Source organism: Streptomyces sp. GS7, from assembly GCF_009834125.1.
In the GTDB taxonomy this organism is placed as follows: Bacteria; Actinomycetota; Actinomycetes; order Streptomycetales; family Streptomycetaceae; genus Streptomyces.
The window spans coordinates 7,851,178-7,907,056 of the sequence record NZ_CP047146.1 but is presented as its reverse complement, the minus strand read 5'-3'; the positions used below and the strand labels follow the sequence as shown (position 1 = coordinate 7,907,056).

The following is a 55,879-nucleotide window of genomic DNA, read 5'->3' as shown; positions in this document are numbered from 1 at the left end:
CGCGGTCGTCGCCGAGCAGACCGCGGCCGGGATCCGGCCCCGGGAGAAGCCGGTCTCCCTGGCCGCCGTCCTCGCCGTCATCGGTACGCCGCTGGTGCTGATCCTCCTGGCGACCTTCTCGTCCATCGTGCTGGCACCGTCCGAGGGCCGCTCGGTCATCGAGTTCTTCGGCCACCCCTTCGTCGCCCTGACGCTCGCGCTGGTGCTCGCGTACTACCTGCTCGGCATCCGCCGCGGCTGGTCCCGCACGTCGCTGGAGGCGATCTCCACCGCCTCCCTCAAGCCGGTCGGCAACATCCTGCTGGTGGTCGGCGCGGGCGGGGTCTTCGGCGCCGTGCTCAAGGGCAGCGGGGTGGCCACCGCCCTGTCCGACACCTTCCACGGCGTCGGACTGCCGGTCATCGTGCTGGCGTACCTGCTCTCGCTCGTGCTGCGGGTGGCCCAGGGTTCGGCGACGGTCGCGATCGTGACCACGGCCGGGATCGTGCTGCCGCTGGTGGCGGGGCAGGGGCTGTCCCAGGCCCATCTGGCGCTGGTCATCACGGCGATCTCGGCGGGCTCGATCTTCGCCTCGCACGTCAACGACGGCGGGTTCTGGATGGTGTCGAAGTACTTCGGGATCTCCGAGCGCGACACCCTGAAGTCGTGGACCGTACTGGAATCGGTGCTGTCCGTCGCCGGATTCGTGGTGGCCGCGGCCGTCAGCCTGGTCGTCTAGGGGCAACCGCCCCAACTGACGTACGAGTTCGTCGGTCGACCGCGGCCGGCCGAGGTGGCGGAGGGGCGGGCGCGGGGTAGGGAAGACCTGATGCACGGCGTGCGAGGCGTACGCGGCGCCGGGCCGTCCGTCAACTTGCCATCGATTACGGGAAATTTGTTGCGACCGGGCCCTGAGCGGCCAACAATGCGCACGACAAAACCGAAGTGGCGGCACGGAACTGACGCCAAAAGACTTCGGAACATAAGCTGAGAGGACCCCCCCACATGTATCGACCTCTCGTCGGCACCCTGGCCACCGCCGTGCTGGGAGCCGCAGCCCTGGTGAGCGGCGCCGCACCCGCGGGTGCCGCACCGGCGGGCACCGCCCCGCACCACGCGCCGGCGCACCACAGGCCGGCGCCCCGGACGAAGGCGGTCGACTTCGCCGGCACCGTCGCGCTGGACGACTGCTCCGGCTCGATCGTCAAGATGCCCACCTCGAAGGACAGCGACCCGGCACTGGTGATGACCAACGGCCACTGTCTGGAGAGCGGTATGCCCTCCCCGGGCCAGGTCATAGTCGACCAGCAGTCCAGCCGCGCCTTCACCGTCCTGGACAAGTCGGCGGGTGAGCTGGGCCAGATCCAGGCCACCAAGGTCACGTACGCCACGATGACCGACACCGACGTGACGCTGTATCAGACCGGCTCGACGTACGCGGAGATCGCGCAGAAGTACGGGATCAAGCCGCTGGAGCTGTCCACCGACCACCCGGCCAAGGGCGCCGGGATCACCGTGGTGTCCGGCTACTGGAAGAAGACCTACACCTGCAGCATCGACGGGTTCGTGCCCACCCTCAAGGAGGGCGACTGGAGCTGGAAGGACTCGGTCCGCTACACCCCGGAGTGCAAGACGATCGGCGGCACCTCCGGCTCGCCGGTGGTCGACAACGCCACCGGCAAGGTCACCGCGATCAACAACACGGGCAACGAGAACGGCGAGAAGTGCACCGTCAACAACCCCTGTGAGGTGGACGACCAGGGCAATGTGACGGTCCACAAGGGCACCAACTACGCCGAGGAGACCTACGGGATCCCCAAGTGCTTCGGCGACGGCAACAAGCTGAACCTGGACGCCGCGGGCTGCACGCTGCCCAAGCCGTCGGGCGTCCGCCGCTGACCCGAAGGCCCGGCCGGGGGTAGCCCCGCGGCGGCCCGGAGCCAGGTCCCGCGCACCCGGTGCGCGGGACCTGGCCATTTTTCGGGGGGTGGCGTCCTTGGGGGAGCCGGGCTACGGCAGTCCGTGGACGTGCCCGCCCACCTGGCTCGCGAACTCATTGCCGTTCGCGGCGTCCCAGTTCGTGGACCAGGCCATCGCGCCGCGCAGCCCCGGATAGGTCCGCGGCGGCTTGAAGGAACCGCAGTTGGTGCCCGCGGTGAGGCAGTCCAGGGCGGCGTTGACCACCGACGGTGCGACATGGCCGCTGCCCGCCGCGCCGGCCGAGGCCGGTACGCCGATGCCGACCTGGGACGGGTCGAGCCCGCCCTCCAACGGGATACAGGCCAGCGCGGTCAGGAAGTCCACCGAGCCCTGGGCGTAGACCTTGCCGTCGCAGCCGTTCATCGAACCGCTGTTGTAGTACTGCGTGTTGACGACGGTCAGGAAGTCCTTGATGCCGAGGGCCGTCTTGAAGTACTCGGTCTGCGCCGACTGCATGTCGAGGGTCTGCGGGGCCATCGTCACCACGACATCGCCGTGCTGGGCGTGGACGGCCTTCAGCGCCTGCGTCATGTACGTGGAGTTGAGGCCGTTCTCCAGGTCGATGTCGACGCCGTCGAAGCCGTACTGGTCCATCAGGCCGTTGATCGAGTCGGCGAAGTTCCTGGCGGAGGCGTCGTCGTTGACGGATATCGAGCCCTTCTCGCCGCCGACCGAGACGACCACCGACTTGCCGGCGGCCTGCTTGGCCTTGATGTCGGCCTTGAAGTCGGCGGCGGAGGCGTAGCCGACGGCCGGGTCCAGGTTGAAGGTGACCGCGCCGGGCGCTCCCGTCGCGTCGGCGAAGGCGACCGCGATGATGTCGTAGGCGTCGTCGACGTCCTTCAGTTTCTGCACCGCGGCGCCGTTGTTGAAGTTCTGCCAGTAGCCGGTGACGGCGTGCCGGGGGGCGGCGGCGGGTGCGGCCGGGTGCGCGGCCGGGCGCGCCTCGGACGCGCTCGCGGTGCCCGCCGCGGCGGTGCCGGCCACCGTCAGCAGCGCGGCGGCCAGCCCGGCCGGCAGCCTTCGGGAGCCTCGTGCCGTCCCTGTTCCATTTCGTGCGCGGACCACGACTGCCTCCGTGTGGGGGGTGGGGGGTGGTGCGGATGCGCGCTCAGGGGCCCCTGGGCTTGCCGTACAAGGTGGTCCAGACCATTGCCCCTGTCAAGAGTCCGCACGGAAGCGGGTGTTCCGATGGATGCCGCTTCGGCGGTAGGCGGTGTTTCCCTATCGGGCGGCGGCTGGGGCGGCGGCCGAGATGAGTAGCCCAGAACGTGTTCTCCGGGACGTATCTCTGTGGATAAAGTGCTGAGCGTATGGCGCCGATGGCGCAGAGCTGTGCCGATCCGCGGTCCCGGGGCCCCCGGAGACCGGAGGAAGTGGGGGAGCGACGTGCCGACCGCGATTGCAGTCACCAGCCCGGATCTCGCGCTGCCCGCGACCGACCGGCAGACCCCCGCCGCCGTCGTGCTGCGGGCCCCGCATCTCCAGCCGCTGGACGAGGCGTTGACGGAGGTCGGCGCCGTACTGGAGCACCACGGGCATCTCGTGGCGCTCTACTCCTCGGCCTGCCCGCCGGAGCACGTCAGACGGCTGCACACCCTGCGCGCCGTGCTGGAGAGCGACCGGATCGCCGTTCTCCCCACCGCCCTGCCGCCGCTCGGCGTGGCCGTCCTCGCCCGCCAGCTGCGGCAGTTGTCGCTTTTCGGCCTCAGCCCCGGCGTGCTGGCCTGCGCCGCCCGGCTGCTGGCGCACTACGTCCACGCGGGCGCCCTGCTCGGCAGCGTCAGCGGGCTGGACCGGGTCGAGGTGGACCTCCGCTCCCACATGAAGTCCTGGCTGCCCGGCGCCCACTTCGCCGTGCTGGCCAACCCCCGCCCCCAGCTGCTGCACCTGGACCGGCACGGCACCCAGGGCGGACTCCGGCCGCCCGGCTTCGCCACCCGGCTCGCCGTCGCCCGCGGCCAGCTCACCGCCGACTGGGTCACCTCCGCACTGGCGCCCTCCTGGCAGGTGCAGGGCGTGTACGAGGCGCAGCTGCCCGCCGAGTCCGCCCGCTGGTGGGGCACCCAGAAGCTGATCGAGTTCGCCGCCGCCATTCCGGACCCCTCCCTCCTCCACCAACTCGTGGCGTCCGTACGGCGCGAGGACTGCGGCTGGTGCGGCCGGGAACTGATCGGCGACCGCTGCGCGTTCTGCGCGGCGCCGCTGGCCCGGGACCGGGCGGGCGGCGGCCCGGGGCGCGAACCGGCCGCCATAGCCGGGGCGCCGGCCGCCGCCGCGGCACCGGCGCCCGCCCAGCCGCCCGCCGCCCCGCCCGACTGCCCCGCCTCGCCGCTGCGGCAGCGCGGACTCGCGCCGGTGGCGCCGTACGGGGTCCCGGGCAGCCGGGGGCCCGGCGATCCGCGCGGCGGAGCCGGCCGGCCGGACGTCCGCGGACCGAACATCATGAGCGGCACCGCGGACCCGGCGCCCGGCGGACCGCACCCGCCCGGTGGCTGGGACCTGCCCGGCCACCCCGACAGCCCCGACGTCCCACGCCGCCCGGACACCCCCGGCACCGCGCGGGCGGTGGCCCGCGTGCGCTGAACCGCCCGGCAGCCGCCGGCACATGACCCACGACCGACCGCCCGACCGCCCGCCGCACCGTCCCGATCGAGGTCCCCCACCCATGAACTCACGCCAGCGCCGCGGAGTGATCCTGCTGCTCCTGTCCGTCCTCTGTGCGGTCGGCGCGTTCGTCGGCGTGCTGTCGGTGATCCGGAACGTCGAGTCCAAGATCGGCCCGGAGAAGACCGCGTACCGGCTCAAGACGGACGTCGCTGCCTATAAAACGCTGGATCCCGGGCAGTTCGAAGAGGTGAAGATGCCCCAGCGGTGGCTGCCGCCCACCGCCGTGACCGACCTGGACAAGGTCAGCGGCAAGATCGCGGTGACCCCGCTGAAGAAGGGGTCGCTGCTCCAGGACGACATGATCGTCGACCGGCCGGCGCTGAAGGCCGGGCAGCAGGAGATCGCCATCATGATCGACGCGTCCACAGGAGTGGCCGGCAAGATCAACCCCGGTGCCCGGGTGAACATCTACGCCACCTTCGACGGCCGGCGCCCCGAGGACAAGCCGGTCTCCAAGGTCATCGTGGCCGGCGCCCAGGTCATCGACGTCGGCAAGCTGACGCCCCTGGAGGCCAAGGACCCCGGCAACACCACCGCCGGCGGCCGCCAGGCCGGCCAGGCCGTCCCGATCACCTTCGCGCTGGACACCGAGGACGCCCAACGGGTCGCGTACGCCGAGTCGTTCGCGTCCCACGTGCGGCTCGCCCTGCTCGCCCCCGGCACCGAGGCCACCGTCCCGCCGGCCGAGCGCACCTACACCCTCGACGGCGACAAGTGACCCGGAGGCACAGGTGACCATCCGCATCCTCCCGGCAGTCGGCGACCCGGACGCCGCGCGGGCCGTCTCCGCGCTCCTCGGCCAGCTGCCGGACGCCGAACCGGCGCCCGCGGTCGCCGACTCCACCGCGCTCCTCAACGCGCTGGCCGGTTCCGCCGGTTCCGCCCCCGGCGCGCCGCCCGCCGGCCAGGGGCCGCCCCCCGCCGGTGTGCCGTCCGGCGTCGAGGCGCTGCCCGAGGTCGTCCTCGTCCACGAGCGGATCGGCCCGGTGCCGGCTCTGGAGCTGATCCGCGAGGTGGCGCTCCGCTTCCCCGCCGTCGGCGTCGTGCTGATCACCACGGACGCCGGGCCCGCGCTGTTCTCCGCGGCGATGGACGCGGGCGCCCGCGGCATCGTCGGACTTCCGCTCGGCTACGACGAGTTGGCCGCCCGGGTGCAGGCCGCGGCCCAGTGGGCGGCCGGGGTCCGCGTCCACCTGGGCGGCGGCCCGGACGCCGTTCCGGGGCCGGCCGGCACGCTGGTGACCGTGACCGGCGCCAAGGGCGGGGTCGGCACCACCGTCGCCGCCGTCCAGCTGGCGCTCGCCGCACGGGCCGCGGGCCGCAGCGTCGCGCTGGTCGACCTGGACCTCCAGTCCGGCGACGTCGGCTCCTATCTGGACGTCCAGTTCCGCCGCTCGGTCGTCGACCTGGCCGGGATCCAGGACATCTCCGTACGGGTGCTCCAGGACGCGGTCCACGACCACCACACCGGGCTCGGGCTGCTGCTCGCCCCCGAGGAGGGCGAGCGCGGCGAGGAGGTCGACGACCGGGCGGCCCGCCAGATCGTCACCGCGCTGCGCTCCCGCTACGAAGTGGTGATCGTCGACTGCGGCTCCCAGATGCAGTCCGCCAACGCCGCGGCCGTCGAACTCGCCGACCTGGCCCTGCTGGTGACGACCCCGGACGTGGTCTGCGTACGGGCCGCCAAGCGGCAGGTGCGGCTGTGGGACCGGCTCCAGATCCGCAAGGCCGAGGACACCGTCACGGTCCTCAACCGCCTCACCCGCAACACCGAGATCCAGCCGCCGCTGGTCGCCAAGGCCACCGGCACCCAGGTCGCCAGGACCACGGTCCCGGCCGCCTTCAAGGAACTCCAGCCCTGTGTCGACGCCGGCCGGATGCAGGACCTCGACGGCCGCTCGACGGTCAAGCAGGCGCTGTGGACGCTCGCCGGCGAACTGGGCCTGGTCGACGCGCCGGCCGCCCGCCAGGGGTGGGGCGGCCACCGCACGCGCCCGACGCTGACCGGGCGCAGGCGCAAGGCCATAACGGCGGGTGCGGCGCAGGGCTCCGGCCCCGGCACGGGCCCGGACCCGGCAGCGGCGGGCACCGGGCGGTTCGGCGTCCGGCGGGGCGCCCCGTCCCCGTCCGGCGGCGCGGGCCCGTTCGATCCGGCCGGCCCGTACGAGGAGGGCTGACCGGTGCGGCGTCCGGTGGGCGGCGGCGACCGCGGCCAGGTCTCGGTGGAGTTCCTCGGCGTCCTCCCGCTGATCCTCCTGGTGCTGGTGCTGCTCTGGCAGTTCGCGCTGGTCGGCTACACCTACTCGCTCGCCGCCGACTCCGCCGACCGCGGCGCGCGGGCCGCCACCGCCACCGAGGGCGGCGGCGCCGGCGCCTGCCGCACCGCCGCCGAGCACGAGCTGCCGCGCGCCTGGCACGACGGCGCCGAGACGGACTGCCGGACCGAGGCGGGCCTGTGGAAGGCGACGGTCCGCATCAGGGTCCCGGCGCTCTTCCCGGGCGCCGGTCAGTTCCCGTGGACGGTCACCGGTACGGCCGGCGCGGCCAAGGAGGCGCGAGGGTGATGGCCCGGAACTCCCGTATCCCCGCCCGGCTGTCGGGCCCCCCGGCCCGCCGCCGCGCCCGCTCCCGGGGGCGCGACCGGGGCTCCGCCTCCATCGAGTTCCTCGGCGTGCTGCCCATCCTGCTCGTGCTGGCCCTCGCCGTCATCCAACTGGGCCTCGCCGCCTTCGCCGTCCAGCAGGCCGGCACCGCGGCCCGCGCCGCCGCCCGCACCGCCTCGATGGACCGGGCCGACCGGGAGGCCGATCCGCAGGACGCCGGCCGGGCCGCGCTGACCGGCTGGGTCGCCGACCGCGCCTCGATCACCGTCGGCGGCTCGGGCGACACGGTCCAGGCGACCGCCACCGTGCAGATCCCCTCGATCGTCCCCGGCACCGACTTCGGCTCCGCCAGCCGCACCGCCACCATGCCCCGCCCCGAAGGAGCGGCCGGAGCGTCGGCACAACCACCACGCACAACGACAGGAGCGCCCCCGCGATGAGCCTGAAAGCCCGGATCGTCGCACCCGAACCGGCCGGCGAGGCGCGCCAGGACGGCCATCTGGTCGCCGTCTACCGCGCCAAGCTGCTGGAGGAGATCGACCTTGCCGAGATGTCCTCGCTGGCCGCGGTGGAGCGCCGCTCGCGGCTGGAGCGCGTCCTGGGGCACATCATCAGCCGCGAGGGCCCGGTCCTGTCCACCGCCGAGCGCGCCCAGCTCATCCGCCGGGTCGTCGACGAGGCGCTGGGCCTCGGCGTGCTCGAACCGCTCCTCGAAGACGCCTCGGTCACCGAGATCATGGTCAACGGCCCGGACCAGGTGTACGTGGAGCGGTCCGGCCGGGTCGAGCTGGTCCCGGTCCGCTTCGCCTCGCACGAGCAGCTGATGCAGACCATCGAGCGGATCGTGTCCACCGTCAACCGCCGGGTGGACGAGTCCCATCCGATGGTCGACGCCCGGCTGCCGTCCGGCGAGCGCGTCAACGTCATCATCCCGCCGCTGGCCCTCAACGGCGCCACCCTCACCATCCGCCGCTTCCCGCGCGCCTACACCCTCGCCGAGCTCATCGGCATCGGCACGCTCGACGAGCAGATGCTGATGCTGCTGGCGGGGCTGGTGCGCGCCAAGTTCAACGTGGTGGTCTCCGGGGCCACCGGCGCCGGCAAGACCACCCTCCTCAACGCCCTCTCGGGGCTGATCCCGGACGGCGAGCGGATCATCACCGTCGAGGACGCCGCCGAACTCCAGCTCCAGCAGAGCCACGTCATCCGGCTCGAATCCCGCCCGCCCAACGTCGAGGGCAAGGGCCGGATCACCATCCGCGACCTGGTCCGCAACTCCCTGCGCATGCGCCCCGACCGCATCATCGTCGGCGAGGTCCGTGGCGGGGAGACCCTCGACATGCTCCAGGCGATGTCCACCGGCCACGACGGCTCGCTCGCCACCGTCCACGCCAACAGCGCCGAGGACGCCCTGATGCGGCTCCAGACGCTCGCCTCCATGTCGGACGTCAGCATCCCCTTCGAGGCGCTGCGCGACCAGATCAACAGCGCCGTCGACTGCATCGTCCAGCTCACCCGGCACGCCGACGGCTCCCGCCGGATCAGCGAGATCGCCCTCCTCGACTCGCGCGGCCACGAGGACTACCGGATCGTCACGGTCGGCCGCTTCGAGGCCGCGCCGATGGGCGCCGACCGCGTGGTGCACGGCGCCTTCCGCTACTTCCCGCTGCCCCGCCGGGTCGCCGAACGCCTCTTCATGGCCGGTGAGCCCACCCCGCCGGCCTTCGGCGTGGCGGCCACCGACGACCAGCTCGCCACCCGGAAGGCCACCACATGACCGGCGGGAACCCCCTCGCCCTGCTCGCCATCGGGGCCACCGTGCTGTGCGGTGCGCTCGCCATCGCCGGCGTGCGGACGTACGCGTCCGGGCGCGCCCAGCGGCAGGCCATCGTCGACCGGCTCGCGGACGAGCACCGGCTGCCGGTGACCGGCCGGCGCCGCCGCTTCCCGTCCGTCGACCGCACCCTGCGCACCACCCGCTTCGGCCGCCGTCTCGAACTGCGGCTGACCGCCACCGGACTGGACCTCACCCCCGGCGAGTTCTTCGTCTACATGGTCACCGCGGTACTCGTCCTGTGGGTGGTCGCGCAGGCCGTCCTCGCCCCCTTCTTCGGTCCGATCGCCGCGCTGGTCGCGGTCTGGGCCGCGTTCGCCTTCCTCAACTGGCAGCGGCAGAAGCGGATCGAGAAGTTCATCAACCAGCTCCCCGAGCTGTCCAGGATCCTCGCCAACGCCACCCAGGCCGGCCTGGCGCTGCGCACCGCCCTGGGGATGGCCGCCGAGGAACTGGAGGCCCCGGCCGGCGAGGAGCTGGCGAAGGTCGCCGACAAGCTCGCCGTCGGCCACTCCGTCGACGAGGCCCTGGGCGAGCTGGCCGAACGGCTGCCCTCCCGCGAACTGGTCGTCCTGGTCACCACGTTGGTGCTGGCCAACCGCGCCGGCGGCACCGTCGTCGGATCGCTGCGCAACCTCACCAAGACCCTGGAGGAGCGCAAGGAGACCCGCCGCGAGGTCCGCACCCAGCTCTCCCAGGTCGTGGTCACCGCGTACGTCGTCCCGCTGCTCGGCATCGGCACCCTGCTGCTGATGAACCGCATCGCCCCGGGCGCCATCGACCGGATGACCTCGTCCTTCCTCGGCCAGCTCGCGGTCGTGGCGGCCTTCGTCCTCTACGGGCTCGGCTTCTTCTTCATCCGCCGCCTCTCCAAGATCGACGTGTAGCGCCCTCCCGAAGCCCCGTCCCCCGACGCCCAGGTACAGAAGCCGGTATCGCCATGACACTCGGAACACTGCTGGCCCTCGCCCTCGCCCTCTCGGTCGCCGGTATCTGCTGCGGTGTCGCGCTCTACCGCCGCGAGGCCCGGCTCCCGCCCGACCTCGCACTGTCCCTGGAGGTCGGCTCGACCCGCACGACGGCCGTCGGCTCGGCCGTGGACCGCACCGGGATGCGCTACGCGCCGCTCGTCCTGCGGCTGATGGGCGACAAGCGGGTCGCCAGGGTCCGCCGGCGGATCGACCTCGCGGGCAACCCCGGCGGGCTGACCGTCGACCGCTACGCCGCCCGCCGGGCCGTCTACGGGGCGCTGGGCTTCTTCGGGGCGCTGGTGATGTTCCTGCGCGGCCAGCCGCTGCTGGGCGTGCTGATGGTCCTGTTCGGCCTGTTCTGGACCGAGGTCGGCATCTGGGCGGCGATCCGGCAGCGCAAGGACACCATCGAACGCACGCTTCCGGACTTTCTGGATGTGCTGGCCGTCGTGGTGAGCGCGGGGCTGGGGTTCCGGCAGGCACTCGACCGGGTCGCCGAGAAGTACGAGGGCCCCTGGGCCGACGAACTCCGCATCACCCTGCGGCAGATGGACATGGGCGTCAGCCGCCGCGCCGCTTTCGAGGAACTGCGCAAACGCAACGACTCCGAACAGGTCGCGCAGTTCGTCACCGCCCTCCAGCAGGGCGAGGAGCTGGGCTCGCCGATCGTCGAGACGCTGATCCAGATCGCCGACGACATGCGCCGTACGGACGCCCAGAACGCCCGCCGGCGGGCCGCCCGCGCGGTCCCCAAGGCGACCATGGTCGTCACCACGTTCATGGTCCCGGCCACGATGATCCTGCTCATCGCCGGCTTCTTCCTCGGTTCCGGCACCAACTTCGGCTCCCTGATGGGACGCTGAGCCGTGCACTCCACCGCGTCCCCCACCGCATCCTCCGCCACGTCCCCCTCCGCCGCCTGGCGCCGCTGGACCGGCTTCGGCGTGCCCGGCCTGGTCCTGCTCGGTGTCGCCTGCGTCGTCCTCCAGGCCGCCGTCTTCGACCACGACACGTTCCACGACTGCCACTACTTCGGCCCGTCCTTGCGGATGCACATCGCCGCCTGGGCCGGTCTGGCCTGCGGCCTCGCGGCGCCGGCGGGCTATGTCGCACTGTCCCGCGGCGCGGTCCGCAGAGGCTGGCGGCCCCAGGGGACCCGGGCCTCCGCGCTCGCGCTGGCCTTTGTGATCCTGGGCGTACTGCCGCTGTTCCTGGAGGCGTTCGGGGTGTGGGCGCTCTACGCCCCCGACCCGTCCGGGGGCGACGACTGCGGGGGACTGGCGTACACGCTCGCCGGCGCGGCCCCGTACGCGGCCGGATGAGGACGGTCACGGAGCCCGCTTCTCGCCAACGCCTTCGCAAGCGCAACGAGTTGTGCCACAGTGGAGGCGCCGGGCGGGACCGCTCGTACAGGGGTGCGGAGGGGCCGGCCGGACCGCATGGGCAGGGACGCCGGGGCACTGAGAGACGTGTCAGGTGGTTCCGGAGGGGGAACGGGGGTGGCTGAGGTGCCGTGCAGTGGCCGAAACGCGCCGGTGTACCCACCGCTCGTGGTTTCGAGCGAGGATGAGGTTCGGAATCCCTGTTCCGGGAACGCTGTTCCGGCGTACTTTTCTCGTGTCGCGCGCGCGGACGACCGCGCCGGGGCCACGGGGGCAGACCAGCCGGACCAGATCGGGACGGCGGCCCATGGAGGGGAAGACGATGGCGAAGCGGATCGTGGGGAACGACGACCGGGGACAGACCTCGATCGAGTACCTCGGCATCATCGCGGTGGTCGTGGCGATCGTCCTGGTCCTGTCGACCACGGACTTCGGCAGCCAGATCGCGAACGCCATCGCCAACAAGATCTCCGACGTCGTCGGAATCTAGGCGCGGCCGCCGCCACTCCCGTGCCGGGCACCCTCACGCGCCGCCGCCGGCGCGACGCGGGGCAGACCCTGCCGATCTACATCGTCGCGATCGGGGGCCTGCTCTTCCTCGCGCTCGCCTTCTTCGCCGTCGGCCAGGCGGCGGCCACCCGCAACGGCGCCCAGACCGCCGCCGACGCCGCCGCGCTCGCCGCCGGCCAGAAATACCGCGAGGAGCTCGGCACGAGCTTCCTCGACGCGCTGCGCAACAGCACCGGCGACCCCACCGCCTGGCAGGACCTCCTCAACGGCCGCGGCGCCCCCTCCGCGGCGGCCTGCCGCAGCGCGGACTGGTACGCCGGACGCAACGACGCCGCGGTCTCGTCGTGCACCCCGGACTCCTGGCCCACCTCCTTCGCGGTCACCGTCAAGACCCTCAACGCAGTGGGGCGTTCGGTCATTCCGGGCACCGAGGACGAACACGCCGCGGCCCGCGCGAAGGCGATCGTCGAGCCCCGCTGCACCCTCGGCGCGCCCACGCCCCCGCCCGGCACGCTGCCGGCTCCCACGCCCACCCCCACACCCACCGGCGACGGCAAGGGCACCGGGTCCGCCCCGATCGCCCTGACCTGCGACGGCAAGGGCTGGACGCTCGACCCCGCACACCCCCGCGATCTCCCCGCTGCCGCCGACCTGTTCTCCGTACGTCTGGCGCAGTGAGCCGCCCGAGCGCCCCACGGACACCCCCGACCTCACGATCAAAGGAACCCATCCATGAGCATTCGGCTCACGAGCAAGGCCGCCAGGGGAGCGGTCGCCCTGGCGAGCGCGGTCGGCCTGGCTCTCGTCGCGGCCGGCTGCGGTGGTGGCGACGACGGTGGTGGGCAGGCGCCGGACGGCAGGAAGCCGGCGGCCCACGCCTCCGCCTCGAAGGACGACGGCGCCGGCAGCCCCGCGGCCGACTCCGCCAAGGTCATCGGCGAGATGAAGGGCGCGGACGGCATAGTGGTCACCCTGCACTCCGCCATCCGCGACTCCGGCGGCTTCGTCACCGTCAACGGGACCGTCACCAACCACGGCACCCGCCCCTTCAACGCCATCGGCTGGCGCTCCAACGAGACCGAGCTGAAGTCCCGTTCGTCCATCTCCGGTGCCACCCTCGTCGACAAGGCCGGCAAGAAGCGCTATCTGGTCCTGCGCGACACCACCGGCGAATGCCTCTGCACGACCGGCCTCAGCGGCCTCATGCCGGGCGCCAGCCGGCCTGTCTTCGCGCAGTTCCCGGCGCCGCCCGCCAAGGTCACCGAGGTCGACTTCCAGCTGCCGACGATGCCCCCGGCCACCGTCCAGATCACGGATTGAGCCGCCGCCGATGACCGCCTCCCGTACGGCCCTCACGGCCACCGCCGCGCTCCTGCTGACCGTTGCGCTCACCGCCCCGGCCGCGCACGCCGACCCGCCCGGCATCACCGAGGGCACCGACGCACCCGTACGCATCGACCCCACCAACCCCAACCTGCGGATGGTCCAGGGCGCCAAGCTCGCCCCGCCCAAGGTCCTCAACATCAAGTCCGTCGTCGAGACCGACGACGGCTCCGAGCGCCGCCAGGACACCAACGACAACGTGACCTTCGCGCTCCAGGCCGAGGTCCTCTTCAGCAAGGACAGCGCCGAGCTGTCGCCGGACGCGCTGTCCCGGATCGGCGCCATCGCCGACGAGGCCAAGAAGCAGCACGCCACCAACCTGCGGGTGTTCGGCTTCACCGACAACCTCGGCTCCGCCGCCCACGGCCTGGTCCTCTCCAAGCAGCGGGCCAACGCCGTCCAGCGCGAACTGGCCGACGACCTGGGCTCGTCGGTCACCTTCCAGATCCGCGGCTACGGCGAGCAGTACCCGATCGCCGACAACAGCACCGAGGAAGGCCGCAGGAAGAACCGCCGCGTCGAGGTCAGCTTCCCGCGCGGCACCGGCTCGTGACGATGCCCGCCGCCTGCGCCGCCTGTACGCAGGTGAAGCCCTTCCCCTCCGGGAAGGGCTCAGCAGGCGGGCGCCCCAGGGGAGTTCATCCGCCCTCCGCGGCCAGCCGCAACCGCACGCCCCGGCGCACCCCCCACCGCGCCATCGCCCCCGCCTCCGCCTCCAGCACGTGCCGCGCCCGCAACCGCGGGCGCCCCAACCGCCCCGGCCGCATGGTCCGTACACCCAGCACCGTGAAATCCCGCCCCAGATACGCGACATCGATCGCGAACCGCATCCCGAAGGTGTGCACCCCGCTCGCCGGCGTCAGCAGCAGCGCCCCGGCGACCCCGTCCCGGCCCAACAGCCCCCGCGTACGGGCCCGGTACGAGGCCGCGACCTCCACCGGAACCGCAACGTCCGCCCCGTACAGGACACCCCGGCCGTCCTCCCCGCGCACCATGCCCGCCGTTCTATCAACCCGCGCGCTCTAGGGTCGACCGGTGTCCCTCACGCTGATGATTCTCGCCGCCGCCTACGGGGCCGCCGCCGGGCTGCTCCTGCCGCGGCCCGCGCACCGGATGTCCGTGGAACCGGAGGACGACTGGCGCGCGGGCTGCCCCGCGGGCCATCCGATCACCGGAGCGCTGCGGGGCTGGCTGGGCACCGGCCGCTGCCCGGCCTGCCGGGCGCCGTACGGGCCCGGCGCGCTGCCGACGGCGGCGGCCGGTGCGCTGGTCTGCGCGGCCCTGGCGGCGGTCGCGGGCGCCCGCCCGGAACTCGCCGCGTGGCTGCTGACGGCACCGGTGGCCGTACTGCTGGCGATCGTCGACTGGCGGGTGCGCCGCCTCCCGGACGTACTGACCCTCCCCCTGGCCGCACTCCTCGCACTGGCCCTCGGCCTCGCCGCCTGGTACGCCGGCGCGCCCGGCCCCTGGCTCCGCGCGCTGCTCGCCGGCGCCGCGCTCGCCGCCGGCTACCTCGTCCTCCATCTCGCCAACCCGTCCGGTATCGGCCTGGGCGACGTCAAGCTCGCGATCGGGCTGGGGGTCGCCCTTGGGTGGTACGGCTGGCGCACGCTGATCACCGGGGGCGCGGCGGGGATCCTGCTGGGCGCCCTCTACGGCGCGGGACTGCTGCTCACCCGCCGCTCCGGCCGGAACACGACCATGCCCTTCGGCCCCTTCATGATCATCGGCGCCTTCTGCGGCCTTCTTCTGGGCGCCGCGGCGGCCCGCTGAGCGCCGCGGCCCCCTCCCGCCGCCGTCCCGAGCCACGCCGCGAGCCCCCGCGATGCACGAAGCACCCCTCTCGTGGGGTTATGGTGGAAACCCCCCCTCGGGCCGGTCCGTATCCCCCCCACGGACCGGCCCGCTTTTTTTGCCCGCCCCGGGGCCGCCTCCGGAACCTGGCCGAAACTGGCTGAAAACCTGCGCCCACCGGCCCGGCGGGCGTCCGCTCGGCTCCGGGGCCTCAGCTCCGGCGGGCCCAGATGTTGACGCCCTCGGTGGTGCGCGCGAACGCGTCGATCTCGGCGAGCTCGTCATCCGTGATCTTGGGTCCGTCGAGGGCCGCCACGTTGGCCTCCAGCTGGGCGACGCTGCTGGCGCCGATCAGCGCCGAGGTCATCCGCTCGTCGCGCAGCACCCAGTTCAGCGCGAGCTGCGCCAGGGACTGCCCGCGGCGCCGGGCGATCTCGTCGAGGCCGCGCAGCCGGCGGACCACCTCGTCGGAGAGCAGGTTCGGGTCCAGGGACTTGCCCTGGGAGGCGCGTGAACCCTCGGGGATGCCGTTCAGGTACTTGTCGGTGAGCATCCCCTGTGCCAGCGGGGCGAAGGAGATGCAGCCCATGCCCTCGTCGGCCAGCGTGTCCAGCAGCCCGTCGTCCTCGATCCAGCGGTTGATCATCGAGTACGAGGGCTGGTGGATCAGCGGGCGCACGCCCATGCCGCGCAGCAGCCGGGCCGCCTCGCGGGTCTGCTCGGCGTTGTACGACGAGACGCCGACGTAGAGCGCCTTGCCCTGCTGGACGGCGGACGCCAGCGCGCCCATCGTCTCCTCCAGCGGGGTGTCCGGATCGAAGCGGTGCGAGTAGAAGATATCGACGTAATCGACACCCATCCGCTTCAGCGAGGCATCCAGTGAAGAGAGGAGATATTTCCGCGAGCCCCATTCGCCGTAAGGGCCGGGGTGCATCAGATATCCGGCCTTTGTCGAGAGAATGATCTCGTCGCGGTAGCCGCGGAAGTCCTGGGCGAAGATCTTGCCGAAGTTCAGCTCGGCGGACCCGGGCGGCGGCCCGTAGTTGTTGGCCAGATCGAAGTGGGTGACGCCCAGGTCGAAGGCCCGGCGCAGGATCGCCCGCTGGGAGCTGAGGGTGCGGTCGTCCCCGAAGTTGTGCCAGAGTCCGAGGGAGATAGCGGGAAGTCTGAGGCCGCTGCGGCCGGTACGCCGGTACTCCATGGAGGCATAGCGTGAACCCGCGGCGCGGTAGTCGGTGCCAGTGGTCATGCTCATCTCCCTATCACGGACTTGTGACCTACCTGATTGGGCTGTTGAGACAGCCGAGAAGTAAAGTTGGCCCCTTAGGCGACGGGGGCGATCGGCACGGAGGGGCTGGACCACACATGCTGCGATCTTCCGGGATGCGCATCCCGTATCCGCCTGCACTGCGCGATCTCGTCTACCGGCTGTACGCCCGCCGGGTGGAGGGACGCCTCGACCACAGCCAGGTGCCCAAGCACATCGGCGTCATCCTGGACGGCAACCGGCGCTGGGCGCGCGCCGACGGGCGGACCACCGAGCAGGGCCACCAGGCCGGCGCGGCCAAGATCGAGGAGCTGCTCGGCTGGTGCGCCGAGACCGGCGTCGAGGTCGTCACGCTCTGGCTGCTGTCCACCGACAACCTCGACCGGCCCGAGGCCGAGCTGACCCCGCTGCTGGGGATCATCGAGAACACGGTGCGCGACCTGGCGGCCGACGGCCGCTGGCGGGTGCACCACGTCGGCAACCGCGATCTGCTGCCGGACGCCACCCAGCGGGTGCTCAAGGAGTCCGAGCAGACCACGCTCGGCAACAAGGGCGTCCTGGTGAACGTCGCGGTCGGCTACGGCGGCCGGCAGGAGATCGCGGACGCGGTGCGGTCGCTGCTGCTGGAGCACGCCGAGCGCGGGACGTCCTTCGAGGAGCTGGCCGAGATCGTCGACATCGACCTGATCTCCGAGCACCTCTACACCCGCGGCCAGCCGGACCCGGACCTGGTGATCCGGACCAGCGGCGAGCAGCGGCTGTCGGGCTTCATGCTCTGGCAGAGCGCCCACTCGGAGTACTACTTCTGCGAGGTCTTCTGGCCGGCGTTCCGGAAGGTCGACTTCCTGCGCGCGCTGCGCGACTACGCCGCCCGACACCGGCGCTACGGCAACTAGGGTCCGTCCGGCCCCGACCCGCCGGACGGCCCTCGGCAAGGACTTCCGGACGCGTTCTGACGCGCACTCGGGCGGCTGCTCCCGCGGGTGGCGCGGGCCCGCGACCGGGCCGCTCGGGGCGGCTTCGGCCGCGTTCCCGCCGGTCAGCCGTCACCTGTAACCAAAGGTTCATCGAGCGTGCGTCATATGCCGTGGCATGGGCGCGGGGGTTCGAGGGAATATCCCTTGCAGGTCGGCGTCCGGAAACAAGCCATCGGGCGCCGCATCTCAGTGGACGGCATGGGGCCGTCCGCCCGGGAGGCCCTTTGCGCATCACGGAGGATCGTGCGTACCGCACGGACGACGCGAGGGGCCGGCGTTCGGCCCGCGCAGCGCGGCCAGAACCCGGTCCTGTCCCCGGCGACGTCGTCGCACCCCAACCTCATCCGAGGGGGTTCGTCCACCCGTGGTGAACAGCAAGAAGCGCCGTGAGAACGACCGGCGCACCTATGTCCTCGACACCAGCGTCCTGTTGGCGGATCCGGCCGCCATGTCCCGCTTCGACGAACACGAGGTGGTGCTGCCGGTCGTCGTGGTCACCGAGCTGGAGGCCAAACGGCACCACCCCGAGCTCGGCTACTTCGCGCGGCAGGCGCTGCGCCGGCTGGACGAGTACCGGGTGGAGTACGGGCGGCTCGACGCCCCCATCCCCATCGGGGAACTCGGCGGGACGCTCCGGGTCGAACTGAACCACTCCGACCCGGGACTGCTGCCCGCGGCCTTCCTGAACGGCCACAGCCGGCTGGGTGACAACGACTCGCGGATCCTCGCGGTCGCCCGCAACCTCCAGGCCGAGGGGTTCGACGTCACGGTCGTCTCCAAGGACCTGCCGATGCGCATCAAGGCGTCCTCGGTGGGGCTGCTGGCCGAGGAGTACCGCGCCGAGCTGGCGATCACCGACTCCGGCTGGACGGGCATGGCGGAACTGGCCGTCTCCGCCGAGCAGGTGGACGACCTCTTCGCCGCCGAGACCGCGCACGTACCGGGCGCATCCGAACTTCCGGTGCATACGGGACTGGTGCTCCAGTCCGAGCGCGGCAAGGCGCTCGGCCGGGTCACGCCGGAGGGCGCGGTCCGGCTGGTGCGCGGCGACCGGGAGGCGTTCGGGATCCACGGCCGCAGCGCCGAGCAGCGGATCGCGCTGGATCTGCTGCTGGACCCGGAGGTCGGCATCGTGTCGATGGGCGGGCGGGCCGGCACCGGCAAGTCCGCGCTGGCGCTGTGCGCGGGGCTGGAGGCGGTGCTGGAGCGCCGGCAGCACAGCAAGGTGATGGTGTTCCGTCCGCTGTACGCGGTCGGCGGGCAGGAGCTGGGATACCTGCCCGGCAGCGAGGCGGAGAAGATGAGCCCCTGGGCTCAGGCCGTCTTCGACACGCTGTCCGCGGTGACCACCAAGGACGTCATCGAAGAGGTCGTCGGGCGCGGCATGTTGGAGGTGCTGCCGCTGACCCATATCCGCGGGCGGTCGCTGCACGACGCGTTCGTCATCGTGGACGAGGCCCAGTCGCTGGAACGGAACGTCCTTTTGACGGTTCTGTCCCGTATCGGCGCCAACTCCCGTGTCGTACTGACCCATGACGTCGCCCAGCGCGACAACCTCCGGGTCGGGCGGTACGACGGGGTGGTCGCCGTCGTCGAGAAGCTGAAGGGCCATCCGCTGTTCGCCCACGTCACGCTCAACCGCTCCGAGCGGTCGCCGATCGCGGCACTGGTGACCGAAATGCTGGAGGACGGCAGGATCTGACCGGTTGTGAACACGGCGCCGCCCGGCGAAGCGAAGGAGCTTAGCCGGGCGGCGTTCGTCTGCGCTTGGATATCCGGAAATCCCGGGCGGTAAACGAGGTGTGAGCTTTCACACCCGGCAGAGAATTGATTCCCGGTAGCCCGTTCGGGCAGAGTCTGGGTCCTGTCAGGCCCCGCATACGGCCCAACAGCACCCTCCGGGGTGTAGTGGACGACCCGAACTTCATAGCGAGTTGCCGTATGCCGCCCGAGCACCACGCGGCCCCTCAGGGGGACGTACCGGGCCAGCGCCTCCCGTGGCCAGCCGGCTCCCCCCGCTCAACAGGGGCCGGAACAAGGGGAGGCCAGCGCCAGGGGCACGATTGCGTCCGCGAGGTCACCTAAGCGGGCGATGCTGGAAGGAAAACGTGTGAGCCGGATCTCGGTCCGGGGATTCGCCGTGGCCTCCGCCACCGCGGTCACCACCGTCGGCGCCGTCGTCGGCGTCGCATCGGGCAGCCAGGCATCGGTCGCCAACACCGAGGCCACCGCCGCCGACGCGACGATCGCCGACATCCCCGCAGGCCAGCAGGCCCAGGTGCAGACGGCTTCGCTGACGCAGCAGGCGGACACCGCCTCCACCCAGGCGGACGCGGCTGCGCTGAAGTCCGCGCAGGAGTCGGCCCGTAAGGCAGCCGCGGAAACCGCGCAGAGCAAGAAGGACGCCGCGGACCAGGCGAAGGCCAAGAAGGACGCCGAGCAGCGCGCGAAGGAGCAGGCCGCGTCCCGCTCCGCGGTGCGCGACGCCAGCGACTTCCTGACCAAGGCGTCCTACAGCATCGCCGAGACGCAGGCGATGGCGCGCCAGATGATGGCCTCCGACCAGTTCCAGTGCTTCAGCCACATCGTGGACCACGAGTCCGGCTGGAACTACCGCGCCACCAACGCCGGCTCCGGTGCCTACGGCCTCGTGCAGGCGCTGCCGGGCTCGAAGATGTCCTCCGCGGGCTCCGACTGGCAGACCAACCCGGCCACCCAGATCAAGTGGGGCCTCAGCTACATGAACGACCGCTACGGCAGCCCCTGCGGCGCCTGGTCGTTCTGGCAGGCGAACAGCTGGTACTAGGCAGCCTGGCAGCTTCACAGCGCTCCGAAACCCCCGAACGCGACGCGTTCGGGGGTTTCGTGCATCCGGCACAGGTAACGTCGTGACGTCAGTTGTGCCGCAAGGGCGGGGAAGAGGAAGCGACATGTCCAGATTGCCTCAGTGGGTCGGCGGCCTAGGCGCCGGTCTGACGCGGCTCTCGCAGCGGTTGGAGGAGCAGCGCCGCCGCGCCGAGGCCGCGGGGGCCGACGTGCCGGAAGACCTGCGGCCCACCGGGCCGGCGGGCGGCCTGGACGGGTACCGCGTGCGCGCGGCGGTGGAGGGCGAACCGGCGGACGGCCGGCGGGCCGGCACGCTCACCGCGACCCGGACGCGGCTGCCGGACGGATCCGACGGCGTACCGCGGCCCGGGACGGCGGAGTCCGTGGAGGCGGCGGCGACGGCGGATCCGGTGGAGAGCGCCGCGCCCCGGCAGCCGGAGTCGGTCCCCGCGCCGCCCTCGTACGCCCCGGCCGTGGCCGCGCCCCCGGACCCGGTGGCGGCGGTGCCGTGGGGAGTCCGGGTCGCCGCCGAGGCCGGCTGGCGGCTGCTGGTGCTGGCCGGGACGCTGTGGGTGCTGGCGAAGGTGATCACCACCATCCAGCTGGTGGTGCTGGCGTTCGTCGCGGCGCTGCTGATCACCGCGCTGCTCCAGCCGACCGTCGCCTGGCTGCGCCGGCGCAACGTGCCGCGCGGGCTGGCGACCGCGCTGACCTTCATCAGCGGCTTCGTCGTCATGGGGCTGGTCGGCTGGTTCGTGGTCTGGCAGGTCCAGGACAACATCGACTCGGTCTCCAGCCGCATCCAGGAGGGCATCACCGAGCTCAAGGGCTGGCTGCTGAGCGGCCCGTTCCATGTGACCGAGAGTCAGATCAACCACATCGCCAAGAACCTCCAGGACGCGGTCGGCGCCAACACCGAGGCCATAACGTCGGCCGGGCTGGAGGGCGTCACCGTCGTCCTCGAAGTGTTCACCGGCATCCTGCTGGCGATGTTCACCACGCTCTTCCTGCTCTACGACGGCCCGCGCATCTGGAACTGGCTGCTCAAGCTGGTCCCGGGCGCGGCCCGCGAGGGCGTGGCGGGCGCCGGCCCGCGCGCCTGGCGGACGCTCACCGCCTACATCCGCGGCACGGTCCTGGTGGCGCTGATCGACGCGTTCTTCATCGGCGTCGGCCTCTACTTCCTCGACGTGCCGCTCGCCGTGCCGCTCGCCGTCTTCATCTTCCTCTTCGCCTTCATCCCGCTGATCGGCGCGGTGGTCTCGGGCGCGCTGGCGTGCGTGGTCGCCCTGGTCACCCAGGGCGGCGGCGTCGCCCTGCTGGTGCTGGCGGTGGTGCTGGCCGTGAACCAGATCGAGAGCCATGTCCTCCAGCCGTTCATCCTCGGCCGGGCGGTGCGGGTCCATCCGCTGGCGGTGATCCTGTCCGTCGCCGCGGGCAGCCTGACCGCCGGTGTCGGCGGTGCGGTCGTGGCGGTGCCGCTGGTGGCCGTCACCAACACCGTGGTCGGCTATCTGCGTTCGTACTCCAGGGAGCAGGCGCTGCGGATGACGGTGCCGCCGCGGGGCGCGACGGCGATCGCGGTGGCGCCGACGCCCGCTCCGGTACGTACCGAAGGGCGCCGGGAGGAGTAGCGCACGGCCGCCGGAACGCACGGAACCCCGCGGACGCGATGTCCGCGGGGTTCCGCGCGTTGCGAGGAGTCCGCCGCTTACTCGGCGAGCGCGGCCTCGGCGTCGAGGGTGGCGCCGACGGCCTGCAGGACGGCCGCGATCTTGACGGCCTCCTGGATCGTCTCGCGGTCGACACCGGCCTTGCGGAGCACCTGCTCGTGCGAGTCGAGGCACATCCCGCAGCCGTTGATGGCCGAGACGGCCAGCGACCACAGCTCGAAGTCGACCTTGTCCACGCCCGGGTTGCCGATGACGTTCATCCGCAGACCGGCGCGCAGGGTGCCGTACTCCGGGTCGGAGAGGAGGTGGCGCGTCCGGTAGAAGACGTTGTTCATCGCCATGATGGCGGCGGCCGACTTGGCGGCCGTGTACGCCTCGGCGGAGAGGTTCGCCTTCGCCTCGGGCTCCAGCTCGCGCAGCACCTTGGGGGAGCGCGAGGCGATGGCGCAGGCCAGCACCGTGCCCCACAGCTGCTGCTGCGGCAGAGCGGAGTTGCCGATCACCGAACCGAGGTTCAGCTTCAGGTCCTTGGCGTAGTCCGGAACGGCGGACTTGAGGTCATCGAGAGCCATGGGTGTCACTCACCGGCCAGCAGCGCGACCGCGTCCAGCGTGTCCTCGCCCTTGCTCCAGTTGCAGGGGCACAGCTCGTCGGTCTGGAGCGCGTCGAGGACCCGGAGGACCTCCTTGGGGTTACGGCCGACGGAGCCGGCGGTCACCATGGTGAACTGGATCTCGTTGTTCTGGTCGACGATGAAGACGGCGCGCTGCGCGAAGCCGTCCTCGCCCTCGATGCCCAGTTCGCGCATCAGCTCGTGCTTGGAGTCGGCGAGCATCGGGAAGGGCAGGTCGGTCAGGTCCGGGTGGTCCTTGCGCCAGGCGTGGTGCACGAACTCGGAGTCGCCGGAGAAGCCCAGGATCTGCGCGTCACGGTCGGCGAACTCGTCGTTCAGCTTGCCGAACGCGGCGATCTCGGTCGGGCACACGAAGGTGAAGTCCTTGGGCCACGCGAAGACGATCTTCCACTTGCCCTCGTAGGTCTTGTGGTTGATCTGCTCGAATTCCTTGCCCTTCTCCAGCGAGACACAGGCAGTCAGGTCGAACTCGGGGAACTTGTCACCGACAGTGAGCACGCGCTCTCCTTGTTGCGAGAAAGTCCCTTGTGGGGTCTTTCTGTCTTTCTTTGAGGCTTGGACGGGTTCCACGGTGCCACAGCAGGCATTGATCAGGGAAATAGCTAGACTGGTAGATGTTGATCGGAGGTGGTTATCAGTGGCTTCCCCCACGAGCCCCGGCGGGCGGCCCCGCCAGCCCAGCCTCGCCCAGCTGCGGGCCTTCGCCGCGGTCGCCGAGCATCTGCACTTCCGGGAGGCGGCGGCCGACATCGGCATGAGCCAGCCCGCGCTGTCCGGCGCCGTCTCCGCACTGGAGGAGGCGCTCGGGGTGCAGCTTCTGGAGCGTACGACGCGCAAGGTGCTGCTCTCGCCGGCGGGGGAGCGGGTGGCGGCCCGCGCCCGTACGGTCCTGGACGCGGTCGGCGCCCTGATGGAGGAGGCGGAGGCGGCCCGCGCGCCCTTCACCGGCGTCCTGCGCCTCGGCGTCATCCCGACCGTCGCGCCGTATCTGCTGCCGACCGTGCTCCGCCTCGTCCACGACACCTACCCCGCCCTGGACCTCCAGGTCCACGAGGAGCAGACCGCCTCGCTTCTCGACGGCCTGGCGCACGGGCGGCTCGACCTGCTGCTGCTCGCGGTCCCGCTGGGCGTCCCGCAGGTCACCGAACTCCCGCTCTTCGACGAGGACTTCGTCCTGGTCGCCCCCAAGGAGCACTGGCTCGGCGGGCGCGGCGACATCCCCCGCGAAGCGCTGAAGGAACTCGATCTGCTGCTGCTGGACGAAGGCCACTGCCTGCGCGACCAGGCGCTGGACATCTGCCGCGAGGCGGGCCGGGACGAGAACACCCCCGTGACGACCAGCGCGGCGGGACTGTCCACACTCGTCCAACTGGTGGCCGGCGGGCTGGGCGTGACCCTGCTGCCGCGCACCGCGCTCCGGGTCGAGACCGCCCGCAACGACCAGTTGACCACCGGCTACTTCGCGGACCCGGCTCCGGCCCGCCGGATCGCCCTGGCGATGCGCAGCGGCTCGGCCCGCCAGCGCGAATTCGAGGAGTTCGCGGGGGCGTTGCGGGGGGCGCTGCGGGGGTTGCCGGTGCGGATGGTGAAGGGGTGAGGGTCAGGGGCGGGCTGCTTCGAGGATGGCCGTTACGTCGAGCTCGACACGTCCGCCGATGGACTCCGGAAGCTGCACCAGCTCGCCGGGGGCGTGCGCACGGTGCTTGTCGTACTCGTTGGCGATGGGCTCTGTGAGGACGTGGATGCGCTCATGCCTGCGGTCAACGATCACGTAGACCGGGACCTTGGCGATCGCGTACGCGGCGACCTTCTTCTTGAGGTCGTTTCCGTAGTTGGACGACGTGACTTCGACAACCAAGCGAAAGACCGCTGGGTCATAGGAGTTGTGCGCGATGAGATGCTCTCGGTAGTCGGCGTCCACCACGGCGAGGTCGGGAACGGCGTAGTCATCGGGGCCGTCAGGGAGCCAGATGCCGATCTCGGGGATCGTTCGCGTCTCTCCCCGACGTACGGCGGCAAACGCGAAGATCAGCTCGCCGAGCGCCTCTCCATGGGGCCCGTCCGGTGGTGGAGTCACGGTGAGCTCTCCCCCGATGATCTCGATGCGGTAGCCGGGAAGCTTCTCGGCGAGCCGCTCCGCTTCTGCAAACAGCGCGGACTTGTCGTCACAGGGGGGCTCGACCGCTGCGGCAGACATGGCGCCTCCTAGTGGCTGGTGTCGAGGCCATCATCGTAGGCGCGTGTGTCCGTGTACGTCTCGTACGAGAACGTTCACCCGTTCGTGGTGCGCTGTCGGGCCTCAGCGAGGATCGCCGCGACATCGAGCTCGACCTCCGCGTCGATGGAGGCCGGGAGGGTGATCCGCTCGCCGGGGGCGTGGATGCGGTGCTCGCGATAGGTGCCGTCGATCGGGCTGGTGAGGACGTGGATGCGCTCGTCGCGGCGGTTGATGATCACGTAGGTGGGGATTTCGGCTTCGGCATATGCGGTGACCTTGGAGCGCAGCTCGTTGCCGTAGTTGTTCGAGGTGACCTCTAGGAGGAGGCGGAAGACCGACGGGTCGACGCAGTTGTACTCGACCTCGTGGTGGACCGCGTCGTGGGAGATCGAGAGATCGGGGATGGCGAAGTCGTAGGGACCGCTGGGCAGCCAGACGGCGAGCCTTTGGAGGACTTCCGTCGGTCCGTCGTCCAGGCTCGCGTCCTTGAACAGGCGCCGGAGGGTGTTCAGTACAGACGCGTGCCCGACGTCCGCCAACGGCGTCACGCAGATCTCCCCGCCCAGCACCTCGAAGCGGGCGCCCGGCACTCGTTCCATGAGCCAGTCGACTTCGTCGAGCAGGGGTGTGGTGGAGCCGGGGGCGGCCATGCGAGGTCTCCTGACGGTGGTGGGGTGTCAGGGCATCCTCGCGAGGTGGCGTCCCCGGCCGCATCGCACAGCGCCCGGGTTCACCCGTACGGGATCAGGTCGTGAACTACCGCTATTCCGTGCGCAGTCCATCGGGCCGCATCATCCGCCACAGCGGCGGCAGGCTCAGGGCCGTGACGAAGAGGATGACCGCGGCGCCGATACCGGCCATGCCGGCGACCACCGGCCAGTCGACGGTGACGGCGCTGCCGATGATGACGAGCAGCAGCGTGCCCAGGGTCAGGCCGCAGGCCAGGGCGAGGGCCAGGCCGAGGAGCACCGGGAGCGTGGTCTGCCACAGGACGGACCAGCCGAGGGTGGCGCGACGGGTGCCGTGGGCGTCGAGGGCGGAGAGCAGCCGGCGGCGTTCGTAGAGCTGCTCGACGGTGGAGATGATCAGGCCCGCGCCGATCAGCAGCAGGGTGATCACGGCGCCGAGGAAGAGCGCGGTGCGGACGCCGTCGTACTGCTTGTCGTGCGGGTTGTCGACGGAGGAGGACTCGAACATCGACGGGTTGATGCGGGCCGCGGTGTTGCGGATGTGCTCGACGGCGTCGGGGGTGGCCCGGTCGAATGCGACCCGCAGTTCCATGTCCGGGCTGCCGAGCCGGCCGGCGTCGAGGGCCGACGGGGTGACCAGCAGGTCGTAGTGGAAGGGGTGGGCGTCGGACAGGTCGCGGGGCAGGACCGGGCGGGCGGTCGGGGGGATCGTCCAGGGATGCGGCGGGGTGGGCTCGCCGTAGCCGCGCGGGGGGTTGAGATCGACGGTGGCGCCTGGCGCGAGGCCGATGTCCCGGCTCGCCTCCCGGGCGGGTGCGGCGACGAAGACCTCGCCGTCGCGGCAGGAGGGGAGGTGGGCGAGCCGGCCGAGTTCGGCGCAGCTGCCGAGGGCGACGGTCGCCGGGATGTCGCCGTTGGCGGCGGGCAGCCGGCCGACGCTGCCGATGACGGTGCCGCGGGCCTGGCTCACCCCGGGGGTGGCGCGCAGCGCGGTCAGCGCCTGCTGGGTCTGCTGCCAGCCGGCGGCGTTGCCCCAGAAGCCGATCTGCGGGATCCGCCCTGACTTGGCGTAGGCGTCCTGGTAGCCGGCCTGCATGCCGGTCATCAGCATGTGGATCGCGATCGCGCCGGCCACCGCGACGGTGATGCCGCTGACCGCGCGGGTGGCCGAGCCACTGCTCAACTGGAGGCGGCGGATGGCCAGTTGCCAGGGGACCGGGCCGCCGCGCAGCCGGCCGGCGACCGCGTCGACCAACCAGGGCAGCAGCGCAGTGACACCGAAGAGGAGGAGTGTGGAACCGGCGGCGAGGCGGACGGTGTTGAGCGGGGTGTCGTGCCAGGGGTGTTCCCGGGTGAGCGGGAGCAGCAGCAGGACGCCGGCGACGGGGAGCAGCAGCCGCCACCACAGGCGGCGGCGGACGGGCGGGCGGTTGCGGACGATGCCGAGCGGTTCGACGGTGATGCCGCGCTGGGCGAGGAGGGTGACCAGGACCGCCGCCGTCGGGACGAGCAGCACGATCAGCGCGGCCGGCAGGGGGGCGGGGGTGACGTCCGCGGGGAAGACGTTGATGTCCCAGAGGGTGATCGCCGACGCCAGCTGCCGGGCCGCGAGGAACAGCGCGCCGCCGCCCAGCAGCCCCAGCAGGGAGCCGAACAGCGCCTCGCCGGAGGCGATCCGGCGGGTGGTGGGGACGTCGGCGCCGACCAGCCGGAGGGCGGCCAGCCGGCGTTCCCGGCGCTCGTTGCCGAAGCGCACGGAGGTGCCGATGAAGACCATCACCGGTGTCATCAGCGCCACACACGTCATGATCACCAGGACCACGGCGGGCGCCCGCAGCGGCTGCGGGTCCCAGTTCTTGCCGAAGTGGTCGACGCGGTAGCCGTCGGGTTCGCGCAGGGTGCCGCTCTGCGCGACGTAGGTCAGTTCCCGGGGGCCCTGGAGGCCCTCGTCGCCGATCACGCCGGCGGTGGTGTAGTTCAGGCGCTCGCGCAGCAGGGCGCCCTCGGGGGAGGCCAGCAGCTCGTGCAGTGCCGGGGAGACCAGCATCCGGCCGGGGCCGGGGAGTTGGCGGATGCCGGGCGGTACGGGCGGGTGCGCGCCGTCCGGGCGGATCAGCCGGCCGCGGATCTGCTCGCCGTGGAACGTGGTGTTCGCCGAGGCGTAGAGCACGGTGCGGTCGCCGGCCTTCGGCGGGTGCTCCTGGCCGAGGTTCTCGCGGGCCTTCTCCCGGCCGTGCCAGGCGTCCATCAGCGTCGGCACGGACGCGCCGATCAGCAGGACGGCCACGCCCAGGGCGACGCCGGCGGCCGTCAGGGCCGTACGGATCCAGCCCTCGCGGCCGCCGCCGGCCGCGAACCGCATCCCCATCGCGAGGTCGCGGGCCCAGGTGAGGGGTCCGGAACGCCGGGTGGCGGGCGGGAGGGAAGGCGCGGCGGGCGGGAGGGAAGGCGCGGCGGGCGATGGGGGAGCGGTGCGTGTCGAGGTGCCCCGCCCGCCGGCGGTGCCGGCTCCCGGGCGGAGCGGGCTCATATCCGGCCCGCCATGTCCTTCACCCGGCCGTCGCGGACGACGATCTCGCGGTCCGAGTACGCGGCGACCCGGGCCTCGTGGGTGACCAGCACGACGGCCGCGCTGGTGTCCCGGGCGGCGTTGGTCAGCAGGGTCAGCACGCGCTCGCCGTTGAGCGAGTCCAGTGCGCCGGTCGGCTCGTCGGCGAAGATCACCCGGGGGCGGGTGGCCAGCGCGCGGGCGACCGCGACGCGCTGGCCCTGGCCGCCGGAGATCTCGCCGGGCCGCTGCCCGGCTGCCCCCTCGACCTCCAACCGCTCCAGCCAGTCGCGGGCCTGCGCTTCGGCGTCCCGGCGCTTGGTGCCGTTCAGCCGCAGCGGCAGCGCGACGTTCTCCAGGCAGGTCAACTCCGGTACCAGCTGCCCGAATTGGAAGACGAACCCGAAGTCGGTACGGCGCAGCGCGCTGCGCTGGGCGTCGGTGAGTTCGGTCAGGGTGTGCGGGCCGTAGCGGACGGTGCCGCGATCCGGCGCGATGATGCCGGCGAGGCAGTGCAGCAGCGTGGACTTGCCGGAGCCGGACGGGCCCATGACGGCTACGACCTCGCCGGGGTGCACGGAGAAGTCCGCGCCGTCCAGGGCGGGCGTCGGCCCGTACGCCTTGGACAGTCCCTCCGCCGCGAGCAGGGAGCCCTCGGGCGTCATGTACGGACCGCCTCCGCGAGCTTGTCCAGCCGGGCGGCGGTCAGCTCCAGCCAGCGCAGATCGGCTTCGAGGTGGAACAGCGCATGGTCGCAGATCAGCTGGTCGGCGAGGTCGCCGGAGCGCTTGCGCTCGGTCAGCGCGCGCATCAGCCGCAGATGCTCGGTGCGCTGGGTGTCGAGGAGTTCGGCGGCGTCCCGCCCGGTCAGCAGGGCCAGCACGATCTTGGTGTAGAGCGTCGACTGGAGGTAGGGCTCGGGCTTCTCCGGGCGGGCCAGCCACTGGGCGACGTCGGTGACCCCGGCGTCCGTGATGGCGTACCGCTTGCGCTCCGGGCCCGCCCCGGCCTCGACGCCGTCCACCTCGACCAGGCCGTTCTTCAGCAGCCGGGACATCGTGGAGTAGACCTGCCCGTAATGCAGCGGGCGGTCCTGTCCGAAGTGCTCGTCGAAGGCCCGCTTGAGGTCGTAGCCATGGCGGGGGCCGGACTCCAGGAGGCCCAGAAGCGTATGACCGATTGACATGCGGACCACCTTACCCGGGGGTGTATCGCCGGTGTATACGCGCTGTGTATATGCAGGTGGGGGCGCCCCGCACGCCCCCACCCGCCCGTCACTCCGTCCGCAGCCCGTCCGGCCGCATCATCCGCCACAGCGGCGGCAGGCTGAGCAGCGTCACCACCAGGACCAGCGCGCCTCCGGCGGCGGTCAGCGGCCAGACCACCGACCAGTCGAAGGTGGTCTTCCCGGCGATGTGGAGCAGCGCCAGGCCCAGCCCGGCCCCGCCGGCCAGGGCCAGCGCCAGCCCCAGGGCGACCGGGACGGCGGTCTGCCACAGGACCGACCAGCCCAGCGTGGCGCGCCGGGTGCCGAAGGCGACGAGGACGGACAGCAGCCGGCGGCGTTCGCGCAGCTGCTCCAGCATCGTCACCAGCATGCTGGCGGCGATCAGCGCCAGGGTCGCGACGGCCGCGGTCTGCAGGCCCTTTTGGATGCTGGCGAACTGCTTGTCGCGTTCCATGTTCTGCACCGGGGAGACCCGCATGCCCGGGTCGATCCGGGCGGCGGTGTTCCGGACGTACTCGACGGCGTCCGGCACCTCCGCGTCGATCTGGATCACGGCGCGGGCCGTCGGGTGGTCCAGCAGCTTCAGGTCCAGCGCACCGGGGGTGGCGAAGATGCCGAAGGCCATCCGTCCCGTGGCGTCGGGACGGGAGGCGACCGTGCGGGCGGAGGCCGGGATGGTCCACAGCCGAGGGCCGGTCCGCCGGTCGCCGGCCTCGTCGTCCCGGGCGAAGTCCACCGTGCCGCCGGGCCGCGCGGTCTTGGCGATGTAGTCGCCGTCGACCGCACCGGTGCTGTCCTTGACGATGAAGGCGTCGCCGTCCCTGCAGGAGCCGGTGTGCGCCAGTTCGGCCAGGGTGGCGCAGTCGCCGACGGTGAGCTGCGTGGTCGGGCGGAAGTCCTCGCCCGGGCGGATCGGGCCGGGCCGCGTGGCGGAGGCGTCGATGGTCGCCATGACGCGCCGGACGCCCTCGGTCGAACGGAACTCGCTGATCATCTTCCGGATCGTGGCGACATCGCGGGACGGCAGCGACGTATGGATCTGCGCCCGGCCGGAGTCCATGCCGGTGATCTTCATGAAGTCGCCCTGGATCGCGGAGAAGAACAGCTGGAGCGCGATCGCCCCGGCGACCGCGACGGTGATCCCGCTGACCGCGCGGGCCGCGGTGTCGCCGCTGAGCTGGAGCCGCCGCACGGCCAGCTGCCAGGGCACCGGCCCGCCCCGCACGCGCGCCACCGCGGCGTCCACCGCCCACGGCAGCAGCAGCGCCACCCCGAGCAGGAACAGTGCCGCGCCGCCCGCGACCAGATACGGATCGACCCCGCCGTGGCCGGCCTTGCCGTTGAGGAGCAGCAGCGCCAGCCCCGCCACCGGGAGCGGCAGCCGCCACCACAGCCGGCGACGGCGCCCCGCGCCGCTGCGGGCCACGCCCAGCGGCTCGATGTTCACCCGGCGCAGCGCGAAGAGCGTGACGGCGACCGCGGACAGCGGCACGGCGAGCAGCACCAGTGCCGCCAGCCCGGGGACCGGGGTCACGTCGGACGGGAAGACGTTGATGTCCCAGACGGTGGCGCCGCCGACGAACTGCCGGGCCGACAGGAAGATCCCGGCCCCCGCCAGCAGTCCGCACAGCGCCCCGAACAGTGCCTCGCCGGCCGCCGTCCGCCGGGTCATCCGGACGTCGGCGCCGATCAGCCGGAGCGCGGCCAGCCGCCGGTCGCGACGCTCGCCGCCGAACCGGACCGCCGTGGCGATGAAGACGGCCACCGGCATCAGCAGCACCACACAGCCGACGATCAACAGCGTCAGCACCAGCGGGTCCAGCGGGTCGGCCACGTTGCGGGCGCCGAACCCGGCGGTCCGGTGACCTCCGTTCCCCGTGGTCAGCGTGGCACTGCCCGCGTAGTAGGCCAGCTCGCCCGGGCCGACCAGACCGGGCTCGCCGATGGTGCCGACGTCCTTGTAGGGCAGCCGCTCCCGCAGCAGTCGGCCCTCCGGCGAGCCGATGAGGTCGCGCAGTGCGGGGGAGACCACCATCTCGCCCGGCCCCGGCAGCGCGCCCACCCCCGGCGGGACGGGCGCCTTCGCACCGTCCGGCCGCAGCAGCCGACCGCGTACCGGATCGCCCCGGAAGCTGGTGTCCACGTCGGCGGAGACCAGGGTCGCCGCCGACCGGTGCGCCGTGTCCGGCGGGTCGATCGGGAGCCGGGCGTCGCTGCGCTGCGCCCGGGTCTCCAGCATGGTCGGGATCGATGCCGCACCGAGCAGCAGCGTCACGCCCAGCCCCACCCCGAGCGCGGTCAGCAGGGTGCGGATCCAGCCCTCGCGTCCGCCGCCGACGGCGAAGCGTATGCCCATCCCGAGGTCCCGGGCCCAGCCGCGCGGCCCGCCCCCGGCGGTCGTCGCCGTGTCCGCGCTCATGCCGTGCCCGCCATCTCCCGGGCGATCCCGTCCCGTACCACGACCTCCCGGTCGGCGTACGCGGCGACCCGGGACTCGTGGGTGACCAGTACGACGGCCGCGTCGGTGGCGCGCGCCGCGTCGGTGAGCAGGCCCATCACCCGCTCGCCGTTGAGCGAGTCCAGTGCGCCGGTCGGCTCGTCGGCGAAGACCACCCGCGGGTGGGGGGCCAGCGCGCGGGCGACCGCGACGCGCTGGCCCTGGCCGCCGGAGATCTCGCCGGGCCGCTGCGTCGCGGCGCCGTCCACCTCCAGCCGCGCCAGCCAGTCGCGGGCCTGCCGTTCGGCGTCCCGGCGCTTGGTGCCGTTCAGCCGCAGCGGCAGCGCGACGTTCTCCAGGCAGGTCAACTCAGGTACCAGCTGGCCGAATTGGAAGACGAAGCCGAAGTCGGAGCGGCGCAGTGCGCTGCACCGGGCGTCGCCCAGCCCGGTGAGGACGTGGGTGCCGTAGCGCACCGTGCCGGAGTCCGGGCGGATGATCCCGGCGAGGCAGTGCAGCAGCGTGGACTTGCCGGAGCCGGACGGGCCCATGACGGCGACCACCTCGCCGGGGCGGATCGTGAAGTCCGCCCCGGCGAGCGCGGGCGTGGGCCCGTACGCCTTGTGCAGCGCGCGGGCTTTGAGCAGGGAACCGTCCGGGGTCATGCGCGGGCCTCCGGGAGTGCGGGCAGGGGGTGGCGTCGTAGCGACATGCCGAGCACTCTACATGAGGTGTATACGCGCGATGTATAGTCGGAGTTTCCGGGGCGCCGGCGCTCCGGGGCCGCGGGTGCGGTCCGGTGCCGGCGCGGTCACTCCCCGGTGGATCCGCCCTCCGTGCGCGGCGCCTTGGGCGGTCGCCCCCGCCGCGCCGGTGCCCCGGCCCCCCGCGGCAGCCGCCCCGCGTCGGCCAGGGCCTTGCGGAGCAGGAACTCGATCTGCGCGTTGGTGCTGCGGAGTTCGTCGTTGGCCCAGCGGGTGAGCGCGTCGTGGATCACCGGGTCCAGCCGCAGCAGCACCTGCTTGCGCTGCTGCGGCCGGCTGCCGGCGGACCGTTCGGGGTCGGCGCCGGACGCCCCTGCGGAGCCTGTGCTCACTGGTAGAGGGAGCCCGTGTTGAGGACCGGCTGGGCGGCCCGGTCGCCGCACAGCACCACCATCAGATTGCTGACCATGGCGGCCTTGCGCTCCTCGTCGAGTTCGACGATGCCCTGCTCGTTGATCCGCTCCAGGGCCGACTCGACCATGCCCACGGCGCCCTCGACGATCTGCTGGCGGGCCGCGACGATCGCGCCGGCCTGCTGCCGTTGGAGCATCGCGGAGGCGATCTCGGGGGCGTAGGCGAGGTGGCTGAAGCGGGTCTCGATGATCTGCACGCCGGCGGCCTGGACCCGCGCGGTCAGCTCCAGCGCCAGCTGATCGGTGATCTCCTCGGCGCTGCCGCGCAGCGAGAGCCCGCCCTCGTCGTGGGCGTCGTAGGGGTACTCGATCGCGATGTGCCGGACGGCCGCCTCGGTCTGGGTGGACACGAACTCCAGGAAGTCGTCGACCTCGAAGAGCGCCTGCGCGGTGTCCTCGACCTTCCAGACGACGATCGAGGCCAGCTCGATGGGGTTGCCGTAGGCGTCGTTGACCTTGAGGACCGCGGTCTCGTGGTTGCGCACCCGGGTGGAGATCCGGCGGGCGCTGGTGAGCGGGTTCACCCAGCGCAGGCCGTCGGTGCGGATGGTGCCGACGTACCGGCCGAAGAGCTGGATCACCCGGGCCTCGCCGGGCGCGACCATCTTCACGCCGGTCATGCAGAAGAGCGAGCCGACCAGCAGCACGACGCCGGCGATGACGGTCGGGACGGCGACCGCGTTGTTGCCGCCGTTGCCGATGACACCGCCGACGGCGATCACCGCGACGCCCAGGGCGACGCCGAGGACGGTCAGCAGCAGGGCCAGGCCGCCGGGGATGCTGTTCGCGCTCCGCTCGCGGACCTGCGGGGCCGGCATCTCGGGGGCGTCGACGGTGTCCGCGGCCGCCCGGTCGGCCGGTGCGGAGCCGTGGGAGGTCGGTGTCGGATCGGGCATGAGGGTCCCCGTTTCTCAAGGAAGGCGCACCGCGCGGCGCGTGATGTGCGCCGCAGAGCGTGCTTTCGCTGGTCTAGCAAAGTGATATCACTTTAACCCTTTGGCCTGGCCCGGTCCAGGCCCGTACCGCGCGACCCCCGGACGGTTGCGTCCCCGGCCCGTGCTGTATGTCACGTCGGGAAAAGCCTTGATCGATGAGGATTTGTTGACAGATGCGGTGTTAGCTTCGACAGCTGAGTTATCCGGGGGCGGAACGACTGGAGTTGCTGGAGCGATGGGCCGAGCGGACGTGAGACGGGCGCGGCAGGGGAGCGCCCGCCGGGGCAAACCGGCGCAGAAGAGGTCCGGCATACGCCGGTTCTTCACCTGGAAGAAGATCCTCGGGACGTTCCTCGGCGTCTGCCTGCTGGGCATCCTCGGCTTCATCGGCCTCTACCTGTACGTGGACATACCGGCCGGCAACAAGCAGGCCCAGTTCCAGAGCAACGTCTTCAAGTACGCGGACGGCTCGGTCATGGCGCGGGCCGGCGCGGTCAACCGCGAGACCGTCCCGCTCAGCCGGATACCGAAGGACGTCCAGCACACCTTCGTCGCCGCCGAGAACAAGACCTTCTACCAGGACTCCGGCGTCGACCTGAAGGGCACCCTCCGCGGCGTCCTGAACACCCTCCGGGGCCAGGGCAAGCAGGGCGGCTCGACGATCACCCAGCAGTACGTCAAGAACTACTACCTGAGCCAGGAGCAGACGGTCTCCCGCAAGCTCCAGGAGATCGTCATCTCCCTCAAGGTGGACCAGAAGTACTCCAAGGACCAGATCCTCGCCGGCTACATCAACACCAGTTACTACGGCCGCGGCGCCTACGGCATCCAGGCGGCCGCGCAGGCGTACTACGGCGTGGACGTCGACAAGCTCACCGTCTCCCAGGGCGCCTACCTCGCCTCGCTGCTCCAGGCGCCGAGCCAGTACGACTGGGCCACCGCGAGCGACGCCGGCAAGCAGCGGGTCAAGGACCGCTGGGCGTACACGCTCAACAACATGGTCGAGATGAAGTGGCTGTCGCCCGATGACCGCGCCAAGCAGAAGTTCGAGATACCCAAGCCGCCCAAGCCGCTGCCCGGCCTGACCGGCCAGACCAGCTACCTCGTCGCCGAGGCCAAGAAGGAGCTCTTCGCCCAGGGCGTCGACGAGACCGAGTTCGAGGCCGGCGGCTGGACCGTCACCCTCGGCATCGAGAAGGACAAGCAGCAGGCGCTGGAGCAGGCGGTCAAGCGCAAGCTGGCCGACGACCTCGATCCCAAGACGCGCGCGGTCGACGCGGACGCCCAGCTCGGCGCCACGTCGGTGGACCCGAAGACCGGCTACGTCGTCGCGATGTACGGCGGCGCCGGCTACCCGAAGCACTACACCGACAACGCGACCCGCGAGGACTACCAGGTGGCCTCCACCTTCAAGCCGCTGATCCTGGCGTCCGCGATGGAGAACCACGCACAGACCCAGGGCGGCGTCCCGATCACCCCGAACACGATCTACGACGGCCACAACCGCCGTCCGGTCGTCGGCGGCACCATCCCCTTCGCGCCGCCCAACGAGGACGAGCACGAGTACGGGAAGATCACCGTCCAGACGGCCACCAACAACTCCGTCAACGCGGTCTTCGCGCAGATGGGCGCCGACGTCGGCCTGGACAAGGTCAAGCAGACCGCGGTCAGCCTGGGCATGAACGGCTCCAGGATGGACGTCAAGCCCGCCATGACCCTGGGCACCATGGGCGCCAGCCCGCTCCAGATGGCCGGCGCGTACGCGACCCTCGACAACCACGGCATGAAGGTCACCCCGACCCTGGTCGTGAAGGCGGTGCACAGCACGAACGGCACCGACAAGAGCGTCTCGCTGAAGAACCCGATCGGCGACCAGGTCCTGTCCCGCAGGACGGCCGACACCGTCACCTCCGTGCTGACCGGCGTGGTCAACGACGGCACCGCGTCGGACGCCGTGAAGAACGCCTCGTACAAGGCGGCGGGCAAGACCGGTACCTCCGACGACAACAAGTCGGCCTGGTTCGTGGGCTACACGCCCAAGCTGGTCACCGCGGTCGGCATGTTCGGCGAGGCCCCGACCGGCGGCGCCCAGGTCTCCCTGAAGGGCACCGGAGGCGGCGGCCGGGTCAACGGCGGCGGCTACCCGGCGCGGGTGTGGGCCGACTACACCCAGAGCGCGCTGGGCGACAGCGGCGCCGGCGAGTTCGACCTGGAGACGGACCTCGGCGCCGGGGTGCCCCCGACGCCCACGCCGACGCCCAGCCACATCCCCTCGGCGACGCCGAGCCCGACGCCCAGCCACACGCCGTCCGGCACCCCGACGCCGTCCGGCTCCCCGTCGAGCAGCGAGTCCGGCCGCCCGACGGGCCGCCCGACGCCGACCGGCGGCACCTCCGGCCCGCCGAACGGCGGCACCAACGGCATCGGCGGAGCCAACGGGACCGGCGGCACCAACGGCACCGGCGGGAACGGCGGCACCCCCGGCGGCGCCAACGGGAACAACGGCGGCAACCCCGTGCCGAACAACTTCGGCGGCTGACGCCCGCCCCGTCGCGGCAGACCGCGGCCCCCACCCGTCCGGGTGGGGGCCGCGGTGCCGTGTTGCGGCGCTGTGCGGGAGGGCGGTCAGCCGCCGTTGACCTTGGCGGCGATCCGGTCGCCCACGTTCTTGTCGATGTTGCGCCAGTACTGGAGCGCCCGGTCCAGCACCGGCCGGCTCACCCCGTTCCGCAGATGTCCGGCGACGTTGCCGACCAGCCGCTCCCGGGCCGCGTCGTCCAGGACGTTGCGGACCATGGTCCCCGGCTGCCCGAAGTCGTCGTCGTCGCTCCGCAGGGTGTACGCGTGCCGCACCATCTCGCCGCTGCTCTCCCAGCCCGCCGGCTCCCCGAAGTTCGCGGTGTCGGCCGCCGGGCCGCCGTAGGAGTTCGGGGCGTACGGCCGGGCCGCGCGCGACGGGTCGAAGCGCATCGGGCCGTCCTTGGCGTACGAGTGGACGGGCACATGGGCCCGGTTGGGCGGCAGCTGCGCGTAGTTCGGGCCGATCCGGTACCGGTGGGTGTCCGGGTACGAGAAGAGCCGGCCGAGCAGCATCTTGTCCGGGGACGGGCCGATGCCCGGCACCATGTTGGACGGCTCGAACGCGGCCTGCTCGATGTGGATGAAGTAGTCCTCCGGGTTCCTGTCGAGCGTCATCCGCCCGACCTCGATCAGCGGGTAGTCGCCGTGCGGCCACACCTTGGTCAGGTCGAACGGGTTGAAGCGGTAGTCCACGGCGTCCGCGAACGGCATGACCTGCACGTACAGCGTCCACGACGGCGCGTTGCCGCCGTCGATCGCCTCGTAGAGATCGCGACGGTGGAAGTCCGCGTCCTCGCCGGCGATGCGGTCCGCGTCCTCCTGGGTGAGGAAGTCGATGCCCTGGTCGGTCTTGAAGTGGTACTTGATCCAGAACTTCTCGCCGCCGGCGTTGACCCACATGTAGGTGTGCGAGCCGTACCCGTTCATGTGGCGGTAGGTCTTCGGGATGCCGCGGTCGCCCATCAGCCAGGTGACCATGTGGGCCGACTCCGGCGACAGCGTCCAGAAGTCCCACTGCATGTCGTTGTCGCGCAGCCCGTTCTCCGGGCGGCGCTTCTGGGAGCGGATGAAGTCCTGGAACTTGATCGTGTCCCGTACGAAGAAGATCGGCGTGTTGTTGCCCACCAGGTCGTAATTGCCGTGCTCGGTATAGAACTTGAGGGCGAAGCCGCGCGGGTCGCGCCAGGTGTCCGGGGAGCCCTGCTCGCCCGCGACGGTCGAGAACCGGGCCAGCATCTCCGTGGTCCTGCCCGGCTGGAAGAGATCCGCCTTGGTGAACTGGCTGACGTCGTTGGTGACCTTGAAGGATCCGTAGGCGCCGCTGCCCTTGGCGTGCACCACCCGCTCGGGGACCCGTTCGCGGTTGAACTGGGCCATCTTCTCGATGAGGTAGTGGTCATGGAGCAGGATGGGGCCGTCCGGACTCACGGTGAGCGAGTGCTCGTCGCTCTCCACCGGGATACCGGTGTTGCTCGTCGTGCGGGGGACGTTCTGGGCGGTGCTGGTCATTGGAGGAGTGCCTCCCGTTCGATGACTGGCCGTGGGGGCGGGGAGCAGGGGTGAATAGCCCCTTCAGTCCCTTTTGTCCCCACCCAAGCAGTCAACGCCGTCCGCGGCATGTCGGCAAGGGCGAAAGTGGCCGCAGCTCCGCAAAGCCAGGAACCCCGCCCGGTCCGGACGGGGTCCCTGCGTACGGGGCGGCGGCACGGGTCAGCCGCGCGGCGCCCCCGGCGGCATCGACAGCTCGAACCAGACGACCTTGCCCATGCTCAGCCGGGTCGCACCCCAGCGCCGCGCCATCCGGTTGACCAGGTAGAGCCCGCGCCCGCCCTCGTCGGACGGCCGGGCCTGGCGCAGCCGCGGCAGCTGCGGCACGTCGTCGCCGACCTCGCAGCGCAGCACGTCCGTGCGCAGCAGCCGCAGGGTCACCGGCCGCTCCGCGTACCGCACCGCGTTCGTGACCACCTCGCTCACCAGCAGCTCCAGCTGATCGGTCAGCTCGTCCAGACCCCAGCGCGCCAGCGCCCGGCGGGCCAGCCGGCGCGCCTGCCCGGCCGTCTGCGCCTTCGGGTCCAGATACCAGTACGCGACATCGCTCGGCGCGATCCCGTCGAACCGGGCCGCCAGCAGCGCGATGTCGTCATCGCGGTCGCCGGGCCCCAGCATGTCCAGCACCTCGTCGCACATCGGCTCCAGCGGCGGCGGATTGGGACCGGTCAGCCGGGCCGTCTCGGCCAGCCGCTCCCGCAGCTGCTCGATACCGGTCCACACGTCCCGGATCCGCGACTCGACCAGGCCGTCCGTGTACAGCACGAGGGTGGCGCCCGCCGGGGCGTCCAGCTCCACCGCCTCGAAGTCCACCCCGCCGACCCCGATCGGCGCCCCGGACGGCACCCGCAGCACCTCCGCGCGCCCGCCGCGGTGCAGCATCACCGGCGGCGGATGCCCGGCGTTGGCGATGGTGATCCGGTGCGCCACCGGGTCGTACACCGCGTACAGGCACGTCGCCATCCGGTCCGTGCCCAGCCGCTGGGCCTGCTCGTCGAGGTGGTGCAGCACCTCCTGCGGCGGCAGGTCCAGCCCCGCCAGCGTCTGCGCCGTCGTCCGCAGCTGGCCCATGATCGCCGCCGAGGTCATCGAGTGCCCCATGACGTCGCCGACGACCAGCGCCACCCGGCTGCCCGGCAGCGGGATCGCGTCGTACCAGTCGCCGCCCACCCGGGCCGTCTCCGCGGCCGGCAGATAGCGGCTGGCGAGCCGGACGCCGGTCGGCTGCGGCAGCGAGTCCGGCAGCATGGTGCGCTGCAGCGCGTCGGCGATGTACGCCTCCCGGCCGTAGAGCACCGCCTTGTCCACGCCCAGCGCGGTGTGCGTCGCCAGCTGCGCCGCCACCAGCAGATCGTCCGGCTCGAACGCCGGCCGGTCCGGGCGGCGCAGGAACACCGCGGCCCCGATCACCCGCCGGCGCCCGCGCAGCGGCGCCAGGATCACCCGGTGGCCGCCCGGCAGCCGGGTGTCCGGCCCCAGCAGCTCGGGCAGCGCGGTCCGCGCCGCCTGCGCCTCACCGAACAGCGGGCGCACCCCGCGCAGCACCTCGGCCAGCGGCCCGCCCGGACGCACCTCCGACAGCTCCGCCGCCGTACCGCCCATCGCGGGCCCCAGATCCGGCTGCGCGGGCAGTACCGGCAGCCGCAGCCCGTTGGTGTCCGGCTCCTCCGGGATCCGGTCGGTACGCCGCAGCCGCAGCACCACCGGGCCGGTGGGCCGCTCGTCGCCCACCGGCAGCGGATCGCGCAGATACACCAGGATCGCGTCGGCGAACGTCGGCACCGTCGCCCGGCACAGCCCCAGCACGATCTCGTCCAGATCGATACCGCGGGCGATCCGCCGGGTCGCCGCCCCGATGAACCGCAGCCGGTCACCGCTCGCCTGCCGGGCCGCGGCCGTCTCCCGGTTCTCCCCGCTCTCGCCCGGATGCGCCGAACGCGCCGGCGGCACCGTCGGAGGCCCCTGCGCCCCTGCGGCCTGCGCCCCCTCGCCGTCCGGCCGCGGGCGCTGCTGCCCGTGCCCCGGCTCGTCGCCCGGCACGCCTGCCGGCCGCCCGTCAGCGGGCATGGCCACCTCCCCGTACGGGTCGTACGACCCGCCGTACGGTGCGCCGTACGACGCACCGTAAGAACTGTCGCGGGCATCGCCGTACGCCCGCGAGGCGTCACCGGCCGGACCGTGGTCCGCGGCCGGCTCGGCGGCCCCCCGCGTGGCTCCCTGGCCGTCCGGCGGACCCGCGGAGGCGGTGACGGAACGGTCACCGCCGATGCCGATGTCGTCCCCGCCGCGCACCGCGAAGCCCGTCCCCGGCACCGGGACGAACCCGGTGGCGGCGGGCTGCTGCAGGGCGCTGCGCGGATCCGGTACGCCGCCGGGCGGCGCCGTCCCGGCCGTCCCCGCGGAAGGGGACGCCGAGGGCGCGGCGGTCGGGGCCGACCGCCGCGATTCGTGGGAGGTGGGATGCTCCGTCACGCGTGGGATTCCATCCGTCCGGGGCTGGCGCCTACGCGCCGCGTTCCCGGCGCGCCGCTCGGGCGGGCGCGCCTGACGCGGTGCGGGTCAAGCGCGTCGCAGGTGCATAAAGAGCTGGATTTCCGGTGGTACGTCCGTACTCGCCGGGGCATACGCATACGAGTCCTCCCCGACGACATCGAATCCCGCGTCGTGCACGACCCGGCGCAGGTCGTCCCGCAGGTATCCCGATACCCGGATCGACTTGCCCAGGAACGGAATGGTGAAGTCGTCGACATCCGCCTCGACCATTGCCAGGGCCATCAGCCCCTCAGGACGCAGCAGATCATGCAGCATGCCCAGCGCGTAAGGGATTTCCGCACGAGGCATCATCAAGAGCGAGAAATAGGCGGCGATTCCGTCGAAGGAACCGGCACCGCCGAGCCGGCCACCGCGCAGATCGGCGATGTCCAACCGGTGGAATTCGGCGCCCGGGACGTTGTCCCGGGCCAGTTTGACCATGGTGGGGGAGAGGTCGATTCCCACGACCCGGTGGCCGGCGCCGGACAGTTGACGGGCGGTCGGCAGGCCCGTACCGCAGCCCGCGTCCAGGATCCGCGCCCCGGCGGGCAGCGCACCGGCCAGCCAGTCGCCGGAGGCGATCTGCCCGTCCTTGTGCGGAAAGGCCGCTTCGTATGCGTCGCCGATCGCGTCGAACGCCTCGGCCTGCCCGGCTCTGTCCAGCGCTAACCGGTTCAGCCCCTCGTACGCGTCGTAGCTTGTCGCGCTCACGATCTCGCCCCTCCTGCGACCGCGGTCAAGTTCGTTTCCCCGTTCTGGAGTTGCGCCTGTGCAGTCTTGCGGAGGACGATCCTACGTTTGAAGACCCAGGGCACAGCAAGGGGGCTGGGTACCGCTTCTCGCGGGGCGGGAAACAGCATTGCCCATAGGCGCACCTTTCCACCGTTCGCCCCCTTCACTCGCTTCAATCTCTTCTTTTCCCGTTTGCTGCCTCACGAGAGCAAACGACCGGGTGGCCGGTCCCAGTTCTCCGGCAGCTCCGGAACAGCCCAGGCCGGATCGGGCCGCCAGTTCTCCCAGCCGTCGGAGAACGGCCCGGCCCACGCCGTGATCTGTGCGACCGCGGCGCGCCCGGCGGACCTGACGGCGTCCGCCTGTGCGTCCGTCACCAGCCCGTCCCGCCGCGCCTGGGCGAACTCGTCCTCGTCCCGCCACTCCCAATGCCGGTCCGGATAGACGCAGATGTCCAGGAAGTGGTCGAGTGAGTCGATTCCGCCGGCCCAACGGCGGCGCGGCTCCTCCAGATTGACGTACCAGTTCTTGAAGTGCCAGCCGCGCTCCCAGAACAGCCACACCGACCAGGGGTCGCCCGGCCGGGCCAGCTTCAGCACACCGCTGCCGAACCACTGGTCGCGGACGGTGCGTCGCGGTGTGGTGTAGCGGGTGGCCAGCGGCTCGCGGTGCACCGGCGTCCCGTCGGCGAGCGCCGGCTTGATGCAGTGCGTGCCCGGCGCCATCCACACCGCGAGCAACTCCTCGGTGTCCTGCACGACGGTCACCGGACGACAGATGTGGAACCGGTCGGCCTCGGCGTTGTCCCGGTAGCGCCACAGGATGTGGTCCCCCGGCGCCCAGCGCCCCGGCACCGCCGGTCGCCCCGACCCGGCCGCCGTCGCACCTCTGCCGGCCGCTTCGCCCTTCGTCGTCTCCACCATGTCCGCCGTCATGAGCAGATCTTAGGCGCGGTGCGTTACGCGCGTGGTGACATGCGTCGCACCCGCGGTGACGAAGGGGCCACCGGCGCCCCTGCCGACAGGGCCGTCGGCACCGCTACGGACGGGTCATCCGCAACACGTCCAGCGCCTCGTCGAGCTGTTCCTCCGTCAGCAGCCCCCGCTCGACATAACCGCCCTCGATGACCACCTCGCGGATCGTCTTCCGCTCCGCCAGCGACCGCTTGGCCACCTTCGCGGCCTCCTCGTACCCCAGGTACGTGTTCAGCGGCGTCACCACCGACGGCGACGACTCGGCGTACTCCCGGGCCCGTTCCACGTTCGCCGTGATGCCGTCCACCGTCCGGTCCGCCAGCAGCCGCGAGACGTTCGCGAGCAGCCGGATCGACTCCAGCACGTTCCGCGCGATGACCGGCAGCATCACGTTCAGCTCGAAATTGCCGGCCGCCCCCGCCGCCGCCACCGTCGCGTCGTTGCCGGTGACCTGCGCGGTCACCATCAGCACCGCCTCCGGAATAACGGGATTGACCTTCCCCGGCATGATCGACGACCCCGGCTGGAGGTCCGGCAGACCGATCTCCGCGAGCCCGGTGCGCGGCCCCGACGCCATCCACCGCAGATCATTCGCGATCTTCGTCAGCCCGACCGCGATCGTCCGCAGTTGCCCGCTCGTCTCCACGATCCCGTCCCGCGCCCCCTGCGCCTCGAAGTGGTTGCGCGCCTCCGTCAGCGGCAGCCCCGTCGCCCGCGCCACCTCCGAGATCACCGCGGCCGAGAACCCCGGCGGAGTGTTGATCCCGGTCCCCACCGCCGTGCCCCCGAGCGGCAGTTCGGCCAGCCGCGGCAGCGACACCCGCAGCCGCTCGACGCCGTACCGCACCTGCGCGGCGTACCCCCCGAACTCCTGCCCCAGCGTCACCGGCGTCGCATCCATCAGATGCGTCCGCCCCGACTTCACCACCGCGGCGAACTCCTCCGCCTTCCGCTCCAGCGCCGCCGCCAGATGCTCCAGCCCCGGAATCAGATCGTTCAGCACCGCCGATGTCGCCGCGATGTGAATCGACGACGGGAAGACGTCGTTCGACGACTGGCTCGCGTTGACATGGTCATTGGGGTGCACGTCCTTCCCCAGCCGCTCACTCGCCAGCGTCGCGATGACCTCATTGGCATTCATGTTCGACGACGTCCCCGACCCGGTCTGGAACACGTCGATCGGGAAGTCCTCGTCCCAGCGCCCCTCGGCCACCTCCGCGGCGGCCTCCGCGATCGCCCCCGCGACCTCCTTGCCCAGCACCCCCAGCTCGGCGTTGACGACCGCCGCCGCCCCCTTGATCCGCGCCAGCGCCTCGATGTGCGCCCGCTCCAGCCGCTGCCCGGAAATCGGGAAGTTCTCCACGGCACGCTGCGTCTGCGCCCCCCACTTGGCATGCGCGGGCACCCGCACCTCACCCATCGAGTCGTGCTCGATCCTGTACGCGCTGTTTTCGCTCATACCCATGACAGTGCCCGAGATCGCCGATCTGTTCCCGGGCCCGGTGCTTTGTCACCTGCCTGCGGCGCGTCAGCCCTTCAGCACACCGACGAAGGCGGCCCAGGCGCCGGCGGGGAAGACGAGCACGGGCCCGCGAGGGGCCTTGCTGTCACGCACGGGGACGACATGGGGGTGGCCGTGGGCCACCTCTATGCAGTTGCCGCCCGCCTGGTTGCTGTACATGGACTTACGCCAGTCCGCGGCGTCGAGGAAGCCTTCCGCCACCTCGACGCAGTCGCCACCCTCCTTGTTGCTGTAGCTGGACTTGCGCCAGACGGCGACGCTCAGATCGGGACCAGATGCGCTCAGCACGGTGGGTGCCCTCCATCACGGATCGGATCATGTCGAGTGACATGGTCGGCGGCAAGGCCAAGGCCCGAGCGTGGTCGTACGTCTCGGCGAACGTGGCCACTTCCTCTGGCTCGTCCACGAGTTGACCGCATTCGGAGCTTTCGGTGTAGGCGCACTCGGGCTCGTCCGGCAGTGTCAGAAGCGTCATGGATCCTTCCACGGCCCCGTGCACCCCGCTACTGAACGGCAGAATCTGCACCGTGACACGAGGGTCGTCGGCGGTCTCCAGCAGCCGAGCGAGCTGTGCCCGCATCACATCGGAGCCGCCGACGGGTCGCAGCAGGATCGACTCGTCGAGGACGACCCACAGCACGGGCCCGTCCGGCCGCCGCAGCAGTCGTTGCCGGGCGAGCCGGGATGCCAGCCGTTCCTCCAACTGCTCCGGCGACTTGAGCGTACGGCCGATGCTCAGCACGGCACGGGCGTAACCCTCTGTCTGGAGGAGACCCGGAACCACCGACGCCGCGTACTGCCGTATCAGTACTGCGCGGGCCGAACGGGCGATGAAGACCTCGGCCCAATTGGGAAACATCTCCCGGTACACATACGGCCACAGGTCCACCAGCAATCCATCCGCCCCCACCGCCGCATCCAGCGCCCGCGCCAGCTCCAGCGTCGGCTTGGCCCCCGTGCACCGCTCGACCTGATTGATGCGCGTGCTGTGCGTCCGCACCGCGTCGCCGAGCGCGGTCTGCGTCAGCCCGGCGGCGAGCCGCAGCTTCCGCAGCCGCGTCCCGAACAACGCGGCCATCGATGACGCCGGATCAATCTCCCTGCGCACGGCCCCACTTCCCCTTCCCGCGGCTTACGGCTGAAGGAATCAGTTCTCACTCCCTTCCCAAGGTTACGCCGCAGGGTGACGATGGGAACACGGAACGTAGCAATCCGCTGGAATTTGAGGGGATCCCACGACGGATCCCGGCAGTCGCCCTCGCGGCTATCGGGAGCGTCAACTCCCCACCGAGCACCACAGGAGCGTCTCTCATGGATTTGAGCGCCGGCCACACATCGCCCGGCCCGCGATCCCGGCATTCGCTGATGACCCTGCGCGTCTACAAGACGACCCGCGACGGCGTCGTCACCCAGGAACGCGCCCAGATCCACGTCGTCGCCAGCGACCGCCTCGACCTCTACGGCCTCTCCCACGCCTGGCCACCGTGCGCCTGCCCACGCCACAAGGGGTGTTAGAGCCGAGGCGGCGGAGCCGGCGGAGGTACCGGGAACCGGGCCGCCTGCTGCCGCCGGAAGTCCTCCATCCGTCCGCGCCCGTACGGTTCCTCCGCGCCGAGCGTGTGGCCCCCATGGCGCGTATCCAGGCCGCAGCGGGCGGAAAGCCGCGTGCTGCGGGAATCCGGCGAATCGTTGACGGCCGCCACCCGCGCGCTGCGGGTGACGGCCGTGAACCGTACCGTCCGGAACGTTGTTTGGGATTCCGGGACGTTATGCCGGGGCCCTACGCGCCGTGCCGTACCGGAATGCTGGTGAACGTCGGGGCCGGGGCCGGGTCCTGGAAGAAGTCGTTGCCCTTGTCGTCGACGACGATGAAGGCGGGGAAGTCTTCCACCTCGATTTTCCAGACGGCTTCCATGCCGAGTTCTTCGTATTCGAGGACCTCGACCTTCTTGATGCAGTCCTGCGCGAGGCGGGCCGCCGGGCCGCCGATGGAGCCGAGGTAGAAGCCGCCGTGCGCGGCGCAGGCGTCGGTGACCTGCTGGGAGCGGTTGCCCTTGGCGAGCATGATCTTGGAGCCGCCGGCGGCCTGGAACTGCTCGACGTACGCGTCCATCCGGCCGGCGGTGGTCGGGCCGAAGGAACCGGAGGCGTAGCCCTCGGGGGTCTTGGCCGGGCCGGCGTAGTAGACCGGGTGGTCCTTGAGGTACTGCGGCATCTCCTCGCCCGCGTCCAGCCGTTCCTTGATCTTGGCGTGGGCGATGTCGCGGGCGACGACCAGGGTGCCGGTGAGGGAGAGGCGGGTCTTGACCGGGTGCCTGGTCAGCTCGGCGAGCATGTCGGCCATGGGCTGGTCGAGGTCGATGGCGACCGCGTCGAGGTCCGGGCCGGCGCCCTCGGTCAGCTCCTCCTCGGTGGTCTCGGGGAGGAAGCGCGCCGGGTCGGTCTCCAGCTGCTCCAGGAAGACACCCTCGGCGGTGATCTTCGCGACGGCCTGGCGGTCGGCGGAGCAGGAGACCGCGATGGCGACCGGGCAGGACGCGCCGTGGCGCGGCAGCCGGACGACGCGGACGTCGTGGCAGAAGTACTTGCCGCCGAACTGGGCGCCGATGCCGATCTTCTGGGTCAGCTCGAAGACCTTGTCCTCCAGCTCCTTGTCGCGGAAGCCGTGGCCGGTCGGCGAGCCCTCGGTGGGCAGCTCGTCCAGGTAGTGCGCGGAGGCGTACTTGGCGGTCTTGAGGGCGTACTCGGCCGAGGTGCCGCCGACGACGATCGCGAGGTGGTACGGCGGGCAGGCGGCCGTGCCGAGCGAACGGATCTTCTGCTCCAGGAACTTCATCATGGACGCCTCGTTGAGGACGGCCTTGGTCTCCTGGAAGAGGAAGGACTTGTTGGCCGAGCCGCCGCCCTTGGCCATGAAGAGGAACTTGTACGCGCCGCCGTCGGTCGCGTACAGCTCGATCTGCGCCGGCAGGTTGGTGCCGGTGTTCTTCTCGTCCCACATGGTCAGCGGGGCCATCTGGGAGTAGCGCAGGTTCAGCTGGGTGTACGCGTCGTGGATGCCGCGGGAGAGCGCCTCCTCGTCGCCGCCCTCGGTCAGCACGTTCTGGCCGCGCTTGCCCATGACGATCGCGGTGCCGGTGTCCTGGCACATGGGCAGCACGCCCGCGGCGGCGATGTTGGCGTTCTTGAGGAGGTCCAGGGCGACGAACCGGTCGTTGGCCGATGCCTCGGGGTCGTCCAGGATCTTGCGGAGCTGGGCGAGGTGGGCCGGGCGCAGGTAGTGCGCGATGTCGTGCATCGCCTCGGCCGCGAGCTTGCGCAGCGCCTCCGGCTCGACCTTGAGGAACGTCCGGCCGTCGGCCTCGAAGGTGCTCACCCCCTCCGAGGTGACCAGGCGGTAGGGGGTGGTGTCCTCCCCGGTGGGGAGCAGGTCGGTGTAGGCAAATGCCGGGCGGGCCGGGTGGGAGGAGGCAGGCATTTGAGGGTGATTCCTAACTCGGAGGGGTGTGGCTGACGTCTACGGCAGCGCCAGAACAGCGTAGAACCCCGGCCGGCGGGCACTGCTGTGAGGTAGGGCTCAGTAGGTGGAGGTGCAGGGTCGCGAGTTCCTCTAGTCGCGATCTATCGCGTTTCGGTACGCTGTGGCCGTGGACGCTTCAGACAACGGGGGACGACCGGGCCCCGAGACCCCGCCCGGAACGCTTCAGAAGCAGCAGAAGCAGGAGGAGCAGCCGGTGCGGCTGACCAAGGAAGCCGCCCGGCCGCAGGCCGAACCGGTCGCCGGGGCCGACCTGCGCGCCTCGGACGCCGACCGCGACCGGATCGCCGACATCCTGCGCGAGGCGCTCGCCGAGGGCCGGCTGGACGCCGAGGAGCACGCCGAGCGGATCGACGCGGTCTACCGCGCCAAGACCATCGGCGAACTGGAGCCCGTTGTACGGGACTTGCCGGTTGCGGGCGAGCGCGGCCGCCAGTCCGGCCCGGCGTACGGCGCCGAGCCGGCCGGCCACCTCCCCGACCAGAACCTCGTCGCGATCTTCAGTGCCGCCGCCCGCAAGGGCCGCTGGCGGGTCCCGGCGCGGATCAACGCGGTCGCGGTCTTCGGCAGCGTGGAGATCGATCTGACCGAGGCGGTCTTTCCCCAGCAGCAGATCCAGATCAACGTCACCTCCCTTTTCGGCAGCGTCGAGATCCGGGTGCCGGAGAACATCACGCTGCGCAGCAGCGGCTCCGGGATCCTGGGCAGCTTCGAGGTCGAGACGAACGACGCCGAGGACCCCGACGCCCCGGTCGTGCACGTCAACGGCTTCGCGCTGCTGGGCAGTGTGGAGGCCAGGCCGAAGCGCGGCGCCTGGATCCACGATCTGCACGACCGGCTGCGCGACCAGCACCGGGAGCGCCACGAGCGACTCGACCGGCTGCGCGCCGAGCGGCACGAGCGGATGGACCGCCGGCGGGCGGAGCGGCACGAGCTGATGGACCGGCGGCGGGCCGAGCGCCGGGAGCGGCGGGACCGCTACCGCGGCTGACCGGCCGGCCGCGTGGGCCGGCGGCTCCGCCTGCGATACGGCGGCTGAAGCGCGGCGATCCGGTCGACCGGCGGGGGAGCCGTCCGCCGCGCCCCGCGCTCCCGATCGCCACGGTGTGCATAAGCGTGCGTACAGCGGGTAGGGCTGGTGCATCGTCTCTCGTACGGCTGCGGGGTGCGAAAAAGGCCGTGCGCAGCGAGACGGGCAAGGGTGATTTCTCTCGCCGAAGCCGTCGTCAGGAGTAGACCGTGCTGCTACCGCATCAGCCCCTGCAGGATGCCGCTGTCGTACCGTCCCCGCGGGTGCACGCTCGCGACGAGGCCGGCCCCTGGCATTCGGAGGCGGTGTGCCGCCGGGACGAAGCCGGGCTGTTCTTCGCCCCGTCCAAGGAACCGACCGCCGCACGGCTGGCAAGGGAGGAAGCCGCGAAGCGGGTCTGTGCCCGCTGCCCCGTGATGGTCGAGTGCCGGGAGCACGCGCTGCTCCAGCCGGAGCCGTACGGCGTCTGGGGCGGCCTGACCGCGGCCGAGCGCCGGGTCGTGCTGACCCGGCGACGGCGCCGCGAGACGGAGCTCCAGCGCGCCGCCCATATGCCCGCGGCCGGCTGACCGCCGGATCGTCGGGCCGTATGGACCGTTTCGCCCCCGCCGGAGAGTCTCCGACGGGGGCGAAGTGTCTGTGCGGGGTGCGGAGTTGAGGCGTGTGCGCGGGCCTCAGCTCGGGCGCTCGAAGTCGACCGAGCTGTACGCGCGCAGCTTGGAGAGGCGGTGCTGGGAGTCGATCTGGCGGATGGTGCCCGACTTGGAGCGCATGACCAGGGACTGGGTGTAGGCCGTCTCGGCGCGGTAGCGGACGCCGCGCAGCAGGTCGCCGTCGGTGATGCCGGTGGCGACGAAGAAGACGTTGTCGCCGCTGACCAGGTCGTCGATCTGGAGGACCTGGTCCAGGTCGTGGCCGGCGTCGAGGGCGTGCTGGCGCTCCTCGTCGTCCTTGGGCCACAGCTTGCCCTGGAAGGTGCCGCCCATGCACTTCAGCGCACAGGCCGCGATGATGCCCTCGGGCGTACCGCCGATGCCCAGCAGCAGGTCGACGCCGGTGCCCTCGCGCGCCGCCATGATGGCGCCGGCGACATCGCCGTCGGCGATGAACTTGATCCGGGCGCCGGCCTCCCGGACCTCCTTGACCAGGCCCTCGTGGCGCGGCCGGTCCAGGATGACGACGGTGACGTCCTCGACCGCGGACTTCTTGGCCTTGGCGATCCGCTTGATGTTCACCGCCACCGGGGCCGTGATGTCGACGAAGTCCGCCGCCTCCGGGCCGGTCGCCAGCTTGTCCATGTAGAAGACCGCGGACGGGTCGAACATCGAGCCGCGCTCGGCGACCGCCATCACGGACACCGCGTTGGCCATGCCCTTGGCCGTCAGCGTCGTGCCGTCCACCGGGTCCACGGCCACGTCGCACTCGGGGCCGGTGCCGTCGCCGACCCGTTCGCCGTTGTAGAGCATCGGGGCGTTGTCCTTCTCACCCTCCCCGATGACCACGACGCCGTTCATCGAGACGGTGTGGATCAGAGCGCGCATGGCCCGCACCGCAGCGCCGTCCGCGCCGTTCTTGTCACCACGGCCCACCCAGCGGCCCGATGCCATGGCACCGGCCTCGGTCACCCGGACCAGTTCCAGGGCGAGGTTGCGGTCCGGCGCCTCCGGGCTGACTTCGAGTTGGGACGGGAGATGATGCTCGGTCATCGAGCGCACCTTTCTGTACGGCGACGGCCGGATTGACGAGGGTGAGCACGACTTTATCGGTAGGCCGCGAAAATGAGCAGGGGGGGCTTCGCATGAGCAAGCCATCGGCCAGGCGGCGACGGGGCCGGCCGGCCGCCCTCCGGCGGGCCGTTTGCGCAGGTGAGTGACGTCCCAGGGGGGCGTGTCCGGGGCCCGGCGGGCATGGGGGACCATAGAGACGTGGCTGGTATGCGAGGCAGGCAAAGGGTGCAGGACATGGTCCTGTCACTGGCGGTGATCGGCGTCCTGGTCGGGGCGATCTACTTCTTCATCCCGCACGACGACAGTGCGGGCGCCGAGAAGAACGCGGTCCAGACCGTCGACTACCGCGTCGAGATCACCACGGCCCGGCGCGCGGCTCCCTATCCGGTCGCCGGTCCCGAGGGCCTGCCCACGACCTGGCGGGCCACTTCCGTCTCGTACAAGGCGAGCGACGACGGCAAGGGCGGCGCCTGGCACCTGGGCATGCTCGACCCGGAGCAGGAGTACGCGGCCATCGAGCAGAGCGACGCGCCCGCGAAGAAGTTCATCCAGGACGTCACGCTGGGCGCCGCGAAGGTCGACGGCGAGCAGGCCGTCGGCAGCAAGAAGTGGGACCGCTACCAGGGCGACAAGTACAAGGCGCTGGTCCGTGAGGAGCCCGGAGTGACCACGGTCGTCACCGGCACCGCCCCCTACGGGCGGCTCGCGGAGCTGGCCGCGGCCCTGGTGGCGAAGAAGGGCTGACGGGCGCAGGGCGCCGACGGCCGGGCTCACGCGGCTCCTGCCGGTGGACGTACGACGAGGCCGCCGCACCCGGGAAGGGTGCGGCGGCCTCGTCGTACGTCTCGTCCGTCCACCGGCCGTCCGCCGCGGAGCGGATCAGACGGTGGCGACGGCCTCGTCGAAGGCCAGGCGCGGGGAGCGCGGGAAGAAGGCGTCGGCGCCCGGCTTGCCGATGTTGATGACCAGGAAGGACTTCTGCTTGCCGTCGCCGAAGAACTCCTTGTCGACGGCGGTGAAGTTGAAGCCGGTCATCGGGCCGGCGGCCAGGCCGGCGGCGCGGATGCCGAGGATGAAGTAACCGGCCTGGAGGGTGGCGTTCTGGGTGCCGGCGGCCTCGCGGACGGCGGCCTCGGAGAAGAAGGCGTCCTTGACGCCCGGGGCGTGCGGGAAGAGCTGCGGCAGCTTCTCGTGGAAGTCCAGGTCCACGGAGAGGATCACGGTCAGCGGCGCGGTCAGCGTCTTCGGGCCGTTGGCCCCCATGGCGTGCTCGACCAGGCGCTTACGGGCGTCCTCGGAACGGACCATGGTGATCCGCAGCGGCGACTGGTTGAAGGCGGTCGGGGCGAACTTCACCAGGTCGTAGATGGCCTGGACCTGTGCGTCCGTCACCGGCTCGTCCGTGAACGTGTTGGCGGTCTGGGCCTCGCGGAACAGCAGGTCCTGAGCGGCGGCGTCAAGGGCGAGAGACATGGGGGCACCTCGGAGGTCGGGTGGGGAACGGATCTGTGGAGACTACGGCGTCCACGAGAACCACTGTAGCCGAGATAGATTAAAGTTCAACTAACGGCTGACAGCTGTGAGTGGGCTCACAGGGCGGCGACTTTTCGGATCCCGGTAGATCGCGGTCTCCGTGGGCCCATGGGCCCACGGATCCGTGGCTCGATGACCCGGCGGCTCCGTCGGCCGGCCGTGCGCGCCGCGTCCGGGTCGTCCTCGCCGTCCTCTTTGCTCTACTCGCCCTCGTCGTTCCGGCCGTCCGACTCCGACGGCTCCGCCAGTGCCGCGTCCAGCCGGGCCCGCGCCCCGTCCAGCCAGCGGCGGCAGACCTTCGCCAGCTCCTCGCCGCGCTCCCAGAGGGCGAGCGACTCCTCCAGCGTCGTGCCGCCGGCCTCCAGGCGGCGGACGACCTCGATCAGCTCGTCGCGCGCCTGCTCGTAGCCGAGCGTGGAGTCCACCGGCGCCACCCCGGCCGGGGCCTCCACCACGTCATCCGTCTTTGCCATGTCTTCCACCCTATGACTGCGTATGCGTCTGATCTGCGTGTGCCGGAGCCGGTCCGGCGGTCACGGCGCGGTGTCCGGGAGGCCGGCCACCCGCACCCGGAACTCGCCCTCGGCCACCCTGGCCCGCAACTCCTCGTCCGCGCCCACCTCTTGGGGCGAGCGCACCGCCGCCCCGTCCGGCTTCTGGAGCACCGCATAGCCGCGCTCCAGTGTCGCCTTGGGGGAGAGCGCGACCACCCGCGCCAGGGTGTGCACCAGCTCGGAGTCGGCGCGGTCCAGCAGATGCCCCAGCGTCCGCCGGCCGCGCTCCAGCAGGGCGGTGACCTGCTCCTCGCGGTCCGCCACCATGCGGTGCGGGTGCTGTATCGACGGGCGGTGCAGGGTGGCCGTGAGCCCCCGCACCTCGCGGTCCAGGAAGCCGCCGAGCGCGCGCCGGGCCCGCTCCCGCAGCTGCTCGACGCGGGCCAGCTCCTCGCCGACGTCCGGCACCACCTTCTTCGCCGCGTCCGTGGGCGTCGAGGCGCGAAGGTCGGCGACCAGATCGAGCAGCGGGCTGTCCGGTTCGTGGCCGATGGCCGAGACCACCGGCGTACGGGCCGCGCCGACCGCCCGCACCAGCTGCTCGTCGGAGAACGGCAGCAGATCCTCCACGCTGCCGCCGCCACGCGCCACGATGATCACGTCCACCTCGGGCAGCGCGTCCAGCTCCTGCACCGCCGCGATGACCTTGGGCACCGCGTGCACCCCCTGCACCGGCACGTTGCGCACCTCGAAGCGGACGGCCGGCCAGCGGTGCCGGGCGTTCTCCAGCACATCGCGCTCGGCGGCGCTGGCCCGGCCGCAGACCAGCCCGATCAGCTGCGGCAGGAACGGCAGCGGCCTCTTGCGGTCCGCCGCGAACAGCCCCTCGGCCGCCAGCGCCTTCTTCAACTGCTCCAGCCGCGCGAGGAGTTCACCGACCCCCACCGGCCGGATCTCGGCGGCCCGCAGCGACAGCTGGCCGCGCGGCGCGTACCACTCCGGCTTGGCGTGCACCACCACCCGGGCGCCCTCGCTCACCACCTCGGAGACCTTGTCGAAGACCTGGCGGTAGCACGTCACGCTCACCGAGATGTCGTACGACGGATCGCGCAGCGTCAGGAACACCACGCCCGCGCCCGGCCGCCGGGAGAGCTGGGTGATCTGCCCCTCGACCCACACCGCGCCGAGCCGGTCGATCCACCCGCCGATGAGCCGGGACACCTCGCCGACCGGGATCGGCGCTTCCGGAGACGTAGAGACAGCCATACGAGCGAGAGTAGCGGCGGCCACTGACAGTGCCGGCCCGGCGGCGCTGCGGGACCGGCCCGGCAGCGGCCGCCCCGGCAGCGGACCCCGGCGTCAGCCCTTCGTCGCGCCCGCCCGCGGCCGGCGCGCGTACTGCACCGCCAGCACCCCGAGCCCGGCCGCCAGCCACACCGTGCCCACGGCCTGCGCGGTCCCCGACGCCTCGACGATCACCGCGACCACCACCGCCAGCCCCGCCAGCGGCACCACCACGTGCCGCAGTACGCCGGACGCCCCCTCCCGCCCGCGGATGCGGAACCACCCGATGACCGACGCGTGCAGCAGCGCGAACGCGGTCAGCGCACCGACGTTCACGATCGACGACAGCCGGTCCAGCCCGTCGTCCCGGGTGGCCGCCCAGACCGCCGCCACCAGCGTCACCAGCGCCGCCCCCAGCAGCGCCCGGCGCGGCACCCCGCTGCCCGCGTCCACCTTGGCCATCGCCCCCGGCAGCCGTCGGTCCCGGGCCATCGCGAACAGCAGCCGGCCGGCCGCCGCCTGCCCGGCCAGCGCCGCGAACGCCGCCCCGATCGCCTTGCTCACCGCCACCAGATCGTGCAGCCAGCCGCCCACCGTCGAGTCCACCGTCGTATAGAAGGCGGCCCCCTGCTCACCCGGTTTCGCGGCCAGCTCCGCGGCGCTCATCGGGGCCAGCAGTGCCGCCAGATACGTCTGCACGGCGAACAGCACCCCGGCCACCACCAGGCACGTCACCACGGCCCGCGCCACCCGCCGCGAACCGCCGGAAGCCTCCTCCGCGAACGACGCGATCGCGTCGAAGCCCAGATAGGACAGCACCGCCACCGACACCGCCGCCAGCAACGCGTCCAGCGAGAACCCGCCCTCCCCGGTCAGCGGCACCGCCCAGCCGCGCTGCGCCCCGTGCGCCACCAGCGCCCACCCCGCCGCGACCACGAAGACCACCAGCACCGCGATCTCCATCGCCAGCACCGCGAACCCGACCGCCGCCGCGGTCCGCACCCCCCACAGGTTCAGCAGTGTCGTGACCACCACCGCGACCGCCGTCCACACCCACTGGTGCACCTGCGGCACCAGCGCGTGCAGCGCGATCCCGGAGAACAGATACGCCACCGCCGGGATCAGCAGGTAGTCCAGCATCGCCATCCACCCGGCGACGAACCCCGCGCCCTCGCCCAGGCCGGCCCGCGCGTACGCGTAGACCGACCCGGCCTTCGGGGCGACCCGCACCATCTGGGCGTACGAATACGCCGTGAACGCCATCGCGACCGTCGCGACCACGTACACCGCCGTGATCGCACCGTGCGACGTGGCCTGGAGGGTGCCGAAGATCCCGACCGGCGCCATCGGGGCGATGAACAGCAGCCCGTAGACCACCAGGTCCCGGAACGACAGCGTCCGGTGCAGCGATCCGGCGCCGCCGGGCGCCTCGTCGTCCGTGGTCACGCCGACCGTGTCCGCCATCCCGCCTCCTTCGTCCGCACGTCGACAGTCTGCGGCAACCACGGGATCGGCCGCCCCCGGGCACGGCCTTACGATGGGACGCATGACTGCAACTCCCGGCCCGCAGCACACCCGCAAGGTCCTCCTCGCCGCGCCCCGCGGATACTGCGCGGGCGTGGACCGCGCCGTGATCGCCGTCGAGAAGGCCCTGGAGCAGTACGGCGCGCCCGTCTACGTACGCCACGAGATCGTCCACAACAAGTACGTCGTCAAGACCCTGGAGAAGAAGGGCGCCATCTTCGTCGACGAGACGGAGGAGGTGCCCGAGGGCAACATCGTCATCTTCTCCGCGCACGGCGTCGCCCCCGTCGTCCACGAAGAGGCCAGGCGCGGCAAGCTCGCCACCATCGACGCGACCTGCCCGCTGGTCACCAAGGTCCACAAGGAAGCCGTCCGGTTCGCCAAGGAGGACTACGACATCCTCCTGATCGGCCACGAGGGCCACGAAGAGGTCATCGGGACGAGCGGCGAGGCGCCCGAGCACATCACCCTGGTCGACGGCCCCGAGGACGTGGCCAACGTCGAGGTCCGCGACCCCGACAAGGTCGTCTGGCTCTCCCAGACCACGCTCTCCGTCGACGAGACCATGGAGACCGTCGACGCCCTCAAGGGCCGCTACCCCAACCTCCTCTCGCCGCCCAGCGACGACATCTGCTACGCCACCCAGAACCGCCAGACCGCGGTCAAGCAGATGGGCGCCGAGGCCGACCTGGTCATCGTCGTCGGCTCCAAGAACTCCTCGAACTCGGTCCGCCTGGTCGAGGTCGCGCTCGGCGCCGGCGCCCGCGACGCCCACCTGGTCGACTACGCCGAGGAGATCGACGAGAGCTGGCTCGCGGACGTGCGCACGGTCGGTGTCACCTCCGGAGCCTCGGTCCCGGAGATCCTGGTCGAGGGCGTCCTCGAATGGCTCGCCGCCCGCGGGTACGACGACGTCGAGACCGTCACCGCCGCCGAGGAGTCCATCGCCTTCTCGCTCCCCAAGGAGCTCCGCCGCGACCTGCGCGCCGAGGCCAGGGCGGCGGCCGAGGACTGACCGCCGGCCGCTTCGGCCATCCCGGGGGCGGTCCGCCCGCTCCGCGCCTAGCCTTTTCCCATGAGGGTCTTCGGTGTGGACATCGGCGGAACGGGCATCAAGGGCGCCCCGGTGGATCTGGAGCGCGGCGA

General features: G+C 71.8%; 55 protein-coding genes (2 of these 55 running past the window's edge). 28 read left to right on the top strand and 27 right to left on the bottom strand.

Annotated elements, in window-relative coordinates; genetic code table 11:
- Together GR130_RS34280 and GR130_RS34275 are read left to right on the top strand one after the other, a co-directional pair.
- A protein-coding gene (locus GR130_RS34280; RefSeq protein ID WP_159508304.1) for a GntP family permease crosses the window boundary here: on the top strand, nucleotides 1-718 show its end. It extends 758 nt beyond the left edge of the window; the window shows 718 of its 1,476 coding nt (coding positions 759-1,476); the start codon falls outside the window, past its left edge; the stop codon is at nucleotides 716-718.
- Nucleotides 719-984: 266 nt separating this feature from the next.
- The gene (locus tag GR130_RS34275) at nucleotides 985-1,878 is read left to right on the top strand and encodes a S1 family peptidase (protein WP_159508303.1); all 894 of its coding nucleotides are present in this window, start codon (nucleotides 985-987) and stop codon (nucleotides 1,876-1,878) included.
- 111 nt (nucleotides 1,879-1,989) lie between these two features.
- Here the strand turns inward: GR130_RS34275 and GR130_RS34270 are convergent, their stop codons facing one another.
- Nucleotides 1,990-2,979, bottom strand: coding sequence for a chitinase (locus GR130_RS34270; protein ID WP_443043783.1), 990 nt, complete (start codon nucleotides 2,977-2,979; stop codon nucleotides 1,990-1,992).
- A 369-nt stretch (nucleotides 2,980-3,348) separates the two neighbouring features.
- On the opposite strand from GR130_RS34270, the gene GR130_RS34265 reads away from it, so the two are divergent.
- From GR130_RS34265 to GR130_RS34215, 13 genes are all read left to right on the top strand, one after another.
- Entirely contained in the window at nucleotides 3,349-4,545 is a 1,197-nt protein-coding gene (locus tag GR130_RS34265; RefSeq protein ID WP_159508302.1) for a hypothetical protein, read from the top strand.
- Nucleotides 4,546-4,627: 82 nt separating this feature from the next.
- Nucleotides 4,628-5,347, top strand: coding sequence for a Flp pilus assembly protein CpaB (gene cpaB, locus GR130_RS34260; protein ID WP_201305078.1), 720 nt, complete (start codon nucleotides 4,628-4,630; stop codon nucleotides 5,345-5,347).
- Nucleotides 5,348-5,360: 13 nt separating this feature from the next.
- Entirely contained in the window at nucleotides 5,361-6,806 is a 1,446-nt protein-coding gene (locus GR130_RS34255) for an AAA family ATPase (protein WP_236573790.1), read from the top strand.
- Nucleotides 6,807-6,809: 3 nt separating this feature from the next.
- On the top strand, nucleotides 6,810-7,193 hold the full coding sequence (locus GR130_RS41135) for a TadE/TadG family type IV pilus assembly protein (protein ID WP_236573788.1): 384 nt from the start codon (nucleotides 6,810-6,812) through the stop codon (nucleotides 7,191-7,193).
- Nucleotides 7,193-7,672 (top strand): TadE family protein, encoded by a 480-nt coding sequence (locus GR130_RS34250; protein ID WP_159508301.1) that lies wholly within the window; start codon nucleotides 7,193-7,195, stop codon nucleotides 7,670-7,672. The genes GR130_RS41135 and GR130_RS34250 overlap by 1 nt, the downstream gene beginning before the upstream one ends.
- Entirely contained in the window at nucleotides 7,669-9,009 is a 1,341-nt protein-coding gene (locus tag GR130_RS34245; protein ID WP_159508300.1) for a CpaF family protein, read from the top strand. Before GR130_RS34250 ends, GR130_RS34245 begins: the two co-directional genes overlap by 4 nt.
- Entirely contained in the window at nucleotides 9,006-9,953 is a 948-nt protein-coding gene (locus tag GR130_RS34240; RefSeq protein WP_159508299.1) for a type II secretion system F family protein, read from the top strand. The genes GR130_RS34245 and GR130_RS34240 overlap by 4 nt, the downstream gene beginning before the upstream one ends.
- Nucleotides 9,954-10,006: 53 nt before the next feature.
- Nucleotides 10,007-10,900, top strand: a complete 894-nt coding sequence (locus tag GR130_RS34235; RefSeq protein WP_159508298.1) for a DUF5936 domain-containing protein — start codon at nucleotides 10,007-10,009, stop codon at nucleotides 10,898-10,900.
- A 3-nt stretch (nucleotides 10,901-10,903) separates the two neighbouring features.
- Nucleotides 10,904-11,359: a hypothetical protein gene (locus GR130_RS34230; RefSeq protein ID WP_159508297.1), complete on the top strand. Its 456-nt coding sequence runs from the start codon at nucleotides 10,904-10,906 to the stop codon at nucleotides 11,357-11,359.
- 382 nt (nucleotides 11,360-11,741) lie between these two features.
- Nucleotides 11,742-11,909 (top strand): membrane protein, encoded by a 168-nt coding sequence (locus GR130_RS40080; RefSeq protein WP_043270593.1) that lies wholly within the window; start codon nucleotides 11,742-11,744, stop codon nucleotides 11,907-11,909.
- A 20-nt stretch (nucleotides 11,910-11,929) separates the two neighbouring features.
- Complete coding sequence (locus GR130_RS34225) at nucleotides 11,930-12,607, top strand: pilus assembly protein TadG-related protein (RefSeq protein WP_159508296.1); 678 nt, start codon at nucleotides 11,930-11,932, stop codon at nucleotides 12,605-12,607.
- A 54-nt stretch (nucleotides 12,608-12,661) separates the two neighbouring features.
- Nucleotides 12,662-13,249: a hypothetical protein gene (locus GR130_RS34220; protein WP_159508295.1), complete on the top strand. Its 588-nt coding sequence runs from the start codon at nucleotides 12,662-12,664 to the stop codon at nucleotides 13,247-13,249.
- A gap of 10 nt (nucleotides 13,250-13,259) precedes the next feature.
- Nucleotides 13,260-13,865 carry an OmpA family protein gene (locus GR130_RS34215; protein WP_159508294.1) on the top strand — a complete coding sequence of 202 codons (606 nt, stop codon included), beginning with the start codon at nucleotides 13,260-13,262 and terminating at the stop codon, nucleotides 13,863-13,865.
- Between the two features lie 85 nt (nucleotides 13,866-13,950).
- Here GR130_RS34215 and GR130_RS34210 read toward each other — a convergent pair whose 3' ends face one another.
- Nucleotides 13,951-14,307, bottom strand: coding sequence for a DUF192 domain-containing protein (locus GR130_RS34210; RefSeq protein WP_159508293.1), 357 nt, complete (start codon nucleotides 14,305-14,307; stop codon nucleotides 13,951-13,953).
- A 40-nt stretch (nucleotides 14,308-14,347) separates the two neighbouring features.
- Between GR130_RS34210 and GR130_RS34205 the strand changes: the two genes are divergently transcribed.
- Entirely contained in the window at nucleotides 14,348-15,085 is a 738-nt protein-coding gene (locus tag GR130_RS34205; protein ID WP_201305077.1) for a prepilin peptidase, read from the top strand.
- 232 nt (nucleotides 15,086-15,317) lie between these two features.
- On the opposite strand, the gene mgrA is transcribed toward GR130_RS34205, so the two are convergent.
- Nucleotides 15,318-16,355, bottom strand: a complete 1,038-nt coding sequence (gene mgrA, locus GR130_RS34200; RefSeq protein ID WP_201305076.1) for an L-glyceraldehyde 3-phosphate reductase — start codon at nucleotides 16,353-16,355, stop codon at nucleotides 15,318-15,320.
- A 134-nt stretch (nucleotides 16,356-16,489) separates the two neighbouring features.
- Here mgrA and GR130_RS34195 point away from each other — a divergent pair, with 134 nt between their 5' ends.
- From GR130_RS34195 to GR130_RS34180, 4 genes are all read left to right on the top strand, one after another.
- Nucleotides 16,490-17,269 (top strand): isoprenyl transferase, encoded by a 780-nt coding sequence (locus GR130_RS34195; RefSeq protein ID WP_159510391.1) that lies wholly within the window; start codon nucleotides 16,490-16,492, stop codon nucleotides 17,267-17,269.
- 445 nt (nucleotides 17,270-17,714) lie between these two features.
- Nucleotides 17,715-19,052 carry a PhoH family protein gene (locus GR130_RS34190; RefSeq protein WP_159508291.1) on the top strand — a complete coding sequence of 446 codons (1,338 nt, stop codon included), beginning with the start codon at nucleotides 17,715-17,717 and terminating at the stop codon, nucleotides 19,050-19,052.
- A 408-nt stretch (nucleotides 19,053-19,460) separates the two neighbouring features.
- A complete protein-coding gene (locus GR130_RS34185; protein WP_159508290.1) occupies nucleotides 19,461-20,156 on the top strand; it encodes a transglycosylase SLT domain-containing protein in 696 nt (231 codons plus the stop codon).
- A 124-nt stretch (nucleotides 20,157-20,280) separates the two neighbouring features.
- Nucleotides 20,281-21,810 (top strand): AI-2E family transporter, encoded by a 1,530-nt coding sequence (locus GR130_RS34180; RefSeq protein ID WP_201305075.1) that lies wholly within the window; start codon nucleotides 20,281-20,283, stop codon nucleotides 21,808-21,810.
- Between the two features lie 77 nt (nucleotides 21,811-21,887).
- On the opposite strand, the gene GR130_RS34175 is transcribed toward GR130_RS34180, so the two are convergent.
- The gene (locus tag GR130_RS34175) at nucleotides 21,888-22,421 is read right to left on the bottom strand and encodes an alkyl hydroperoxide reductase (RefSeq protein WP_159508289.1); all 534 of its coding nucleotides are present in this window, start codon (nucleotides 22,419-22,421) and stop codon (nucleotides 21,888-21,890) included.
- Between the two features lie 5 nt (nucleotides 22,422-22,426).
- On the bottom strand, nucleotides 22,427-22,981 hold the full coding sequence (locus GR130_RS34170; RefSeq protein WP_159508288.1) for a peroxiredoxin: 555 nt from the start codon (nucleotides 22,979-22,981) through the stop codon (nucleotides 22,427-22,429).
- A 139-nt stretch (nucleotides 22,982-23,120) separates the two neighbouring features.
- Here GR130_RS34170 and GR130_RS34165 point away from each other — a divergent pair, with 139 nt between their 5' ends.
- Nucleotides 23,121-24,080 carry a hydrogen peroxide-inducible genes activator gene (locus GR130_RS34165; RefSeq protein WP_159508287.1) on the top strand — a complete coding sequence of 320 codons (960 nt, stop codon included), beginning with the start codon at nucleotides 23,121-23,123 and terminating at the stop codon, nucleotides 24,078-24,080.
- Nucleotides 24,081-24,083: 3 nt separating this feature from the next.
- Here the strand turns inward: GR130_RS34165 and GR130_RS34160 are convergent, their stop codons facing one another.
- The 9 genes from GR130_RS34160 to GR130_RS34120 form a co-directional block, all read right to left on the bottom strand.
- Nucleotides 24,084-24,680: a Uma2 family endonuclease gene (locus GR130_RS34160; RefSeq protein ID WP_159508286.1), complete on the bottom strand. Its 597-nt coding sequence runs from the start codon at nucleotides 24,678-24,680 to the stop codon at nucleotides 24,084-24,086.
- Between the two features lie 74 nt (nucleotides 24,681-24,754).
- Nucleotides 24,755-25,351, bottom strand: a complete 597-nt coding sequence (locus tag GR130_RS34155; RefSeq protein WP_236573786.1) for a Uma2 family endonuclease — start codon at nucleotides 25,349-25,351, stop codon at nucleotides 24,755-24,757.
- A gap of 112 nt (nucleotides 25,352-25,463) precedes the next feature.
- Nucleotides 25,464-27,920, bottom strand: a complete 2,457-nt coding sequence (locus tag GR130_RS34150) for an FtsX-like permease family protein (RefSeq protein ID WP_159508285.1) — start codon at nucleotides 27,918-27,920, stop codon at nucleotides 25,464-25,466.
- Nucleotides 27,917-28,603 carry an ABC transporter ATP-binding protein gene (locus GR130_RS34145; RefSeq protein ID WP_159508284.1) on the bottom strand — a complete coding sequence of 229 codons (687 nt, stop codon included), beginning with the start codon at nucleotides 28,601-28,603 and terminating at the stop codon, nucleotides 27,917-27,919. The genes GR130_RS34150 and GR130_RS34145 overlap by 4 nt, the downstream gene beginning before the upstream one ends.
- On the bottom strand, nucleotides 28,600-29,124 hold the full coding sequence (locus GR130_RS34140; RefSeq protein ID WP_159508283.1) for a PadR family transcriptional regulator: 525 nt from the start codon (nucleotides 29,122-29,124) through the stop codon (nucleotides 28,600-28,602). Before GR130_RS34140 ends, GR130_RS34145 begins: the two co-directional genes overlap by 4 nt.
- An 88-nt stretch (nucleotides 29,125-29,212) precedes the next feature.
- Complete coding sequence (locus tag GR130_RS34135; RefSeq protein WP_159508282.1) at nucleotides 29,213-31,585, bottom strand: FtsX-like permease family protein; 2,373 nt, start codon at nucleotides 31,583-31,585, stop codon at nucleotides 29,213-29,215.
- The gene (locus GR130_RS34130) at nucleotides 31,582-32,268 is read right to left on the bottom strand and encodes an ABC transporter ATP-binding protein (protein ID WP_159508281.1); all 687 of its coding nucleotides are present in this window, start codon (nucleotides 32,266-32,268) and stop codon (nucleotides 31,582-31,584) included. Before GR130_RS34130 ends, GR130_RS34135 begins: the two co-directional genes overlap by 4 nt.
- Nucleotides 32,269-32,414: 146 nt before the next feature.
- Nucleotides 32,415-32,699, bottom strand: coding sequence for a hypothetical protein (locus GR130_RS34125; RefSeq protein WP_159508280.1), 285 nt, complete (start codon nucleotides 32,697-32,699; stop codon nucleotides 32,415-32,417).
- Complete coding sequence (locus GR130_RS34120; RefSeq protein WP_159508279.1) at nucleotides 32,696-33,676, bottom strand: SPFH domain-containing protein; 981 nt, start codon at nucleotides 33,674-33,676, stop codon at nucleotides 32,696-32,698. Before GR130_RS34120 ends, GR130_RS34125 begins: the two co-directional genes overlap by 4 nt.
- A gap of 274 nt (nucleotides 33,677-33,950) precedes the next feature.
- On the opposite strand from GR130_RS34120, the gene GR130_RS34115 reads away from it, so the two are divergent.
- Nucleotides 33,951-36,254 (top strand): transglycosylase domain-containing protein, encoded by a 2,304-nt coding sequence (locus GR130_RS34115; RefSeq protein ID WP_159508278.1) that lies wholly within the window; start codon nucleotides 33,951-33,953, stop codon nucleotides 36,252-36,254.
- Between the two features lie 86 nt (nucleotides 36,255-36,340).
- Here GR130_RS34115 and GR130_RS34110 read toward each other — a convergent pair whose 3' ends face one another.
- From GR130_RS34110 to GR130_RS34080, 7 genes are all read right to left on the bottom strand, one after another.
- On the bottom strand, nucleotides 36,341-37,804 hold the full coding sequence (locus GR130_RS34110; protein WP_159508277.1) for a catalase: 1,464 nt from the start codon (nucleotides 37,802-37,804) through the stop codon (nucleotides 36,341-36,343).
- Between the two features lie 201 nt (nucleotides 37,805-38,005).
- Nucleotides 38,006-40,315 carry a SpoIIE family protein phosphatase gene (locus GR130_RS34105; protein ID WP_159508276.1) on the bottom strand — a complete coding sequence of 770 codons (2,310 nt, stop codon included), beginning with the start codon at nucleotides 40,313-40,315 and terminating at the stop codon, nucleotides 38,006-38,008.
- Nucleotides 40,316-40,402: 87 nt separating this feature from the next.
- Entirely contained in the window at nucleotides 40,403-41,086 is a 684-nt protein-coding gene (locus GR130_RS34100) for a class I SAM-dependent DNA methyltransferase (RefSeq protein ID WP_159508275.1), read from the bottom strand.
- A 221-nt stretch (nucleotides 41,087-41,307) separates the two neighbouring features.
- A complete protein-coding gene (gene fomD / locus GR130_RS34095; RefSeq protein ID WP_443043713.1) occupies nucleotides 41,308-42,042 on the bottom strand; it encodes a cytidylyl-2-hydroxypropylphosphonate hydrolase in 735 nt (244 codons plus the stop codon).
- A 103-nt stretch (nucleotides 42,043-42,145) separates the two neighbouring features.
- Nucleotides 42,146-43,540, bottom strand: coding sequence for a class II fumarate hydratase (locus tag GR130_RS34090; protein ID WP_159508274.1), 1,395 nt, complete (start codon nucleotides 43,538-43,540; stop codon nucleotides 42,146-42,148).
- A gap of 69 nt (nucleotides 43,541-43,609) precedes the next feature.
- The gene (locus GR130_RS34085) at nucleotides 43,610-43,867 is read right to left on the bottom strand and encodes a DUF397 domain-containing protein (RefSeq protein ID WP_159510387.1); all 258 of its coding nucleotides are present in this window, start codon (nucleotides 43,865-43,867) and stop codon (nucleotides 43,610-43,612) included.
- Complete coding sequence (locus tag GR130_RS34080) at nucleotides 43,767-44,681, bottom strand: helix-turn-helix domain-containing protein (protein ID WP_159508273.1); 915 nt, start codon at nucleotides 44,679-44,681, stop codon at nucleotides 43,767-43,769. Before GR130_RS34080 ends, GR130_RS34085 begins: the two co-directional genes overlap by 101 nt.
- Before the next feature lie 233 nt (nucleotides 44,682-44,914).
- Here GR130_RS34080 and GR130_RS34075 point away from each other — a divergent pair, with 233 nt between their 5' ends.
- Nucleotides 44,915-45,118 carry a hypothetical protein gene (locus GR130_RS34075; protein ID WP_159508272.1) on the top strand — a complete coding sequence of 68 codons (204 nt, stop codon included), beginning with the start codon at nucleotides 44,915-44,917 and terminating at the stop codon, nucleotides 45,116-45,118.
- Nucleotides 45,119-45,383: 265 nt separating this feature from the next.
- Here GR130_RS34075 and GR130_RS34070 read toward each other — a convergent pair whose 3' ends face one another.
- The gene (locus GR130_RS34070; protein ID WP_159508271.1) at nucleotides 45,384-47,081 is read right to left on the bottom strand and encodes a fumarate hydratase; all 1,698 of its coding nucleotides are present in this window, start codon (nucleotides 47,079-47,081) and stop codon (nucleotides 45,384-45,386) included.
- Between the two features lie 169 nt (nucleotides 47,082-47,250).
- On the opposite strand from GR130_RS34070, the gene GR130_RS34065 reads away from it, so the two are divergent.
- Entirely contained in the window at nucleotides 47,251-48,132 is an 882-nt protein-coding gene (locus GR130_RS34065) for a DUF1707 SHOCT-like domain-containing protein (RefSeq protein ID WP_236573784.1), read from the top strand.
- Nucleotides 48,133-48,380: 248 nt separating this feature from the next.
- Nucleotides 48,381-48,740: a WhiB family transcriptional regulator gene (locus GR130_RS34060; RefSeq protein ID WP_159508270.1), complete on the top strand. Its 360-nt coding sequence runs from the start codon at nucleotides 48,381-48,383 to the stop codon at nucleotides 48,738-48,740.
- A gap of 105 nt (nucleotides 48,741-48,845) precedes the next feature.
- Here the strand turns inward: GR130_RS34060 and glpX are convergent, their stop codons facing one another.
- A complete protein-coding gene (glpX, locus tag GR130_RS34055) occupies nucleotides 48,846-49,877 on the bottom strand; it encodes a class II fructose-bisphosphatase (RefSeq protein ID WP_159508269.1) in 1,032 nt (343 codons plus the stop codon).
- Nucleotides 49,878-50,105: 228 nt separating this feature from the next.
- Here glpX and GR130_RS34050 point away from each other — a divergent pair, with 228 nt between their 5' ends.
- Nucleotides 50,106-50,642 carry a DUF4245 domain-containing protein gene (locus GR130_RS34050; protein ID WP_159510385.1) on the top strand — a complete coding sequence of 179 codons (537 nt, stop codon included), beginning with the start codon at nucleotides 50,106-50,108 and terminating at the stop codon, nucleotides 50,640-50,642.
- A 135-nt stretch (nucleotides 50,643-50,777) separates the two neighbouring features.
- On the opposite strand, the gene GR130_RS34045 is transcribed toward GR130_RS34050, so the two are convergent.
- From GR130_RS34045 to GR130_RS34030, 4 genes are all read right to left on the bottom strand, one after another.
- Entirely contained in the window at nucleotides 50,778-51,371 is a 594-nt protein-coding gene (locus GR130_RS34045; RefSeq protein ID WP_159508268.1) for a malonic semialdehyde reductase, read from the bottom strand.
- Between the two features lie 260 nt (nucleotides 51,372-51,631).
- Nucleotides 51,632-51,904, bottom strand: coding sequence for an exodeoxyribonuclease VII small subunit (locus tag GR130_RS34040; protein WP_159508267.1), 273 nt, complete (start codon nucleotides 51,902-51,904; stop codon nucleotides 51,632-51,634).
- Nucleotides 51,905-51,964: 60 nt separating this feature from the next.
- On the bottom strand, nucleotides 51,965-53,191 hold the full coding sequence (gene xseA / locus GR130_RS34035) for an exodeoxyribonuclease VII large subunit (RefSeq protein ID WP_201305074.1): 1,227 nt from the start codon (nucleotides 53,189-53,191) through the stop codon (nucleotides 51,965-51,967).
- Between the two features lie 93 nt (nucleotides 53,192-53,284).
- Nucleotides 53,285-54,673 (bottom strand): APC family permease, encoded by a 1,389-nt coding sequence (locus tag GR130_RS34030; protein ID WP_159508266.1) that lies wholly within the window; start codon nucleotides 54,671-54,673, stop codon nucleotides 53,285-53,287.
- An 82-nt stretch (nucleotides 54,674-54,755) separates the two neighbouring features.
- Between GR130_RS34030 and GR130_RS34025 the strand changes: the two genes are divergently transcribed.
- Entirely contained in the window at nucleotides 54,756-55,748 is a 993-nt protein-coding gene (locus GR130_RS34025; RefSeq protein WP_159508265.1) for a 4-hydroxy-3-methylbut-2-enyl diphosphate reductase, read from the top strand.
- Nucleotides 55,749-55,808: 60 nt separating this feature from the next.
- Nucleotides 55,809-55,879, top strand: partial view of a polyphosphate--glucose phosphotransferase gene (gene ppgK / locus GR130_RS34020; RefSeq protein ID WP_159508264.1) — the beginning only. 814 nt of this gene lie beyond the right edge of the window; the window shows 71 of its 885 coding nt (coding positions 1-71); its start codon is at nucleotides 55,809-55,811; its stop codon lies off the right edge, out of view.

Excerpts from the sequence above, each read along its gene's own strand:
- GR130_RS34155 (WP_236573786.1), bottom strand. The coding sequence starts at position 25,351 with ATGGCCGCCCCCGGCTCCACCACACCCCTGCTCGACGAAGTCGACTGG.
- GR130_RS34220 (WP_159508295.1), top strand. The coding sequence starts at position 12,662 with ATGAGCATTCGGCTCACGAGCAAGGCCGCCAGGGGAGCGGTCGCCCTG.
- GR130_RS34215 (WP_159508294.1), top strand. The coding sequence starts at position 13,260 with ATGACCGCCTCCCGTACGGCCCTCACGGCCACCGCCGCGCTCCTGCTG.
- GR130_RS34115 (WP_159508278.1), top strand. The coding sequence starts at position 33,951 with ATGGGCCGAGCGGACGTGAGACGGGCGCGGCAGGGGAGCGCCCGCCGG.
- fomD (WP_443043713.1), bottom strand. The coding sequence starts at position 42,042 with ATGACGGCGGACATGGTGGAGACGACGAAGGGCGAAGCGGCCGGCAGA.
- GR130_RS34090 (WP_159508274.1), bottom strand. The coding sequence starts at position 43,540 with ATGAGCGAAAACAGCGCGTACAGGATCGAGCACGACTCGATGGGTGAG.
- GR130_RS34175 (WP_159508289.1), bottom strand. The coding sequence starts at position 22,421 with ATGGCTCTCGATGACCTCAAGTCCGCCGTTCCGGACTACGCCAAGGAC.
- GR130_RS34130 (WP_159508281.1), bottom strand. The coding sequence starts at position 32,268 with ATGACCCCGGACGGTTCCCTGCTCAAAGCCCGCGCGCTGCACAAGGCG.
- GR130_RS34025 (WP_159508265.1), top strand. The coding sequence starts at position 54,756 with ATGACTGCAACTCCCGGCCCGCAGCACACCCGCAAGGTCCTCCTCGCC.
- GR130_RS34240 (WP_159508299.1), top strand. The coding sequence starts at position 9,006 with ATGACCGGCGGGAACCCCCTCGCCCTGCTCGCCATCGGGGCCACCGTG.
- GR130_RS34050 (WP_159510385.1), top strand. The coding sequence starts at position 50,106 with ATGCGAGGCAGGCAAAGGGTGCAGGACATGGTCCTGTCACTGGCGGTG.
- GR130_RS34250 (WP_159508301.1), top strand. The coding sequence starts at position 7,193 with ATGGCCCGGAACTCCCGTATCCCCGCCCGGCTGTCGGGCCCCCCGGCC.
- GR130_RS34195 (WP_159510391.1), top strand. The coding sequence starts at position 16,490 with ATGCGCATCCCGTATCCGCCTGCACTGCGCGATCTCGTCTACCGGCTG.
- cpaB (WP_201305078.1), top strand. The coding sequence starts at position 4,628 with ATGAACTCACGCCAGCGCCGCGGAGTGATCCTGCTGCTCCTGTCCGTC.
- GR130_RS34080 (WP_159508273.1), bottom strand. The coding sequence starts at position 44,681 with ATGGCCGCGTTGTTCGGGACGCGGCTGCGGAAGCTGCGGCTCGCCGCC.
- GR130_RS34180 (WP_201305075.1), top strand. The coding sequence starts at position 20,281 with ATGTCCAGATTGCCTCAGTGGGTCGGCGGCCTAGGCGCCGGTCTGACG.
- mgrA (WP_201305076.1), bottom strand. The coding sequence starts at position 16,355 with ATGACCACTGGCACCGACTACCGCGCCGCGGGTTCACGCTATGCCTCC.
- GR130_RS34110 (WP_159508277.1), bottom strand. The coding sequence starts at position 37,804 with ATGACCAGCACCGCCCAGAACGTCCCCCGCACGACGAGCAACACCGGT.
- GR130_RS34030 (WP_159508266.1), bottom strand. The coding sequence starts at position 54,673 with ATGGCGGACACGGTCGGCGTGACCACGGACGACGAGGCGCCCGGCGGC.
- xseA (WP_201305074.1), bottom strand. The coding sequence starts at position 53,191 with ATGGCTGTCTCTACGTCTCCGGAAGCGCCGATCCCGGTCGGCGAGGTG.
- GR130_RS34075 (WP_159508272.1), top strand. The coding sequence starts at position 44,915 with ATGGATTTGAGCGCCGGCCACACATCGCCCGGCCCGCGATCCCGGCAT.
- GR130_RS34275 (WP_159508303.1), top strand. The coding sequence starts at position 985 with ATGTATCGACCTCTCGTCGGCACCCTGGCCACCGCCGTGCTGGGAGCC.
- GR130_RS40080 (WP_043270593.1), top strand. The coding sequence starts at position 11,742 with ATGGCGAAGCGGATCGTGGGGAACGACGACCGGGGACAGACCTCGATC.
- GR130_RS34135 (WP_159508282.1), bottom strand. The coding sequence starts at position 31,585 with ATGAGCGCGGACACGGCGACGACCGCCGGGGGCGGGCCGCGCGGCTGG.
- GR130_RS34140 (WP_159508283.1), bottom strand. The coding sequence starts at position 29,124 with ATGTCAATCGGTCATACGCTTCTGGGCCTCCTGGAGTCCGGCCCCCGC.
- GR130_RS34040 (WP_159508267.1), bottom strand. The coding sequence starts at position 51,904 with ATGGCAAAGACGGATGACGTGGTGGAGGCCCCGGCCGGGGTGGCGCCG.
- GR130_RS34235 (WP_159508298.1), top strand. The coding sequence starts at position 10,007 with ATGACACTCGGAACACTGCTGGCCCTCGCCCTCGCCCTCTCGGTCGCC.
- GR130_RS34045 (WP_159508268.1), bottom strand. The coding sequence starts at position 51,371 with ATGTCTCTCGCCCTTGACGCCGCCGCTCAGGACCTGCTGTTCCGCGAG.
- glpX (WP_159508269.1), bottom strand. The coding sequence starts at position 49,877 with ATGACCGAGCATCATCTCCCGTCCCAACTCGAAGTCAGCCCGGAGGCG.
- GR130_RS34120 (WP_159508279.1), bottom strand. The coding sequence starts at position 33,676 with ATGCCCGATCCGACACCGACCTCCCACGGCTCCGCACCGGCCGACCGG.
- GR130_RS34150 (WP_159508285.1), bottom strand. The coding sequence starts at position 27,920 with ATGAGCCCGCTCCGCCCGGGAGCCGGCACCGCCGGCGGGCGGGGCACC.
- GR130_RS34070 (WP_159508271.1), bottom strand. The coding sequence starts at position 47,081 with ATGCCTGCCTCCTCCCACCCGGCCCGCCCGGCATTTGCCTACACCGAC.
- GR130_RS34145 (WP_159508284.1), bottom strand. The coding sequence starts at position 28,603 with ATGACGCCCGAGGGCTCCCTGCTCGCGGCGGAGGGACTGTCCAAGGCG.
- GR130_RS34210 (WP_159508293.1), bottom strand. The coding sequence starts at position 14,307 with ATGGTGCGCGGGGAGGACGGCCGGGGTGTCCTGTACGGGGCGGACGTT.
- GR130_RS34245 (WP_159508300.1), top strand. The coding sequence starts at position 7,669 with ATGAGCCTGAAAGCCCGGATCGTCGCACCCGAACCGGCCGGCGAGGCG.
- GR130_RS34160 (WP_159508286.1), bottom strand. The coding sequence starts at position 24,680 with ATGTCTGCCGCAGCGGTCGAGCCCCCCTGTGACGACAAGTCCGCGCTG.